The organism is Halomonas dongshanensis, from assembly GCF_024790395.1.
GTDB classification, from domain to species: Bacteria; Pseudomonadota; Gammaproteobacteria; order Pseudomonadales; family Halomonadaceae; genus Vreelandella; species Vreelandella dongshanensis.
In genome coordinates, this window is record NZ_JAJISC010000001.1 from 226,495 (window position 1) to 280,631 (window position 54,137).

At 63.0% G+C, this 54,137-nt stretch carries 56 protein-coding genes and 1 pseudogene (2 of these 57 only partly in view); 35 read left to right on the forward strand and 22 right to left on the reverse strand.

All coding sequences use genetic code 11. The features are described from left to right. The 3 genes in view from LLY24_RS01060 to hemC are tightly spaced (at most 6 nt apart) and all read right to left on the reverse strand, a layout consistent with a single transcriptional unit that may run on beyond the window. Positions 1-550, reverse strand: the beginning of a protein-coding gene (locus tag LLY24_RS01060) for a uroporphyrinogen-III C-methyltransferase (protein ID WP_259034415.1). The gene continues 908 nt to the left of window position 1, outside the view; 550 of the gene's 1,458 nt are visible here — the first part of the coding sequence; its start codon is at positions 548-550; its stop codon lies beyond the left edge, outside the window. Between the two features lie 6 nt (positions 551-556). Beyond that, positions 557-1,351, reverse strand: a complete 795-nt coding sequence (locus LLY24_RS01065; RefSeq protein ID WP_259034416.1) for a uroporphyrinogen-III synthase — start codon at positions 1,349-1,351, stop codon at positions 557-559. Continuing rightward, on the reverse strand, positions 1,348-2,307 hold the full coding sequence (hemC, locus tag LLY24_RS01070) for a hydroxymethylbilane synthase (RefSeq protein ID WP_259034417.1): 960 nt from the start codon (positions 2,305-2,307) through the stop codon (positions 1,348-1,350). Before hemC ends, LLY24_RS01065 begins: the two co-directional genes overlap by 4 nt. A gap of 221 nt (positions 2,308-2,528) precedes the next feature. On the opposite strand from hemC, the gene argH reads away from it, so the two are divergent. From argH to LLY24_RS01105, 7 genes are read left to right on the forward strand one after another with little or no spacing between them, the layout of a single operon-like run. After that, positions 2,529-3,941 (forward strand): argininosuccinate lyase, encoded by a 1,413-nt coding sequence (gene argH / locus LLY24_RS01075; RefSeq protein ID WP_259034418.1) that lies wholly within the window; start codon positions 2,529-2,531, stop codon positions 3,939-3,941. Next, positions 3,938-4,042, forward strand: coding sequence for an LPS translocon maturation chaperone LptM (gene lptM / locus LLY24_RS01080; RefSeq protein WP_259034419.1), 105 nt, complete (start codon positions 3,938-3,940; stop codon positions 4,040-4,042). The genes argH and lptM overlap by 4 nt, the downstream gene beginning before the upstream one ends. Before the next feature lie 3 nt (positions 4,043-4,045). Continuing rightward, on the forward strand, positions 4,046-5,317 hold the full coding sequence (lysA, locus tag LLY24_RS01085; RefSeq protein ID WP_259034420.1) for a diaminopimelate decarboxylase: 1,272 nt from the start codon (positions 4,046-4,048) through the stop codon (positions 5,315-5,317). Then, positions 5,317-6,150 carry a diaminopimelate epimerase gene (gene dapF / locus LLY24_RS01090; protein ID WP_259034421.1) on the forward strand — a complete coding sequence of 278 codons (834 nt, stop codon included), beginning with the start codon at positions 5,317-5,319 and terminating at the stop codon, positions 6,148-6,150. Before lysA ends, dapF begins: the two co-directional genes overlap by 1 nt. Positions 6,151-6,181: 31 nt before the next feature. Next, on the forward strand, positions 6,182-6,916 hold the full coding sequence (locus LLY24_RS01095) for a DUF484 family protein (RefSeq protein ID WP_259034422.1): 735 nt from the start codon (positions 6,182-6,184) through the stop codon (positions 6,914-6,916). Between the two features lie 38 nt (positions 6,917-6,954). Then, entirely contained in the window at positions 6,955-7,842 is an 888-nt protein-coding gene (locus tag LLY24_RS01100; RefSeq protein WP_267135191.1) for a tyrosine recombinase XerC, read from the forward strand. A 4-nt stretch (positions 7,843-7,846) separates the two neighbouring features. Then, on the forward strand, positions 7,847-8,581 hold the full coding sequence (locus LLY24_RS01105) for an HAD family hydrolase (RefSeq protein ID WP_259034424.1): 735 nt from the start codon (positions 7,847-7,849) through the stop codon (positions 8,579-8,581). 27 nt (positions 8,582-8,608) lie between these two features. Here the strand turns inward: LLY24_RS01105 and yihA are convergent, their stop codons facing one another. Next, entirely contained in the window at positions 8,609-9,238 is a 630-nt protein-coding gene (gene yihA, locus LLY24_RS01110; RefSeq protein WP_259034425.1) for a ribosome biogenesis GTP-binding protein YihA/YsxC, read from the reverse strand. 188 nt (positions 9,239-9,426) lie between these two features. Between yihA and LLY24_RS01115 the strand changes: the two genes are divergently transcribed. The 8 genes from LLY24_RS01115 (at position 9,427) to dtd (ending at position 16,172) form a co-directional block, all read left to right on the forward strand. Continuing rightward, positions 9,427-10,059, forward strand: coding sequence for a c-type cytochrome (locus tag LLY24_RS01115; protein WP_259034426.1), 633 nt, complete (start codon positions 9,427-9,429; stop codon positions 10,057-10,059). Between the two features lie 176 nt (positions 10,060-10,235). Then, positions 10,236-10,877, forward strand: a complete 642-nt coding sequence (locus tag LLY24_RS01120; RefSeq protein ID WP_259034427.1) for a thiol:disulfide interchange protein DsbA/DsbL — start codon at positions 10,236-10,238, stop codon at positions 10,875-10,877. Between the two features lie 3 nt (positions 10,878-10,880). Continuing rightward, positions 10,881-11,759: an endonuclease/exonuclease/phosphatase family protein gene (locus LLY24_RS01125; RefSeq protein WP_259034428.1), complete on the forward strand. Its 879-nt coding sequence runs from the start codon at positions 10,881-10,883 to the stop codon at positions 11,757-11,759. A gap of 78 nt (positions 11,760-11,837) precedes the next feature. Then, positions 11,838-12,389 (forward strand): TRAP transporter small permease subunit, encoded by a 552-nt coding sequence (locus LLY24_RS01130; protein ID WP_259034429.1) that lies wholly within the window; start codon positions 11,838-11,840, stop codon positions 12,387-12,389. A gap of 11 nt (positions 12,390-12,400) precedes the next feature. Beyond that, the gene (locus tag LLY24_RS01135) at positions 12,401-13,804 is read left to right on the forward strand and encodes a TRAP transporter large permease (RefSeq protein ID WP_259034884.1); all 1,404 of its coding nucleotides are present in this window, start codon (positions 12,401-12,403) and stop codon (positions 13,802-13,804) included. Between the two features lie 55 nt (positions 13,805-13,859). Further along, positions 13,860-14,678, forward strand: a complete 819-nt coding sequence (gene thiD / locus LLY24_RS01140; RefSeq protein ID WP_259034885.1) for a bifunctional hydroxymethylpyrimidine kinase/phosphomethylpyrimidine kinase — start codon at positions 13,860-13,862, stop codon at positions 14,676-14,678. Positions 14,679-14,843: 165 nt separating this feature from the next. Next, positions 14,844-15,677, forward strand: coding sequence for a universal stress protein (locus tag LLY24_RS01145; RefSeq protein ID WP_267135159.1), 834 nt, complete (start codon positions 14,844-14,846; stop codon positions 15,675-15,677). Between the two features lie 57 nt (positions 15,678-15,734). Beyond that, the gene (gene dtd, locus LLY24_RS01150) at positions 15,735-16,172 is read left to right on the forward strand and encodes a D-aminoacyl-tRNA deacylase (RefSeq protein WP_259034431.1); all 438 of its coding nucleotides are present in this window, start codon (positions 15,735-15,737) and stop codon (positions 16,170-16,172) included. A 44-nt stretch (positions 16,173-16,216) separates the two neighbouring features. Here dtd and abc-f read toward each other — a convergent pair whose 3' ends face one another. After that, positions 16,217-18,169: a ribosomal protection-like ABC-F family protein gene (abc-f, locus tag LLY24_RS01155; protein ID WP_259034432.1), complete on the reverse strand. Its 1,953-nt coding sequence runs from the start codon at positions 18,167-18,169 to the stop codon at positions 16,217-16,219. A gap of 77 nt (positions 18,170-18,246) precedes the next feature. On the opposite strand from abc-f, the gene LLY24_RS01160 reads away from it, so the two are divergent. From LLY24_RS01160 to LLY24_RS01200, 9 genes are all read left to right on the forward strand, one after another. After that, positions 18,247-18,807, forward strand: a complete 561-nt coding sequence (locus LLY24_RS01160) for a TIGR02444 family protein (protein WP_259034433.1) — start codon at positions 18,247-18,249, stop codon at positions 18,805-18,807. A gap of 210 nt (positions 18,808-19,017) precedes the next feature. Next, positions 19,018-20,040, forward strand: coding sequence for a TRAP transporter substrate-binding protein (locus tag LLY24_RS01165; protein WP_259034434.1), 1,023 nt, complete (start codon positions 19,018-19,020; stop codon positions 20,038-20,040). A gap of 131 nt (positions 20,041-20,171) precedes the next feature. Beyond that, complete coding sequence (locus tag LLY24_RS01170) at positions 20,172-20,759, forward strand: TRAP transporter small permease (RefSeq protein ID WP_259034435.1); 588 nt, start codon at positions 20,172-20,174, stop codon at positions 20,757-20,759. Between the two features lie 17 nt (positions 20,760-20,776). After that, the gene (locus LLY24_RS01175) at positions 20,777-22,060 is read left to right on the forward strand and encodes a TRAP transporter large permease (RefSeq protein ID WP_259034436.1); all 1,284 of its coding nucleotides are present in this window, start codon (positions 20,777-20,779) and stop codon (positions 22,058-22,060) included. A gap of 179 nt (positions 22,061-22,239) precedes the next feature. Beyond that, complete coding sequence (bamJ, locus tag LLY24_RS01180; protein WP_259034437.1) at positions 22,240-22,920, forward strand: BamJ family beta-barrel-assembly machinery protein; 681 nt, start codon at positions 22,240-22,242, stop codon at positions 22,918-22,920. Position 22,921: 1 nt separating this feature from the next. Beyond that, the gene (locus LLY24_RS01185; RefSeq protein ID WP_259034438.1) at positions 22,922-24,070 is read left to right on the forward strand and encodes an alpha/beta hydrolase family protein; all 1,149 of its coding nucleotides are present in this window, start codon (positions 22,922-22,924) and stop codon (positions 24,068-24,070) included. A gap of 40 nt (positions 24,071-24,110) precedes the next feature. Beyond that, positions 24,111-25,028 carry an AEC family transporter gene (locus tag LLY24_RS01190; RefSeq protein ID WP_259034439.1) on the forward strand — a complete coding sequence of 306 codons (918 nt, stop codon included), beginning with the start codon at positions 24,111-24,113 and terminating at the stop codon, positions 25,026-25,028. A gap of 353 nt (positions 25,029-25,381) precedes the next feature. Next, the gene (locus LLY24_RS01195) at positions 25,382-25,909 is read left to right on the forward strand and encodes a TetR/AcrR family transcriptional regulator (protein ID WP_259034440.1); all 528 of its coding nucleotides are present in this window, start codon (positions 25,382-25,384) and stop codon (positions 25,907-25,909) included. Beyond that, positions 25,900-27,054: an MFS transporter gene (locus LLY24_RS01200; RefSeq protein ID WP_259034441.1), complete on the forward strand. Its 1,155-nt coding sequence runs from the start codon at positions 25,900-25,902 to the stop codon at positions 27,052-27,054. Before LLY24_RS01195 ends, LLY24_RS01200 begins: the two co-directional genes overlap by 10 nt. Here LLY24_RS01200 and trmB read toward each other — a convergent pair. From trmB to thiS, 3 genes are all read right to left on the reverse strand, one after another. After that, entirely contained in the window at positions 27,051-27,794 is a 744-nt protein-coding gene (gene trmB, locus LLY24_RS01205) for a tRNA (guanosine(46)-N7)-methyltransferase TrmB (protein WP_259034442.1), read from the reverse strand. The two genes, LLY24_RS01200 and trmB, sit on opposite strands and share 4 nt — an antisense overlap. A gap of 29 nt (positions 27,795-27,823) precedes the next feature. After that, on the reverse strand, positions 27,824-28,618 hold the full coding sequence (locus tag LLY24_RS01210) for a thiazole synthase (protein ID WP_259034443.1): 795 nt from the start codon (positions 28,616-28,618) through the stop codon (positions 27,824-27,826). Positions 28,619-28,681: 63 nt separating this feature from the next. Further along, entirely contained in the window at positions 28,682-28,900 is a 219-nt protein-coding gene (gene thiS / locus LLY24_RS01215; RefSeq protein WP_259034444.1) for a sulfur carrier protein ThiS, read from the reverse strand. 102 nt (positions 28,901-29,002) lie between these two features. On the opposite strand from thiS, the gene LLY24_RS01220 reads away from it, so the two are divergent. Then, on the forward strand, positions 29,003-29,380 hold the full coding sequence (locus LLY24_RS01220; protein ID WP_259034445.1) for a DUF423 domain-containing protein: 378 nt from the start codon (positions 29,003-29,005) through the stop codon (positions 29,378-29,380). 14 nt (positions 29,381-29,394) lie between these two features. On the opposite strand, the gene LLY24_RS01225 is transcribed toward LLY24_RS01220, so the two are convergent. Together LLY24_RS01225 and LLY24_RS01230 are read right to left on the reverse strand one after the other, a co-directional pair. Beyond that, entirely contained in the window at positions 29,395-29,994 is a 600-nt protein-coding gene (locus tag LLY24_RS01225) for a nucleotidyltransferase family protein (protein ID WP_259034446.1), read from the reverse strand. Next, on the reverse strand, positions 29,984-30,964 hold the full coding sequence (locus tag LLY24_RS01230) for an XdhC family protein (RefSeq protein WP_259034447.1): 981 nt from the start codon (positions 30,962-30,964) through the stop codon (positions 29,984-29,986). Before LLY24_RS01230 ends, LLY24_RS01225 begins: the two co-directional genes overlap by 11 nt. Positions 30,965-31,113: 149 nt before the next feature. On the opposite strand from LLY24_RS01230, the gene LLY24_RS01235 reads away from it, so the two are divergent. The 3 genes from LLY24_RS01235 to paoC are packed head-to-tail and all read left to right on the forward strand — an operon-like array spanning position 31,114 to position 34,843. Next, positions 31,114-31,683, forward strand: coding sequence for a 2Fe-2S iron-sulfur cluster-binding protein (locus tag LLY24_RS01235; RefSeq protein ID WP_259034448.1), 570 nt, complete (start codon positions 31,114-31,116; stop codon positions 31,681-31,683). Continuing rightward, complete coding sequence (locus LLY24_RS01240) at positions 31,680-32,627, forward strand: FAD binding domain-containing protein (protein ID WP_259034449.1); 948 nt, start codon at positions 31,680-31,682, stop codon at positions 32,625-32,627. The genes LLY24_RS01235 and LLY24_RS01240 overlap by 4 nt, the downstream gene beginning before the upstream one ends. Before the next feature lie 2 nt (positions 32,628-32,629). Continuing rightward, a complete protein-coding gene (gene paoC / locus LLY24_RS01245; RefSeq protein WP_259034450.1) occupies positions 32,630-34,843 on the forward strand; it encodes an aldehyde oxidoreductase molybdenum-binding subunit PaoC in 2,214 nt (737 codons plus the stop codon). Here paoC and LLY24_RS01250 read toward each other — a convergent pair. Further along, entirely contained in the window at positions 34,791-35,231 is a 441-nt protein-coding gene (locus tag LLY24_RS01250; RefSeq protein ID WP_259034451.1) for a PaaI family thioesterase, read from the reverse strand. The genes paoC and LLY24_RS01250 overlap by 53 nt on opposite strands. Before the next feature lie 92 nt (positions 35,232-35,323). Next, positions 35,324-37,498 carry a malate synthase G gene (locus tag LLY24_RS01255; RefSeq protein WP_259034452.1) on the reverse strand — a complete coding sequence of 725 codons (2,175 nt, stop codon included), beginning with the start codon at positions 37,496-37,498 and terminating at the stop codon, positions 35,324-35,326. 255 nt (positions 37,499-37,753) lie between these two features. Between LLY24_RS01255 and LLY24_RS01260 the strand changes: the two genes are divergently transcribed. Next, positions 37,754-38,740 carry an alpha/beta hydrolase gene (locus LLY24_RS01260; protein WP_259034453.1) on the forward strand — a complete coding sequence of 329 codons (987 nt, stop codon included), beginning with the start codon at positions 37,754-37,756 and terminating at the stop codon, positions 38,738-38,740. On the opposite strand, the gene LLY24_RS01265 is transcribed toward LLY24_RS01260, so the two are convergent. Beyond that, positions 38,714-39,616, reverse strand: coding sequence for an MBL fold metallo-hydrolase (locus tag LLY24_RS01265; RefSeq protein ID WP_259034454.1), 903 nt, complete (start codon positions 39,614-39,616; stop codon positions 38,714-38,716). The two genes, LLY24_RS01260 and LLY24_RS01265, sit on opposite strands and share 27 nt — an antisense overlap. 304 nt (positions 39,617-39,920) lie before the next feature. Between LLY24_RS01265 and LLY24_RS01270 the strand changes: the two genes are divergently transcribed. Further along, positions 39,921-40,715 (forward strand): glutaredoxin, encoded by a 795-nt coding sequence (locus LLY24_RS01270; RefSeq protein WP_259034455.1) that lies wholly within the window; start codon positions 39,921-39,923, stop codon positions 40,713-40,715. A 12-nt stretch (positions 40,716-40,727) separates the two neighbouring features. Here LLY24_RS01270 and LLY24_RS01275 read toward each other — a convergent pair whose 3' ends face one another. Further along, positions 40,728-41,882, reverse strand: coding sequence for an MFS transporter (locus LLY24_RS01275; protein ID WP_259034456.1), 1,155 nt, complete (start codon positions 41,880-41,882; stop codon positions 40,728-40,730). Positions 41,883-41,988: 106 nt separating this feature from the next. On the opposite strand from LLY24_RS01275, the gene LLY24_RS01280 reads away from it, so the two are divergent. Continuing rightward, positions 41,989-42,819, forward strand: a complete 831-nt coding sequence (locus LLY24_RS01280; RefSeq protein ID WP_259034457.1) for a sulfurtransferase — start codon at positions 41,989-41,991, stop codon at positions 42,817-42,819. Between the two features lie 22 nt (positions 42,820-42,841). Here the strand turns inward: LLY24_RS01280 and LLY24_RS01285 are convergent, their stop codons facing one another. The 3 genes and pseudogenes from LLY24_RS01285 to LLY24_RS01295 form a co-directional block, all read right to left on the reverse strand. Beyond that, positions 42,842-44,353 (reverse strand): YifB family Mg chelatase-like AAA ATPase, encoded by a 1,512-nt coding sequence (locus tag LLY24_RS01285; RefSeq protein ID WP_259034458.1) that lies wholly within the window; start codon positions 44,351-44,353, stop codon positions 42,842-42,844. Positions 44,354-44,503: 150 nt separating this feature from the next. Next, a pseudogene (locus LLY24_RS01290) lies at positions 44,504-45,201 on the reverse strand (transposase family protein). A gap of 171 nt (positions 45,202-45,372) precedes the next feature. Continuing rightward, positions 45,373-45,909, reverse strand: coding sequence for a TetR/AcrR family transcriptional regulator (locus LLY24_RS01295; RefSeq protein ID WP_259034459.1), 537 nt, complete (start codon positions 45,907-45,909; stop codon positions 45,373-45,375). Between the two features lie 94 nt (positions 45,910-46,003). Between LLY24_RS01295 and LLY24_RS01300 the strand changes: the two genes are divergently transcribed. Beyond that, positions 46,004-46,435 (forward strand): PACE efflux transporter, encoded by a 432-nt coding sequence (locus LLY24_RS01300; protein ID WP_259034460.1) that lies wholly within the window; start codon positions 46,004-46,006, stop codon positions 46,433-46,435. 242 nt (positions 46,436-46,677) lie between these two features. On the opposite strand, the gene LLY24_RS01305 is transcribed toward LLY24_RS01300, so the two are convergent. The 4 genes from LLY24_RS01305 to LLY24_RS01320 all read right to left on the reverse strand — a co-directional run bounded on the left by LLY24_RS01305 (position 46,678) and on the right by LLY24_RS01320 (position 51,242). Continuing rightward, positions 46,678-47,565 carry an ABC transporter substrate-binding protein gene (locus tag LLY24_RS01305; protein WP_259034461.1) on the reverse strand — a complete coding sequence of 296 codons (888 nt, stop codon included), beginning with the start codon at positions 47,563-47,565 and terminating at the stop codon, positions 46,678-46,680. Between the two features lie 113 nt (positions 47,566-47,678). After that, entirely contained in the window at positions 47,679-49,793 is a 2,115-nt protein-coding gene (locus LLY24_RS01310) for a TonB-dependent siderophore receptor (protein ID WP_259034462.1), read from the reverse strand. A 147-nt stretch (positions 49,794-49,940) separates the two neighbouring features. After that, positions 49,941-50,861 carry a helix-turn-helix transcriptional regulator gene (locus tag LLY24_RS01315; RefSeq protein WP_259034463.1) on the reverse strand — a complete coding sequence of 307 codons (921 nt, stop codon included), beginning with the start codon at positions 50,859-50,861 and terminating at the stop codon, positions 49,941-49,943. Between the two features lie 6 nt (positions 50,862-50,867). Next, positions 50,868-51,242: an accessory factor UbiK family protein gene (locus tag LLY24_RS01320; RefSeq protein WP_259034464.1), complete on the reverse strand. Its 375-nt coding sequence runs from the start codon at positions 51,240-51,242 to the stop codon at positions 50,868-50,870. Positions 51,243-51,587: 345 nt separating this feature from the next. Between LLY24_RS01320 and LLY24_RS01325 the strand changes: the two genes are divergently transcribed. From LLY24_RS01325 to glnK, 3 genes are all read left to right on the forward strand, one after another. Further along, positions 51,588-51,926: a P-II family nitrogen regulator gene (locus LLY24_RS01325; protein WP_163559241.1), complete on the forward strand. Its 339-nt coding sequence runs from the start codon at positions 51,588-51,590 to the stop codon at positions 51,924-51,926. A gap of 42 nt (positions 51,927-51,968) precedes the next feature. Continuing rightward, positions 51,969-53,222 (forward strand): ammonium transporter, encoded by a 1,254-nt coding sequence (locus LLY24_RS01330; RefSeq protein ID WP_259034465.1) that lies wholly within the window; start codon positions 51,969-51,971, stop codon positions 53,220-53,222. A gap of 274 nt (positions 53,223-53,496) precedes the next feature. Then, positions 53,497-53,835 carry a P-II family nitrogen regulator gene (gene glnK / locus LLY24_RS01335; RefSeq protein WP_259034466.1) on the forward strand — a complete coding sequence of 113 codons (339 nt, stop codon included), beginning with the start codon at positions 53,497-53,499 and terminating at the stop codon, positions 53,833-53,835. A gap of 153 nt (positions 53,836-53,988) precedes the next feature. On the opposite strand, the gene LLY24_RS01340 is transcribed toward glnK, so the two are convergent. Continuing rightward, positions 53,989-54,137, reverse strand: the 3' portion of a protein-coding gene (locus tag LLY24_RS01340; protein WP_259034467.1) for a ferredoxin--NADP reductase. Its footprint extends 628 nt past the window's final position; the window shows 149 of its 777 coding nt (coding positions 629-777); its start codon lies beyond the right edge, outside the window; it ends in the stop codon at positions 53,989-53,991.

Below are 54,137 nucleotides of genomic sequence, written 5' to 3' on the forward strand. Positions count from 1 at the left end.
CGGTTTGGGCGGCAAGCGCATCGATACGCTGCTGTTGAGCGCTCAACTGCTGCCAGCCGAACAGCGCTGCCACTACTAGCAGTATGGCGACCAGCACGACGAGCACGAGGGCCAACTTGCCGCTGCCTTTGCCTTTTTCACCGCCATGGCCACCGCTCGGCGTTGCCGGGGGGGAGGGCGGCGGCGTAGCGCCTGCTGGCTTGGCCGTATTGACGGGCGAGGGCGTGGTGGCCGCTGTCGGGGCGCGCTTGTCCGCTGTTGAGCCGCTAGCTGACGATGTGTTGGCTGATGGCGTATCAACCGACGAGGAGGACGTCGAGGCGCTGCTGGCAGCCGCAGCCGAGGCGGCGGTAGCCGGTGCCGTTGATTTGGCTTTCTGGCGGCGCCGCGAGCGAGTGTTCTGGGTGTTCGACGAGGACGGTGCGTTATCGTTTTGCGTACGCTCGGCGGTAGCGGGGCGAGATGGCGCGCTGCCGTCGGTCGAGGTAACGCCGTCGGTGGCGTCGGTAGACGCTTGCACGTCGTCCTGCTCGTTGGGGTGTTTGCTCATCTGTCGCTAGCCCTTGTGTATTGAAATTCCTTGGTCGACATCGGTCCCGCAAGGCGGGCAGGCCTGTGCCAGGGTGGCGAGCAGGGCCGCTGGCGTAGCCCCCGATGCCACCTCGATATCCCGAAAACCCAGCGTCTTCGCCAGTGTAGCCAAGCGGCGGCTGGAAACGATTAGCGGTTGGTTCAAAGCGGCCTGATGGCACCATTTTGCCAGATGTTCCAGCAGTTCGCCGCTGGTGGCGATCAGGGCGCGAAAGTTGCCCGTGCGTAGGCGGCGCTCAAGTGTAGGCGGCGGCGTCAACAGCGTGCGGCGGTAGACCGCCAAGCGCGTGACTGTAGCACCGCGTGCGCTCAGCGTATCGGCAAGCAGAGGGCGGCCCGTTTCGCCCGCGACCAGCAGAATACGCTGGTGATCGAGCTGCTGCAGCGAGGCAAGTGTAAGCAGAGCTTCGCTGGTGTCTTCACCGGCCGCGCTCGGCGGCAGACGCACGCGAACGCCGAGGCGCTGATGCAGTACCTCGGCCGTAGCGCTACCGACGCTATAGTAGTCGATGCCGGTGGGCAGCTGCGGCCAGTAGCGGTCGAGACTCTCGGCCAGGCACTCGGCGGCGAAGGGGCTGACCACCACGATCTTGTGAAACTGATCCACGTTCAGCCAGTGGTGGCGCATGGCGGCGTTTTCCGCCACGGCGTCGAGCGTCATCGCCTCGAGCGTTTCTACGGCGTATCCGGCCGTGCTCAAGTCGTGTTCGAGCGCTTTACCTCGCGCTCCGGGGCGGCAGATCAAAATCGGCAACGTCATGCGTTATCGCCGAACTCCTCGTTGCCGTAGACCTCGGCGAGAATCTCGCCCGCGCCCTGTTCGAGTAGCTCTTCGGCTACGCGCAGGCCCAGCGCTTCGGGCTCGTGCATCGAACCGCGACCCTCGGCGCGCAGCACCTGGCTGCCGTCGGGGTTACCCACCAAACCGCGTAGCCACAGCGTTTCGCTGGCCGCATCGAGCACCGCGTAACCGGCGATGGGGACTTGGCAGCCGCCCTCCAGGCGCGTATTCATGGCACGTTCGGCGCGCACTCGGGTGGCGGTATCGGGGTCGTCGAGCGGCGTGAGTAGGGCGATGAGTTCGGGGTCGTGCAGGCGGCACTCGATGCCAAGCGCTCCCTGGCCGCAGGCGGGCAGGCACACTTCCGGCGGCAGCGCCTGGGCGATGCGTGAGTGCAGACCTAAACGCTTGAGCCCCGAGGTCGCCAGAATGATGGCGTCGAACTCGCCGTCATCGAGCTTGGCAAGGCGGGTCTGGACGTTGCCGCGCAGGTTGAGAATCTCGAGATCGGGGCGCGCTTCGCGCAGTTGTAGCCCACGGCGCAGGCTAGCAGTGCCGATGCGCGCGCCCTCGGGCAACTCGTCGATAGTCGCGTAATGGTTGGAGACGAAGGCATCGGTGGGGTCTTCGCCTTCGAGGATCACCGAAAGGCCGAGTCCTTCGGGAAACAGCATGGGCACGTCTTTCATCGAGTGTACGGCGATGTCGGCGCGGCCATCGAGCATGGCCTCTTCCAACTCCTTGACGAACAACCCCTTGCCGCCGATCTTCGATAGCGGCGTGTCGAGAATCTTGTCGCCCTTGGTGGAGAGGGCAACCAGCTCTACCTCCAGGCCGTCGTGGGCCGCCATTAAGCGCTCACGCACATGTTCTGCCTGCCACAGCGCCAGTTGGCTCTTGCGCGTGGCAATGCGCAGTTTGGTGATAGATTGCACGTCTTTGCTCCCTTAACCGCTGACATGGCGAGTCAAACTGTGATAACTCTCATCATAAAGCACCCGGCCATCCAGTAAAAATAGTCGATATCTCTCAGATAGTATCGAAGAAAGCCTACGCTCGGCCAAGGGCTGCAAAACGGCGTCTCGTCGAGCGGCGCGACTCTGGTACACTTTCGCCAACGTCTTTTACTCTTCCCGATCAAGCAGGAACCCTTGTCATGAGCCAAGCTACCAACCAGTCCTGGGGCGGTCGTTTCAGCGAGCCAACGGATGCCTTCGTTGCCCGTTTCACCGCCTCGGTCACTTTCGATCAGCGCTTGGCGCGTCAGGACATCCAGGGCTCCATTGCCCACGCCACCATGCTGGCTCGCGTGGGCGTGCTGAGCGACGAGGAGCGCGACGCCATCGTCACCGGCCTGACCGAGATCCAGGGCGAGATCGAGCGCGGCGAGTTCGCGTGGTCGGTGCCGCTGGAAGACGTGCACATGAACATCGAAGCGCGGCTGACCGACAAGATCGGCATCACCGGTAAGAAGCTGCATACCGGACGCTCGCGCAACGATCAGGTGGCCACCGATATTCGCCTGTTCATGCGCGACGAGATCGATGTCATCGACGCTGAGCTGACGCGCCTACGCGACGGCATGATCGGTTTGGCCGAGCGCGAGGCCGATACCATCATGCCCGGCTTCACCCACCTGCAAACGGCCCAGCCAGTCACCTTCGGCCATCACTTGCTGGCCTGGCAGGAGATGCTGGCCCGCGATCACGAGCGCCTGCGCGACTGCCGCAAGCGGGTCAACGTCATGCCGCTGGGCGCCGCTGCCCTGGCGGGCACCACCTATCCGATCGATCGTCACGTTACCGCCGAGCTTCTGGGCTTCGAGCGCCCGGCGGAGAACTCGCTGGACGCCGTCTCGGATCGCGACTTCGCCATCGAATTCACCAGCTTCGCCAGCATCCTGTTGATGCATCTTTCGCGCATGAGCGAGGAGCTGGTGCTGTGGACCAGCGCCCAGTTCGACTTCATCGACCTGCCTGATCGTTTCTGCACCGGCTCGTCGATCATGCCGCAGAAGAAAAACCCCGACGTACCGGAGCTTGTGCGAGGCAAGACCGGCCGCGTCTACGGCCATCTAATGGGCCTTTTGACGCTGATGAAGTCGCAGCCGCTGGCCTACAACAAAGACAACCAAGAAGATAAAGAGCCGCTGTTCGACACCGTGGATACCGTGCGTGACTGCCTCAAGGCGTTCGCCGACATGGTCCCGGCCATCGAGCCGAAAAAAGAGAGCATGTATGAAGCCGCTCGGCGCGGTTTTTCCACCGCGACCGACTTGGCCGACTACCTGGTACGTAAAGGCGTGGCCTTCCGCGATGCCCACGAGATCGTCGGCCTCTCCGTGGCGTACGGCCTGAAGCAGAAAAAAGATCTTTCCGAGATGAGCCTCGAAGAGCTTCAGCAGTTCTCCGCCATCATCGAGCAGGACGTGTTCGACGTACTGACCCTCGAAGGCTCGGTCGCCGCGCGTAACCACATCGGCGGTACCGCTCCCGACCAGGTGCGCGCCGCCGCGAGCCGCGCCCGCGAGGCGTTGAGGGCGCTAGGCGCGCCCGGGGTGAGCGTATGAAGCGCTGGCTCGCCATCGTGCTGACCGCTCTGGTGCTGGTCGGCTGCGGCCAGAAGGGGCCGCTCTATTTGCCCAGCGATACGGCCGAAGAGAGGGGATAACCGATGGATCACTTCAATTACCGTGACGGCGTGCTCTACGCCGAAGACGTACCGCTTTCGCGCCTGGCGTCCGAGTACGGCACGCCGTGCTACGTCTACTCCAAGGCCACGTTCACGCGTCACTTTCGCGCCTATACCGAAGCGCTCGGTAGCCAAGCGCACCTGATCTGCTACGCGGTAAAGGCCAACTCCAACCTGGCGGTACTGGGGCTTTTAGCTCGCCTTGGCGCCGGGTTCGACATCGTCTCGGCGGGCGAGCTCGAGCGCGTTCTCGCGGCCGGTGGCGACCCTGCCAAGGTGGTTTTCTCGGGCGTGGCCAAGCGCGCCGATGAGATGGAGCGGGCGCTGCAGGTGGGCATCAAGTGCTTCAACGTCGAGTCGCGCCCCGAGCTCGAGCGCCTGAATGGCGTGGCCGAACGGCTTGGCAAGGTGGCGCCGGTGTCGCTGCGGGTCAATCCGGACGTCGATGCCGGTACCCATCCGTACATCTCCACTGGCCTCAAGGACAACAAGTTCGGCATCCCGGTGGATGACGCCCTTGAGGTCTACGAACTCGCCGCTTCCTTGCCTAACGTGCGCGTGGTGGGGCTCGACTGCCACATTGGCTCGCAGCTGACCGAAACTGCGCCCTTCCTCGACGCCCTGGAGCGCCTTTTGGTGCTGATGGAGCGCCTGCGCGAGCGCGGCATCGAGATCGAACATCTCGACCTTGGTGGCGGCCTCGGCGTGCCTTACCGCGACGAGACGCCGCCCCAGCCCTTCGATTACGCCAGCAAGCTACTCGCGCGGCTGTCGCGCTGGGAAGGGGGCGAGCGGTTGACACTGCTGTTCGAGCCGGGGCGTTCGATCGCTGCCAACGCCGGAGTGCTGCTGACGCGCGTTGAGTTTTTGAAGCCTGGCGAAACCAAGAACTTCGCCATCGTCGATGCCGGTATGAACGATCTTATCCGCCCTTCGCTCTACCAGGCGTGGCAGGCGATCGTACCCGTGGACACCCGCGAAGCGCGTGACAGCGCGCTCTACGACGTGGTGGGCCCCGTGTGTGAAACCGGCGACTTCATCGGCAAGGAGCGCGAGCTTGCCATCGCCCCAGGCGACGTCTTGGCGGTGCGCTCGGCGGGCGCCTATGGTTTCGTCATGGCGTCGAACTACAATAGCCGCCCGCGCCCGGCGGAGCTGATGGTGGACGGTGAGCACTGCCACGTGGTGCGCGCGCGGGAAAGCATCGAGAGCCTGTGGCAGGGCGAAGCGCTGCTGCCGGCGCAGGAGGTCTGATGCTGCTGCACTTCACCAAGATGCATGGCCTTGGCAACGACTTCATGGTCATCGATCTGGTAACCCAGCGCGCTCGTCTGCGTGAAGAGCAGGTGCGCGCGCTGGCCGATCGCCGCTTTGGCATCGGTTTCGATCAGCTACTCGTGGTCGAGCCGCCCCACGATCCCGATATGGATTTTCGCTACCGCATCTACAACGCCGACGGCAGCGAAGTAGAGAACTGCGGCAACGGCGCGCGCTGCTTTGCGCGCTTCGTGCGCGACCAGCGCCTGACCCATAAAAACGACATTCGCGTCGAGACCGCCGGTGGGCCGCTGGTGCTCACCATCCAAGCTGATGGTCAGGTACGCGTCGATATGGGTAAGCCGCGTTTTGCCCCCGCCGAGGTGCCCTTCGAGGCGGCGAGCGACGAGGTGCTGCATGCGCTTAACGTCGACGGTGAACATCACCAAGTGGGCGTGGTATCGATGGGCAATCCCCATGCGGTGCTTCGCGTGGCGAGCGTCGAGCAGGCGCCGGTAGAGCGCCTGGGCCCGCTGATCGAGCGCCATGAGCGCTTTCCCAAACGGGTCAATGTCGGCTTCATGGAGGTCGTTTCGCCCCAGGAGATCCGCTTGCGGGTGTTCGAACGCGGCAGCGGTGAGACACTCGCCTGTGGAACCGGCGCCTGTGCCGCAGTGGCCAGCGGTATTCGCCAGGGGCTGCTGCAGAGCCCCGTTAGGGTCCACCTGCCGGGGGGCGAACTGACCATCGAGTGGCCGAGTATCGATGCGCCGCTGATCATGGTCGGGCCCGCCGCTCACGTTTATGATGGCCGTGTATCCCTGGTATGAACGAGAACGACGTCGCGACTGGAGAAAGGTGATGGCGCAAGCCCCCGAACCCCGCAAGACACTCGACCCCGATCAGGTCGCCTTCTGGCTGGCGCGTCATCCCGACTTCTTCGTCGGCCGCGAGGGGCTATTGCAGCAGCTCAAGGTGCCGCATCCCAATATCGACGGTGCGGTATCGCTGCTCGAACGGCTGGTGGTCGATCTGCGTCAGCGCGCCGAAAGCGCCGAGGGGCGGCTCGAGTGCCTGCTCGACTCGGCGCGGCACAACGAGGCGCAGTATCGACGCCTGCGTGAAACGCTGCTGGTGCTGGTCGCCGCCGAGGATCGCGACGCCCTGGCGCAGGCCTTGGTCGCGCAACTGCACGAGCACTTCCAGACGCCAGCGTTGGCGCTCTGGTGCCCCGCCGAGCTCAGCGATAGCGAGCCCATGCCGCCGCAGCCGCCGCGCATGGTGCTGGATGCCCACGCCAGCGCCCGCTTGGCTGCCCTGCTGGATGGCCGCCCCAGCCGCTGCACCAAGCTTAGCGTCAGCGACTGGAAGCAGTTGTTGCCTCACGTCAAGGCGCCGCGCAAGGCGGGCTCATGCGCGGTGACGCGGCTCTCCGCTGGGGAATCGCTGGGCTACCTGCTGTTGGCGAGCCCCGACCCCGAGTGCTACCGCGCCAGTATGGATACGCTGTTCACCGAATACCTCGGCGACATCGTCGCCCGCCTGCTCTGGCGTTTGGAGCCGAGTATGGCGCCGAGCTTGGCCCCTAGAGCCTAATCGCCGTGCCCGCCGAGAACCTCGCGAGCGATCTAACCCTGGCTGCGGCCGTCGAGGCGTTTGTGCGTGATCTTGCGCGCAACAAGAGCGCGGCGACGGTCGATGCCTATCGCCAAGACCTCGCCGCCCTCGAGCGCTTTGCGACCGCGCGCGGGGCCGAGACCGCCGCGGAGCTTGATCTGGCGCTTGCACGCAGCTTTCTGGGCAGCGAGCGAAGTCGGGGGCTTTCGCCACGTTCGCTGGCGCGGCGGCGTTCGTCGCTTTCGCGCTTTGCCGATTTCCTCGTGCGCCAGCGCCTGCTCGCCGACAATCCCGTACGCCTTTTGCGCACACCCAAGCAGCCCGGTCATCTGCCGCGCCCGGTGGATATCGATAGCCTGGCGCGCTTTCTCGACACCCCGCATGCCGATAGCGTGATCGACCGGCGCGACCAGGCCATGCTCGAGCTCTTCTACTCCAGCGGCCTGCGCTTGGCGGAGCTCGCCGCACTGGATGTCAGCGCCCTTCAGGGCGCTCGGGTACGGGTGCTTGGCAAGGGCGGCAAGCCGCGCCAGGTGCCGGTAGGCGCGCAAGCGCTCAAGGCGCTAGAGGCGTGGCGTGCGGTGCGTGGCGAGTGGGCGAGCGAGGTTGAGTCGGCGCTGTTCGTCGGTCAGCGTGGCGCCCGCCTTGGTCACCGAGCGATCCAAAAGCGCTTGGCCGAGCTCGCCGTCGCGCGTGGGCTACCCGAGCACCTGCACCCGCACCGGCTGCGCCACTCCTTCGCCAGCCACCTGCTGGAGTCGAGCCAGGATTTGCGCGCCGTGCAGGAGCTTCTTGGTCATGCCAACCTCTCGACCACCCAAGTCTATACCCGGCTCGACTGGCAGCACCTGGCAGCCAGCTACGATGCCGCCCACCCGCGCGCCAAGCGCCGCAGCCAAGAGTGACTCCATGACGCTTCTCAAGGCCATCACCTTCGATCTCGACGACACGCTATGGGACAACCACGGCGTGATGCGCCATACCGAAGAGGGTCACTACGCCTGGCTGCTAGACGCCTTGAGCGTTTGGCAGCGCGGGCGAGGCGATGCCGAACTGGCGCTCGACGCCGAAACGGGAATGGCCGACTATCTGGCGCGGCGCCAACGCTTGGCGAAGGCGCATACCGAGCGGCGAGGCGACTTCACCTGGCTGCGTCTTCGCGCGCTGGAGGAGCAGTTGGAAGAGAGCGGCCTCAACCGTAGCGCGGCGCTGATGTGGGCGGCGGCGGCGATGAACGAGTTCCATCGTTTGCGCGTGCGCGTGACGCCCCATCCCGAGGCGGTCGAGCTGTTGACTGAGCTGGCCGCACGCTATCGTCTGGCGGCGATCACCAACGGCAACATTCACCTCAAGCGCCAGCCGCTGGCCGCACACTTTCCCGTCGCCATCGCCGCCGGGGAACTACTGGCGCCAAAGCCCGATCCCAAACCCTTTCTCACCGCCTTGGCCGAGCTCGAGGTGGCGCCGGAGCAGGCCATGCACGTGGGCGACTCCTGGGACGAAGACGTGATTCCAGCGCAGGGGCTCGGCATGCAGGCGGTGTGGATTGCCGCCGAAGGCGACCGCCCGCTGCCTGCGCGAGTGCAGCGCATCGCTCATATCAGAGAGCTACCCGCGCTGTTGGACTGGCTCGAACGGCGCTAGCGAGCGCAGGCACTTTGCATACAGAGCCTAGGATGCGAGCCAGGTATCCAGGCGCTGCGACAGGGTGTCGATGCCCTGGCGCTTGAGCGCGGAGAAGAGCTGTACCGAGACCAGGTCGTCCCACTCTTTCAGCCGCGAGCGTACCTGCTGCAGCGAGGCGCTGGCGGGGCCTTTTTTCAGCTTGTCCGCCTTTGTCAGCAGGATATGCACCGGCATCTCGCGCTCGTCGGCAAAGCCGAGCATCATCTGATCGAACTCGGTCAGCGGGTGGCGCACGTCCATCAGCAGTACCAGCCCGCGCAGGCTATGACGCGCGCGCAGGTACTCGGAGAGGTGCTGCTGCCACTCGATCTTCACCGCTTCCGGCACCTTGGCGTAGCCGTAACCCGGCAGGTCGACCAGACGGCGGGCGTCGTCGTTCATCACGCTGAAGAAGTTGATCAGCTGCGTGCGCCCCGGCGTGCGCGAGGTGCGCGCCAGCGCCTTTTGCTGGGTGAGGGCGTTGATGGCGCTCGATTTACCCGCGTTGGAGCGCCCGGCGAAGGCGACCTCGGTGCCGCTATCGCTGGGGCAATGGTGCAGGGTGGGTGCGCTAATGAGAAACTGCGCCGTGGGGTAGTTGAGGCGCGGCGCAGCGGCGCTTTCGGGGCTAGACATGGCGTTATCCTGAAGCGAAGCGCGCGGCACGGGGCTAAGAGGCATCTTGACGCAGCCTGGCGCCGGTGCCAGCGCGATTCGATATAATCCATCGAGGAGTTGAAAGGGCGTCGAGACGACGATGGGCGTCAGTGTATCACCGCGCTACCTTAAGCAGCGACACACCATAACGACATGATGGAACCGTGATGAGCAAGCGACTGGCCGCCGTAATGATGGTTCTGGGCGCGATGAGTCTCGCCCATGCCGAACCCGAGGAGCAGTTGGCACTGAGCGCCGACCCCGACGCAGGCGCGGCGCGAGCATCGACCTGCGTGGCCTGCCACGGTCCCGCTGGTATCAGCCCGCTGGGTGCCTTTCCTAATCTAGCGGGCCAGCAGATGGCGTATCTGGCCAAACAGATTCGCGAGATTCGCGACGGCGAGCGTGAAATCGCGCAGATGGCGCGCCTGCTGGATGACTACAGCGATGAAGATGCTTGGAACGTAGCGGCCTTCTACGCCGCCGAGGCGCCCGAGGAGGGTCAAGCCGAAGATATTCCCGAGGAGCTTGCGCGCGGCGAGACGCTCTACCGCGCGGGCGACGCCGCTGCGGGTATACCCGCCTGTTCGGCCTGTCACGGGCCCAGTGGCGGCGGCATTGGCAGTGCCGCCTATCCGGCGCTTTCTGGACAGCACCCTGACTACACCCTGCACGCGCTCGATGCCTTCGCCAGCGGCGAGCGCGACAATGATCCTGATGGTGTGATGGGGGAGATTGCCAGACGCCTGGACGAGGCCGACAGGCAGGCGTTAGCCAACTATCTGCGTGGGCTACACTAATTTGCAGGACTAGCGCCCAAGGCGTTAACTCTCTTTTACCTGAAGGCGCGATGGGCGATGATGGGAACTCGCTCTGCTCGTCTGGGTCAGAGCTTTCGCTTTTACTACATGCTTTTACTACATGCTTTTACTACATGCTTTTACTGCGCGCTTTTACGTACGGAGACATAGACGTCATGCTGAAAACACTGTTGGTCGCTGCCGCTGGACTGGGTCTCTCCATGGCCGTCAGCGCCGCCGAGCCGGTCGAAGGCCAGGACTACACCCTGCTCGACCCGCCCGTTGCTACTCAGGCGGACGATGACAAGATCGAAGTGACCGAGGTGTTCTGGTTCGGCTGCCCGCACTGCTATCGCCTGCAATCCTCCGTGAGCGACTGGTACCCCACCCTCGACGACGACGTCGAAGTAGTGCACATGCCCGCGACCATGGGCGGCGCCTGGAATACGCACGCTGCAGCTTTCTACGCTGCCGAGTCACTGGGCATCGAGGAAGATCTTCACGCCGACTTCTTCCACGCCATTCATGAAGATGGCGAAAGCCTGACCGACGCTGACGAGCTTGCCGCCTTCTTCGCCAACTACGGCGTTAGCGAAGACGAGGCCAAGCAGGCGCTCAACGCCTTCAGCGTGCGCAGCGAAGTCAACCGTGCCCATGGGCGTATGCGCGACATGCGTTTGATGGGCGTACCGGCGCTGGTCGTCGATGGCCGCTTCGTGGTCACGCCGAGCACGGCGGGAAGCCTTGAAAACATGCCCAAGGTCGCCAACGCGCTGATCGAGCGCGTACGCACCGAGCGCGCCGAACAGGCCGAGTAAGCTATGACGCTGGTGGGTAGCGGCAAGGGTAATGACGCGGGTAGCGAAAAGGCACCCCACGAGAGCGGCGCAAGCGCTGAGTCGGCGCCGCTGTCGGTATTCGAAACCGGCAGCCTGCGCCTGCTCACCTTCAACCTGCAGGTGGGCATTCAAACCTCGGCCTACCACCACTACCTGACCCGCAGCTGGCAGCATTTCCTTCCCCATCCCAAGCGCCGCGAGCGCCTGGGGGTAATGGGGGAGGTACTCGGCCAGTACGATATCGTCGGGCTGCAGGAAGTCGATGGCGGCAGCTTTCGCTCCAGTCGTATCAACCAAGTCGAGTACCTGGCCGACCAAGCGGGCTTTCCGCACCACTTCCAGCAGCTCAATCGTAATCTGGGTAAGCTCGCCCAGCATAGCAACGGCCTGCTTTCGCGCCTGGTGCCAACGCGTATCGAGGAGTACCGCCTGCCCGGCACGCTGCCAGGACGCGGGGCGATCCATGCGCGCTTTGGTAACGGGCCGGATGCGCTGCATGTGTTCGTTGCCCATATGGCGCTTAGCCAACGCGCGCGCGCGCGCCAGTTCGACTACCTGAGTGAGCTGGTCCAGCCGCTTAAGCACGTCGTGGTGATGGGCGATCTCAACTGCACGCCCGAGCAAATCCATGCCCATACGCGGTTTAGCAATTCGCTGCCGCTGCACCCGGTCAAGCCCTTGCTTAGCTACCCGGCCTGGCAGCCGCGCCGTGCGCTCGACCATATCCTGCTATCGCAGAGCTTGGAGGCTGCCGAGGTCAAGGTGCTCGACCACCTCTTCTCCGATCACCTGCCGCTGGCCGTCGATTTGCCGCTACCTTCTGCCTGCTTACGCTCGCTCAAGGCTGCTCAGCACGCCTGATCTACATCCTGGGGATGACGTTGGGCCTGGAATCGGCGATGATTCTGACCCGCTCCGTCAAAATCTAGGATATTCCTCATGCACGCCAACGCCCCAGAGCCGCGACTTTTGCGTGGGCTCGACCGCTTCACCGATGGCGTAGGTCGGGCGATCGCCTGGCTGGTGGTGATCATGATGGTGGTTCAGTTCGTCATCGTGGTCCTGCGCTATCTTTTCGGTATCAATAGCAACGTCATGACCGAATCGGTCATGTACATGCACGCCGCCGTTTTCATGCTCGGCGCCGCCTGGACGCTGCGTAACGACGGCCATGTACGCGTCGACATCTTCTACCGCCGTCTCTCGGCGCGTGGGCGTGCCTGGATCGATCTGCTCGGTACGCTGTTTCTACTCATCCCGGTCTGCTTGTTCATTGCCATCGGCAGCTACGGCTACGTGCGCACCAGTTGGGTGATCATGGAGCGCTCACCGGATGGCGGCATTCCTGCGGTTTACCTGCTCAAGTCGTTGATTCTCATCATGATGGCGCTGCTGCTTCTGCAGGCGTTGGCGCAGCTGATACGCCAAACGCTGATCATTCGGGGCGTGCTGCCTGCCGCGCCGCCCGCCGACCACGAGGAGGTGCTCTAGTGCTGGCGTCGATGTGGGACCTAATGCCGCTGGTGCTATTCGCCTCGGTGTGCGCTGTCTTGATGCTGGGCTATCCCGTCGCCCTGTCGCTGGCGGGTACGGCGCTGGCCTTTGCGGGCATGGGGATGCTATTGCAGTCGATGGGGTTTGCGGTGCCCTTCGAGTCGCGCTTGATGGGGGCAATGCCCAATCGCGTCTACGGCATCATGACCAACCAAACGCTACTGGCGGTGCCGCTGTTCGTGCTCATGGGCGTGCTGCTGGAGAAATCCCGCGTGGCGGAGACATTGCTCGATGCCATGGCGATGGTATTTGGCTCTCTGCGCGGCGGCCTTGGAGTGGCCGTCGTGCTGGTAGGCATGCTGCTGGCAGCCTCCACCGGTATCGTCGGGGCCACCGTGGTGACCATGGGTCTGCTCTCGCTGCCCACCATGCTCAAGCGCGGCTATTCGCCAGCACTGGCGACCGGCAGTATCTGTGCAACGGGCACTCTGGGGCAGATCATTCCGCCGTCGATCGCGTTGGTACTACTGGGTGACGTACTCTCCACGGCCTACCAACAGGCTCAGCTCTCAATGGGCGTGTGGAGCCCGCGCACGCTCTCTATCGGTGATCTGTTCATCGGCGCGCTGGTGCCGGGGCTACTTTTGGTCGTGGCTTACATCGTCTATCTGATGTTGGTGGCCTGGTTCAAACCGGAGCTGGCGCCGCCCGCCGACCGCGAAGCGCTCAAGCAGGAGCTTGGCCATACCGGCAGCCTCTGGCCGATACTGCTCAAGGGGTTGGTGCCACCGGTGGTGCTGATCATTGCCGTATTGGGTTCGATTCTGGGCGGTATCGCCACGCCCACCGAGGCCTCGGCGGTAGGTGCCTTTGGCGCGCTGATTTTGGCGGCCGCCAACCGCCGAGTGAGCTTCACGATGCTCGGCGAGGTAGTGCGCTCCACCGCCCAGGTCACCAGCATGGTGTTCTTGATCTTGATCGGCGCCACGCTGTTTTCGCTGGTATTTCGTGCCTACGGCGGTGAAGAGCTTGTCACCGAGCTGTTCGATGCCATGCCCGGCGGTGTGGTCGGTGCGACGCTAGTGGTCATGCTGGTGATCTTCCTGCTCGGCTTCATTCTCGACTTCATCGAGATCACCTTCGTGGTAGTGCCCATCGTTGGCCCGGTACTGCTGGCGATGGGGCTCGACCCGATCTGGCTCGGTATCATGATCGCGGTCAATCTGCAGACCTCGTTCTTGACCCCGCCGTTCGGCTTTGCGCTCTTTTATCTACGCGGCGTAACCCCGGCCAGCGTGCCGACGTCGGCGATCTATAAAGGGGTAATCCCGTTCATCATCCTGCAGCTTGGCATGCTTCTGGCGCTAGCGTTCTTCCCGGGGCTTGCGACCTGGCTGCCGTCGGTACTGTGACGGGCGCTCGCATTAAGCAGAAGCCGTCAAAGGAGAGCTCGTGAAAGACGACACAATGACCATTGCCAACGTGCTCACCATCGCCGGGTCCGACCCCTCCGGCGGTGCCGGTATCCAGGCCGATCTGAAGACGTTCTCGGCGCTGGGTACCTTCGGCACCAGCGTGATCACGGCGCTCACGGCGCAGAACACCCAGGGCGTGCGCGGCGTGCATCCGGTGCCTGCGGCGTTCATTGCCAGCCAGCTCGATACGCTGCTCGAAGACGTCGAGCTTGCGGCAGTGAAGATCGGTATGGTCACCAGCCGCGACGTGGCGGAGGTGATCGCCGAACGGCTAAGCCGTCGGCGCCCGCGCTGGATCGTGCTCGATCCGGTCATGGTGGCCAAGAGCGGCGACATTTTGGTCGACGACGTGGGCATTCGCGCGGTACGCGATATCCTCGTACCGCTGGCCGACGTGGTGACCCCCAACCTGCCCGAAGCGGCCGTTTTGCTCGACGTATCCACGCCCGCCACGCTCGCTGATATGGAGCGCATGATGCCGCCGCTAGCCGCCCTGGGCGCGCCCTATGTGGTGCTCAAGGGCGGGCATTTGCAGGGTGAGAGCAGCGCCGACCTGCTGGCGACGCCCAAGGAGCAGACGTGGCTGCCGGCCACGCGCCTAGCGACCGACAACCTCCACGGCACCGGCTGCTCGCTCTCTTCGGCCATTACCGCGAGCTTGGCGAAGCTTCCCGAGACGGCGTCGAGCGAGGAGGCGGTAGCCGCCATCCAGGCGGCCAAGCGTTGGCTACATGCGGCGCTGGAAGCCAGCAGCCGCCTGAAGGTGGGAAGCGGACGGGGGCCGGTACACCACTTCCACGCCTGGTGGTAACCGTCTGGTGGTAAGGGCAATAGCACGGAGGGGCTGAACGGCGCCCTTGATGCGAGCAGGGCGGTGGCTTGCGCGAATCGTCGTCGCGCACCATCCTGAGGGAGCCATGGACCACGGGGCAGCCTGGCAAAAATTGATTCGGTCGCCCCTTGACAGGACGCCGTGATGAATACGCTGCTGTTCGCTACCGATCTTTCCGTCGAAAACCGCGCCGCCTTCGGGCGCGCTCTGCGTTTGGCCCTGGCCGCCGACGCTCAGCTCGACATCCTTCACGTCATCGATCCTTATCTGCCGCGCCGCGTGTTGCCCAGCATCGAAGCCGCCGTGGCGGAGGATATTGCCACCCGCATGACCGACCTGCGCGAGGATTACGCCCTGGAGGCGCCGCGCACGCGTGTGCAAACGGCCACCGGTTCGCCCTACGTCGAGATCGTGCGCGAAGCCTTCGAGCACCAAGCGGCGCTGGTCGTGCTGGGTATGCACCGTAAGCGCGGCCAGCCTGCCTTTTTGGAAGGGACCACGGCGCTACGCGTTGCAACCGATGCGCCTTGCCCCGTGGTCATCGCTAGCGCCTTACCCGTGCGCGCCTGGGAAGAGATTCTGATCCCCGTCGACGCCAGCGTGAGCGTGACCAATGTTCTAGGTGAGGTGCTGGCGCGCTTTCCCGCCGCTCGCATCACCCTGCTTCACGCCTGGGCGCTTCCAGGCGAAGCCGAGCTTGGCTCCGACCCGCATTACGCTAAGTGGCGCGAGGGCGAGGTGGCGCGCCTGCAGGCCGCCCTCGACGCTCAGGTCGCCGAGCTCGATGTGGTTACCGAACAGGCCGTGGAGGTGGTGCTGGAGCAGGGCGACCCCGTCGAGGTCGTGGGCACCTACGTCAAGCGCCACCTGCCCGATCTCGTCTTGCTCAGCGGCCACGCTCTTCCTAGAGCCGCGCGAACGCTTTCACGCGCGCTATTGAGCGAACCCCATACCGATCTCATGGTGCACCGCCTATGAGCGGATAGAGAGCCTGTAAGATAGGAAGAATGAGAGTACGGAGATGAACGACCCGGTATGAAAGCACTGATTCAGCGCGTTCGGCGCGCCAGCGTAGAGGTAGAGGGGGAGATGGTCGGGCAGATCGATCAGGGGCTTTTGGTTCTGCTCGGCGTCGAGAAGGGCGACGACGAGGCCGCCGCCGATAGGCTCTTGCACAAGCTCTTGCACTACCGCGTATTTAGCGATGCCGAAGACAAGATGAACCTCGACGTGCAGCAGATCGAGGGCGGGCTACTGCTGGTGTCGCAGTTCACCTTGGTAGCGTCGACCAAGAAGGGGCTGCGCCCGAGCTTCTCCAGCGCCGCGCCCCCGGCGGAGGGCGAGCGCCTTTATCATTACCTCGTGGAGCGCGCCCGCAAGGCGTGGCCGAACGTCGCGACCGGCCGCTTCGGCGCCGACATGCAGGTCGCGCTGGTCAACGACGGCCCGGTGACCTTTCTGCTGGAGAGCTAGTGGGTCAAGAGAGTGGGTCAAGAGTTAGCGGGTCAGACGGGTGCTCAGGCGTTTTCGCTGGCGAGCAGTTCCGCCTCCATGGCTTCTAATGCCTCTTCGGCGCTAAGCCACTCGGCTTCGGCCGCGTCGAGCTGGCTTTTGTGCTCGGCCTGGCGGGCGAGGGTGGCGGTCAACTCGGCTTTACGCCCGGCCTCGGTGTAGAGCTCGGGGTCGGCCAGTACCGCTTCGACTTCGGCGAGCTGCTGCTGGGCGCGCTCCATGGTTTTCTCGGCCTGATCACGCAGCTTTTTCAGCGGGCGCAGCTTCTCGCGTAGCGCGGCGGCGGCTTGGCGGCTTGCTTTGCGCGTTTCGCGACTTTCGCTGGTGGCTTGCTGGCGCTCGCTCTTCTCGCTGCGCGCATCGCGGCGGTGGGCTTCCAGGCGCGCCTTGAGCCAGGTGCGGTAGTCGTCGAGGTCACCATCGAAGGGCTCGACGCGATGATCGGCCACGCGCCAGAACTCGTCGACGGTGGCACGCAGCAGGTGACGGTCGTGTGAGACCAGAATCACTGTGCCCTCGAAGCCCGCCAGCGCCTGGGTCAGCGCTTCGCGCATCTCAAGGTCCAGGTGGTTGGTCGGCTCGTCGAGCAGCAGCAGGTTGGGCTTTTGCCAGGCGACAAGGGCCAGCGCCAAACGGGCCTTTTCGCCGCCGGAGAAGCGTGCCACTTCGCCAAAGGCGTCGTCGCCCTGGAAGCCAAAGCCGCCGAGGAAGTTACGGATCTCCTGCTCGCTGGCCGTAGGCGAGAGGCGCTGCACGTGCACGTAGGGCGTGGTGGTGACGTCGAGCCCTTCGAGCTGGTGCTGAGCGAAATAGCCGATCTTGAGATGCTCGCCGGGTACGCGCCTGCCCGCGAGCAGGGCAAGCTCGCCGGTCAACGATTTGATCAAGGTCGATTTGCCCGCCCCATTGGGACCCAACAGACCGATGCGGCTGCCGGGCAACAGGGTCAGGTCGACCTTGTCGAGCTGGACGATGTCGCCCTGCTCACCGTGATAGCCCAAGGTGGCCTGATCGAGCACCAGCAGCGGGTGCGAGGTCTTATCGGCGCTGGGCAGGCTGAAGTGGAAGGGCGAATCGACGTGGGCCACGGCGATCTCTTCCATGCGTTCGAGCATTTTGACTCGGCTCTGGGCCTGGCGCGCCTTGGTCGCCTTGGCCTTGAAGCGAGCGATGAAGCGTTCGATCTCCTCGCGCCGCGCCTGCTGCTTGGCCGCTTCGGCCTGCTGCAGGGCGAGCTTTTCGGCCCGGGTGCGCTCGAAACGGGTGTAGTTACCCCGGTAAAGCTCAAGCGTCTGGTGGTGCATATGGACGATGTGATCGCACACGGCGTCGAGAAAATCGCGGTCGTGAGAGATCAGTAGCAGGGTGCCCGGGTAGCGGCCGAGCCACTGTTCGAGCCATAACAGCGCATCGAGATCGAGGTGGTTGGTGGGTTCGTCGAGCAGCAGCAGATCCGAGGGCATGAACAGCGTGCGCGCCAGGTTCACCCGCATGCGCCAGCCGCCGGAAAAATCAGACAGCGGGCGCTGCATGTCGCTCTGGACGAAACCCAGGCCCACCAGCAGCTGCGCGGCCCGCGAAGGCGCCGAGTAGCCGTCGAGGGTCTCGATCAAACCGTGAAGCTCCGCTTCGCGGTGGGCGTCATTCTGGGCCTGAGCGGTCGCGAGATCGGCTTCGGCCTGGCGCAGGGCAAGATCGCCATCCTGTACGTAGTCGACGATGGCGCGGTCGAGCGCCTCGACCTCCTGCGCCATATGAGCAATGCGCTGACCGCCGCTGAGGGCGATGTCGCCCTGATCGGGGGCGAGCTCACCCAGCAGCAGTTTGAAAAGACTCGACTTGCCCGCCCCGTTCGCGCCGATGATGCCTGCCTTGACGCCCGCATTGAGCGTTAGGTCGGCCTGGTGGAGCAGTGGTTGCGTGCCGCGTTGCAGGGCGACTTGGCGCAGTGCAATCATGCCTTCTCCTGAGATGGCTAGGCGTTGAATGAAAGGGCGGCGCGATCAGGCGCGCCGTCGACACAGGGAGTCGAACGATGCCTGATTCTACCCGATTCACCCGCACGCAGCAGGCTTCGCTCTGGGATTTTGCCCTGGCGCGCTATGCCCGACCCGGCGTGGAGGCCGCTTGCCTAACGCTTCAGGACGAGGCGGGCGTGGATGTGTGCGAGCTGCTGGCGGCAGCCTGGGCGAAAAGCGTGAGGATCCCCGTAACGCCGCTCGCCTGGCAGCGCTTGAGCGCCGAGCGGCGCCAGTGGCAGGCCGAGATGACCGAGCCGCTGCGTAGCATGCGCCGTCGGCTCAAGGCTGAGGCAGCCTATGACGCCGGTATTCAGGAGCTGCGCGCGTCGATCAAGACCGCCGAGCTACTGGCCGAGCGTGAGAACCTTCAACGTTGGCAGCGCGGGATACGCCATAGCGTAGAAGCTCACGAGCCTAGTCTTGAGAACACCATCGAAAACGTCGAGAAAGGCGGTTTTTGTCCGCTGGATAGCCTCTTTTCGCGAATTTTGACTGCTCGCGACAAAGATCATGACGCACGTCAAAAACGCCTAGCCAGCGCCTGCCAGACGCTGGTCGCCAACTTGACCCTCTGAAAAGGGCGCGCTAGGGTAATTTTACGCTAGCGCTTTGGTGGCCTGTCTGGAATCGCCTGTTGACCCACAGCATCTGTCGCCCCGCGGCGAGCGTTTGATGTCGGTCAGCGGATGAATAAAAGCGAGTCATGCGACCTCCCCAGGTATCGGGCAGCCAAAGCCAACCGTGCGCATTCATTACGCGCGTTACCAATAAAAGGGGAACACCGCATGAAGGCAACCAAACTCGTCACCTCGGCCAGTGTCACTGCGCTGCTTTTCGGCCTCTCGGCCGCCGCACAGGCAGATAACTGGCGCTATGCCCACGAGGAGTACGAAGGCGATGTGCAGGACGTGTACGCCATGGCGTTCAAGGAGTACATCGAGGAGAACTCTGATCATACCGTCCAGGTGTATCGCTTCGGTGAGCTGGGCGAGTCCGATGACATCCTCGAGCAGACGCAAGCGGGTATCCTTCAGTTCGTCAACCAGTCGCCCGGCTTTACCGGTGCGTTGATCCCCGAAGCCCAGATCTTCTTCGTGCCCTACCTGCTGCCCACCGACGAAGAGACGGTGGTCGAGTTCTTCAACACCAGCGAAGCCATCAACCAAACCTTCCCCGAACTCTATGCCGAGCACGGCCTGGAGCTTCTCAAGATGTATCCGGAAGGCGAGATGGTCATCACCCTCGACGAGCAGGTCGACTCGCCCGAAGGGCTTCAGGGTAAGAACATCCGCACCATGACCAACCCGCTGCTGGCCGAAACCTATCGCGCCTTTGGCGCAAGCCCCACGCCGCTGCCCTGGGGTGAGGTCTACGGTGGCCTGCAAACCAATATCCTGCAGGGCCAAGAGAACCCCATCTTCTGGATCGAGTCCGGCGGTCTCTACGAAGTCTCGCCCAACCTGCTGTTCACTGGCCATGGCTGGTTCACCACCGCCATGATGGCCAATCAGGACTTCTTCGACGGTCTCGGCGAAGAGGACCAACAGCTGATTCGTGACGCATCCGACGCAGCCTACGAGCACACCATCGAGCACATCTCCGGCCTTGCCGAAGAGTCGCTGGCGAAGATCGAAGAGGCGTCTGATGAGGTCACCGTGACGCGCTTGAACGAAGAGCAGATGGACGCGTTCCGCGAGCGTGCGCCCCAGGTCGAAGAGCGTTTTGTCGAGATGACCGGTGAGCGCGGCGAAGCCTTGCTGCAGCAGTTCAAGGACGATCTCGCCGCCGTAACCGACGGCAACGAGTAAGCGAACGACACAGCCTACATGACGAACGAGGGGGTAGCTATGGGCTACCCCCTTGTCGTTCTGTACGTCCTATACGTTTATCAAGATGCGCATATGAACGCATAGGCGATGACCTTCTGGGAGTACGTACGATGGAAAAAAGCGAAGATGAGAAGGCAGAGGCGCGCTATCGCTCCTCATTGCCCGGCGCGCTCGGTGCCATCGACGACGGCATTGGCAAACTAGAAGCCGCCATTTTGGGGTTCGGCGTCATGGCCATGGCGCTCAATACCGTGGCCAACGTCATTGGCCGATTCGTATTCGGCGAGAGTCTCTTTTTTACCGAGGAGGTCAACCGCATCCTGATCGTGCTGGTGACCTTTGCCGGTATCGGCTACGCCGCCCGCCACGGTCGGCATATCCGCATGTCGGCGTTTTTTGATGCGCTGCCTAAGTCCGCGCGCCGCTGGTTGATGATCGTCATGTGCCTGTTCACGGCCTTGATGATGTTTGCCCTGTGCTACTTCTCGACGGGCTATCTGCTCAGCGTGATGAGCCGTGGGCGCAGTCTACCCGCCTTGAGCATCCCGGCCTGGTGGATGTACGTCTGGGTGCCCATCGGTTTCGCCGTGACAGGACTGCAGTATTTGATGACCGCGATTACCAACCTTCTCTCCGATGACGTCTATCTCTCGACCCACGTGGTGGATGGTTACGACGACCCGGAAATCGACCGCTAGGCAGCGAGGACACCACCATGACGGCTACTATCGTCACCATCATGATCGTGCTGCTGCTGCTTGGCTTCCCGATGATGATTCCTCTGATCACCGCCGCTTTCGTCGGCTTCTATATGATGTTTGGCGACATGGGCCAAATGGGCACGCTGGTGCAGCAGCTTTTGCGCGGTATCAGCCCGACGGCGCTAATCGCCGTGCCCATGTTTATTCTCGCCGCCGACATCATGACGCGCGGCCAGTCCGCCAATCGCCTGATCGATATGGTCATGACGTTCGTTGGCCATATCAAAGGCGGCTTGGCGGTGAGCACGGCGGTTTCTTGTACCCTGTTCGGGGCAGTATCGGGCTCGACCCAGGCCACGGTAGTGGCGGTGGGGTCGCCGCTGCGCCCGCGTATGCTCAAGGCAGGCTACAAAGACCCCTTCACCCTAGCGCTGATCATCAACTCAAGCGATATCGCCTTTTTGATTCCGCCGAGTATCGGCATGATCATCTACGGCGTGGTTTCCGAGACCTCGATTGCCGAGCTATTCATCGCGGGGATTGGGCCTGGGCTACTGATTCTGGTGCTGTTCTCGGCCTACTGTATCCTTTACGCCATCGTCAACGATGTACCTACCGAGCCGCGCTCGACCTGGAAAGAGCGCGCCAAGGCGGTGCAGAAAGCGCTGTGGCCGCTGGGCTTTCCGGTGCTCATCGTCGGCGGTATCTACGGCGGGGTGTTTAGCCCCACCGAAGCGGCGGCGGTTTGCGTGCTCTACGCTTTTCTTCTCGAGTTCGTGATCTTCCGGTCGCTTGAGCTACCCGATATGTTTGCCATCGCCAAGTCGACCGGGCTGATCACCGCCGTGGTTTTCATCTTGGTGGCAGCGGGTAACGGCTTCTCGTGGATCATCTCCTTCGCCCAGATCCCTCAGCAGTTGCTGGGTGCCTTCGGTATCAACGAGGCGGGGCCGGTAGGCGTACTGGTAGCGATCTCTGTGGCGTTTTTCGTCGCCTGCATGTTCGTCGATCCTATCGTGGTGATCCTGGTGCTCACGCCGATCTTCGCCCCGGCCATAGCGGCCTCTGGGCTCGATCCGGTGCTGGTTGGCGTGTTGATTACCCTGCAGGTGGCGATAGGCTCGGCGACGCCGCCGTTTGGCTGCGATATCTTTACCGCCATTGCGGTGTTCAAACGGCCCTATTTCGAGGTAATTCGCGGCACGCCGCCGTTTATCTTGATTCTAATTGGTGCCGCCGCCTTGATCATCGCCTTCCCGCAGATCGCCCTCTTTTTGCGTGATCTCGCTTTCCGTTAAGCGACTGCACCACCGCAAGCGTGCGGCGGCTAAACCTCTCGCCGCTGCCGCTGTCGTAACCTTGGTGGCGCCCGCTGGTGCGTCCAGCGGGCGCGGGTGATACGCTATCGATATTGCCTTAACGCGCATTTTAGGTGCCGCCTGCTGGCGCCTATCCCCTACGAAGAAGGACCGAATTCATGAAGGTACTGCTGACCTCCACGGCGCTCACCGGACTCTTGCTGGTGGCGCCTTTTGCCGCCGCCGCGCCGGAAACCGACGAGCAACGTCTGGCCTACAGCTTTGGTGTGATGTTGGGCGAAAGCATGCGCGCAGACGTCGAAGACCTCGACCTCGATGCCTTCACCGATGGCGTGCGTGACGTGTTCGAAGAGAACGAGCTGGCGCTTAGCGACGAAGAGATGACCGAAACGCTGGTGGCCTTCCAAGAGCGCGCTATGGCCGAGCAGCAGGCCCAGGCCGAAGAGCTGGCCTCGGCCAACCAAGAAGAGGGCGAAGCCTTTCTGGCCGAGAACGCCGAGCGTGACGAAGTGAGCGTCACCGACTCCGGCCTGCAGTACGAAGTGCTCGAATCCGGTGATGGCGAATCACCTGGCCCCGAGGACACCGTCGAGGTGAACTACGAAGGCACGCTGCTCGACGGCACCGTCTTCGATAGCTCCTTCGAGCGCGGCGAGCCCGTCACTTTCCGCGTCAATCAGGTAATCGAGGGCTGGCAAGAAGCGCTGCAGCTGATGAGCGTGGGCGACACCTGGAACCTCTACATTCCCGCCGATATCGCCTATGGTGAACGCGGCCAGGGGCCGATTGGCCCTAACGAAGTACTCACCTTCCGCGTCGAGCTGTTGGATATCAAATAGCATGCCGCCGCTGCCTGCGCGGTTGCCGCTACGCGCGCTCGCGGCTGCCCTCTTGGCGCTCGGCGCAGGCGATGCCTTGGCCGATACGGCAGTGGCGCTGCCAAGCGTTGGCGCGGCTTCCGGGCAGGCTAGCGCCGTTGGGGTCTCCTCCGGCGGCTACATGGCGACCCAGCTGGCGGTTGCCTGGCCCGAACGCTTTGTCGGGCTTGGTGTGCTGGCGGCGGGGCCCTGGGGCTGCGCGCAGGGGTCGCTAAGCCTTGCGCTCAATCAATGTATGGAGGTGCGCCGCGGCGCGCCTTCGCTCGATACCTTGGCGCTGCGCCATGAGCGCTACCAGCAGGCCGAGGAGGTGGGAACGAACGCAGCGCTTGGGCAGCTGCGTGCCTTCGTTTGGCACGGCCAGGCGGATGACGTCGTCGACCCCGCCCTTGGTCATGCCTTGGCCGAGCAGCTGACGGCTTGGCTGGACTCCCCCGAGCAACTACGCGTCGAAACGCGCCCGGCCACCGGTCACGGCTGGCCGATGCGCCTACCCGACGACTACATGGCCGACCCTCAAGCGCTGGGTGACTGCCGCCAGGGCGGCGGCAGCCATCTGCTGGCCTGCGATGACGATGTCGCCGACCGCCTGCTCGACTGGCTCTACCCCGGGCGCGCCGACGTGACAGAGAGCGCGACAGAAGATGTGGCAGAAGGCGCGGCGGAAAGCCACGCCGAAGCGACACGGCTATTGGCGTTCGATCAGCGCGAATTCGGCGCGCCGGGCCTTGCCGAAGTGGGCTACGTTTTCGTGCCCAAGGCGTGCGAGAAGGGCGGCTGCCCGGTGACGCTGGCGCTGCACGGCTGCCAGATGGGGGCAGATGCCATCGACGATCTTTTCATCCGCTATAGTGGCTTGAACCGCTGGGCTGTGGCGCATGATCAGATCGTGCTCTACCCTCAGGCCGATGCCACGCTAACCAATCCTCAAGGCTGTTGGGATTGGTGGGGCTTTGCCGAAAGTCCCTGGCAGGCGAACCCTCTCCACGATAGCCGCGAAGGCGTTCAGGTTCAGGCGCTGATGGCCATGCTCGCGCGTTTGGAAGCGCCTCTACGCGATGAACGCGATAACAGCGATGACAACAACAATGACAATAACGAGAGCGAATAACGCTGACGCTACCCTCTGACTTCTACCCTCAAGGAACGCCATGGAAAGCATCACGGGAGCGCTTGGGCCGCTCTTTCTGCTCATCTTACTCGGGGTGGGTTTTGGCTATTGGCGCTGGCCGCACGATAGCTTCTGGGCGCAGATGGAGCGCTTCATCTACTACGCGCTGTTCCCTGCCATGCTCGTTGCAACGCTGGCGACGGCCGACGTTGCTCAGGTGCCCGTGGGGCGTTTGGCGTTGGTACTGCTCGGCGCCATGGCGCTCTTCGGCGTTTTGTTATGGCAGCTGCGCCGCTGGTTAGGGCTTTCGGGGGCGGCGTTCACCTCGGTGTTCCAGGGCGCGGTGCGCTTCAATACCTACGTTGGCGTGGCTGGGGCTGCGGCGCTGCACGGCCAGCTAGGCGTCACCACCGCCGCCGTTGCGGTGGCGCTAATGGTGCCGGTGGTCAACGTGCTCTGCGTCGGCAGCTTCGTGGCTGCCGGTACGCTGGGCAACGCGAGCCTGGGCAAAAGCGTGATGGCGCTGGCGAAGAATCCGTTGATCGTGAGCTGTCTGGTGGGTATTGCGCTGAACCTGACGGGCATCGGCCTGCCCGGCTGGAGCGATGCGACCATTAGCCTATTAGGCAGCGCGGCCCTACCGCTTGGGTTGATCGCCGTGGGCGTCGGGCTTCGGCCCATGGCGCTGCTGCGCATCGATCGCGGCGTGGTAGCCACCAACGTCGTCAAACTAGTGCTAATGCCCGCCGTAGTCGTGGTGCTTGCTTGGCTATTGGGGCTCGACCCCGTTAGTCGCGACATCGCCGTGCTCTTCGCGGCGCTGCCTACCGCTACGTCGGCGTATATTTTGGCCCGCCAGCTGGGCGGCGACGCCGATCTTATGGCCGCGATCATCACCGGCCAAACGCTGCTCGCCATGCTGACGCTACCGCTGTGGCTGCAGTGGATTGGCGCATAGGTATAAAGCGAATCAAAAACAAATAAAAAATATTCGCATTAGTGTTTACATGGGTAATGAGAATGATTACATTACACCTGTGTCGTTTGATGAGACGACACAGCCACGACAGCAAATGCCAGTTTTCTGTCATGGTTTCTCCCTCTCATTGCTAGTCACGGTCTTTTCGCCGCTCCCTTGGAGCGGCTTTCTTTTTTCTAGCCCACCGTTTTTACGCTCTTCATCCTTGCTTCTGAGCTCGTCTCGTCTCGACTTGCGTAGGCGGGAAGATTGCGCGTGCGTGCATCACTATTTGTAGATGTAAAATGATCGTTTTACACTTGGGGTTGAGTGCCCACAGGAGTAAAGCGCACATGAATATCAAAGCAACGCTGATTGCCGTGTCCGAATCTCTTTTTGATCGCCACGGTTTCACCGCGACGGGAATGGATAAGCTTACCCGGGGAGCGGGCATCTCTAGCCGCACGCTCTACAAGCACGCGGGCAGCAAGAGTGCGCTGATTGCAAGCGTACTGAGCGAACGTGAAAAACGGTTCTTGCGTCGGCTGGAGGTCACCAGCACAGCGGCGCTTTTCAAGGCATTGGAAGATTGGGTGCGCGTGGAGGGCTGCCGCAACTGCCTATTTCTGCGCGCCTACGGTGAAACCGGGGGCGATACGCCCGAGGTTGCCGAGGTCGTGCTGGCGCACAAGGCCCGCATGATAGAGAAGATTGCCGACATCGTGGCGCTGGAAACGGGCAGAGCGGATGATCCGCAGTTGGTCGAGCAGATTGTGGTGCTGTTCGAAGGGGCCACGGCCGCGGCCGTCTATCGCGGCGAGCGTGCGGTCGTCGCGGCAGGTAAGGCTGCCACGACGCTGGTGCAGCGAGCATGCGTATGAACCCGGCCATGGCGTTAGGCGCCTGCGGTTTTAGCCTGATTGCCGTTTGCTACGGCTTCGCCCGCTTCGCATTTGGCCTCTTCTTGCCGCAAATCGACAGCGAGCTTGCCCTCTCGGCGTCGTTGAGCGGGCTGATCGCAGGCGGCTCTTTTCTGGGCTATTGCATCGCCATTCTCCTCTCGGCCTACCTTACCGAGCGGCGTGGCCCGCGTTTCGTAGCAACGGCGGCAGCGCTGGTGGCGGCCGTTGGTATGGTGGGGATTGCCACCGCCGCAACGCCTGTTTGGCTTGCAGTGGCGGTTATGCTGGCGGGCTCCAGCACGGGTCTTGCCTCACCGCCCATGGCGTCGGCAGTGGCCGCGACCGTGCGCGTATCGCGCCAGGGTGTTACCAATACCGTCATCAACGCCGGGACAGGAGCGGGCGTTGTGATGACAGGACCGGTGGCGCTGCTTTTGGGTGAGCAGTGGCGCTGGGCCTTTGCCGGTTTCGCCATTGTGGCATTTGCGCTTGCCGCTGCCGTGGCGCTCAGCGTGCCAGGCGTCGTTAAGAGTGAGCAGCCAACCGGCGCAGGGTTACCCAAGCTAACCGGCGCGCTCAAACGGCTAATAGCCGCGTCCTTTCTCATGGGCGCGGCCAGCACGGCACTCTGGTCGTTTGGTGGTCAGCTCGTCACGCTGCGCTTGTCGGGAGAGGGCGTAGATGTCGGCACACTGTGGATCGCCATCGGCGCGGCGGGTTTGACGGGGGCGTTCGCGGGTACCTGGGTCGCACGCTTTGGCCTTGATGCCGTACACCGTTTCTTTCTTGCCTTGCTCGCTGCCAGCATCGTGATGGTCGGTATGCCGGGCACCACGTCGGCCTGGACGCTCGGCGGGGGGCTGCTCTTTGGCGCGGCCTATATCACGTTGACCGGCGTCTATCTGATCTGGGGGGTAGCGGCGCTGTCCGATCGGCCCGCAGTAGGGTTGATGGTCGGTTTCTTGACCATCGCCGTGGGGCAGACGCTAGGCGCGCCACTGTTTGGGTTATTGATGGATCACGTCTCGGCGACCTGCGCCATAGTCGTGTTCGCCCTGCTTGCCTTGGCCCCTGGCGTTGCCCGCGCGGGTCGCGTCAACGCCTTGTCGGAGGCCGCACGTTAGGCATCACGACGATAGATCAAATCCCACACGCCGTGGCCCAGGCGCTCGCCGCGTGCTTCGAACTTGGTCAACGGGCGGAAAGCCGGGCGCGGTACGTAGGGGGCCGTTTCCGGCGTTGCCGTGTTGGCATACCCGGGTGCGGCTTCCATCACCTCGGCCATCCACTCGGCGTAGGCTTCCCAGTCGGTGGCGAGGTGGAAGGTGCCGCCGAGGGCGAGGCGGGTGCGGATCAGCGCCACGAAGGCGGGTTGAACGATCCGCCGCTTGTGGTGCTTTTTCTTCGGCCAGGGGTCGGGGAAGAAGAGCTGCACGGTGTCGATCGATCCTTCCGGCAGGCACTGCTCGAGTACCGCCAGGGCGTCTTCGCGATAGACGCGCAGATTGGTCAAGCCGCGTTTATCGACCTCGTCGAGTAGCTTGCCTACGCCCGGTGAGTGAACCTCGATGCCGATGAAGTCGGTTTCGGGGTGGGTCTCGGCCTGCTCGATCAGCGACGTGCCCATGCCAAAGCCGATCTCGACCACGCGCGGCGCACGACGGCCGAAGAGGTCATCGAGGTGTTGGCGGCCGTCGGCGATGGTCAGGCCAAAGCGCGGCCACACCTCGTCTAGCCCACGCGTTTGCGCTTGGGTCATGCGACCGGCGCGGATGACGTAGCTCTTGATGCCGCGACGGTGCAGCGGCGCATCGGGGCCTTCCGGGCCAGTAGTGGCCTCACCAGGGTGCTTGGGGTCGGTCATGTCGTCTCGAATCAGTCGTCAAATCGGGCTCAGCCGTTGATACGGCCAGCAAAGGGGGAAGAGGGGTCGGCGCTCTGGCGGCGCGGCATGCGCCCGGCGAGAAACGCCTCGCGCCCGGCCTCGACGGCAAGCTTCATGGCGCGTGCCATACGCTGCGGCTCGCGAGCGTGGGCGATGGCGGTGTTGAGTAGTACGCCGTCGCAGCCAAGCTCCATCGCCATAGCGGCGTCGGAAGCCGTGCCGATGCCCGCATCGACGAGAACCGGCACTTGGCTCTGCTCGACGATCAGGCGCACGTTGTGCGGGTTCTGAATGCCGTGGCCGGAGCCGATCAGCGAGCCCAGCGGCATGATCGCGCAGCAGCCCATGGCTTCGAGCTCGCGGGCAACGATGGGATCGTCGCTGGTGTAGACCATGACGTCGAAGCCATCGGCCAGCAGCGTCTCGGCGGCTTTCAGGGTCTCGACCACGTTGGGGTAGAGCGTAGTGTCGTCGCCCAGCACTTCGAGCTTCACCAGGTTGTGGCCATCGAGTAGCTCACGCGCTAAGCGGCAGGTGCGCACGGCGTCCTTGGCGGTGTAGCAGCCAGCGGTGTTGGGCAGCAGGGTATAGCGACTCGGCGGAATCACGTCGAGCAGGTTGGGCGCGCCCGCTTCTTGCCCCAGGTTGGTGCGGCGCACGGCGAAGGTGACGATGTTCGCTTCGCTGGCGGCAATGGCTTGGGCTGTCTCGTCGAAGTCCTTGTACTTGCCGGTGCCGACCAGAAGGCGCGAGGCGAAGGTGCGTCCGGCAACGGTGAAGGGCGTATCCTGTAGCAGCGTCATGGTCAGCTCCTGGAGCACTGAATCGATGAAAAAGGGCTTAAAAAGCGTGGCGGAAGGCGCGGGCTAGCCGCCGCCAATCGCATGGACGATCTCTACCCGGTCGCCTGCTTCAAGCCGCGTGGCACTGAGCTGGCTGCGGGGAACGATCTCCTCGTTGATCTCCATGGCGATGCGCCGCCCCGTCAGGCCCAGAGCCTCGACGAGCTCGGCAGCGGTGCGCTCGGCGGCGAGGTCATAGGGTTCACCGTTGAGGGTAATCGCTACGGTCGCGGAAGTCGGCATGGCAAACGTCTCGTGTCGAAACCTGGAAAAGTCGTGCGCTGGGCGTATTGTAACGGTTTCCGGCAGTGACCATCATCCCCTTTCCCCTCACGAGGAACGCGAATGCAACGCAACGAACGATTGACCTGGTGCGGCGTGGCGCTATCCGGTGCCGTCACCGTCATCATCGGCGCCTACGCCGCCCATGGCCTTGGCGCGCGGGTGAGCGAGGAACTGGTGCACGCCACCGAAACCGGCGTGCGCTACCAGGCCTGGCACACGTTAGCCATCATGGCCGTGCTGATCGGCCAGCGTCTCTTTGGGCTCAAAGGCTGGGGCTGGGTAGCAGGCTTCTGGGCGTTGGGCATCGTCGGTTTTTCCGGCTCGCTCTACGCCATGGCAATGGCGGGGCTGAACCTAGGCGTGGTCACCCCGATAGGCGGTCTTTTGCTGATCATCGGGTGGCTTTCGCTTGCGCTGGTCGCGCTTAGAAGCGCTTAGCGTATTTGGGTCGCCTATTGGCTGAGCGCAGCCAGGGCATCGGGGGTGTCGATGTCGGTGAGAATACCGTCATCGGTGACGGCAAGCTCACGATAGCGCTCGGGATGCGCGCGAATGACCTCGCGCGCGCCGTTTTCGCCGCGAAGTGCGGCAAGCGTGGGCCAGAGCGCCCGGCCAAAAAGCACCGGGTGGCCGGGGCGCCCCGCCAAGCAGGGGCGCACGATGATCTCTGCCGTCGCGCGCTGGGTGAGCGCAACGAGCGTCTCGGGCGCAAGGTAAGGCATGTCACCCAGTAAGATGGCCACGGCGCGGGCGTGAGCCAGGCGGTCATCGGTAAGCAGCGTGGTCATTGCGTCGCCGAGGCTCGACCCCAGCCCGCCCTGGGCGTTGGCAATGGCGATGGTGTCGCTGTGGGCGGGCAGGCCTAGCGCATCCACCACGTCATCCTCGCGCAGTGCCACCCGCACCCAAGGGAAGTGTGCGCTTGCCTGGGCGACGCAGGCGCCGAGCAGCGTTTGGCCATCGGGCAGGCGCGCCAAGCGCTTGTCTTCAATGCCAAAACGGCGCGAAAACCCCGCCGCCATCACCAGCGCCACGACGCCATTAGAGCTCATCGATGGCCCTGCCGTGTTCGGTGCGTACGATATCGGCCATGACCGCCAGGGCGATCTCCGCCGGGGTCTTGCTGCCGAGCGCCAGGCCAATGGGCATGTGGATCCGCGCTACGCTCTCTTCCGTCATCCCCCCTGCGCGCAGCAGGCGCTCGCGGCGAGCCGCCGAGGTTTGGCGCGAGCCCATGACGCCGAGATAAAACGCGGGCGTACGCACGGCCTCCATCATCGCCAAGTCGTCGATACGCGGATCGTGGGTCAGTGCCACCACGGCGGTGGCGGCGTGACAGGTGGCGGGAGTGATGTACGCCGACGGCAGTCGCGCCTCGACCCTAACGCCAGGCACGTCGAAGTCGGCGCAGGCCGTCTCGCGTGGATCGCAGACGATCACCTCGAACCCCAGTGTCACGGCGAAGGCGGCGCAGGGCGCGGTGATCGGTGATATTCCAGCAATGATCAGGCGTCGGCTGGGCCCCAGGCGCAGCTCGACCGTTTCTTCCCGGCGCGTCACGCTCGGCCCTGGAGGCGGCGCCTCAGCGAGCTCGACGCGGCCGCTAATGAGATCGACCCGACGAATCAGGCGCTGCTGACCGGCAAGTGCCGCCGCCAGATGCTCGAGGTGAGCGTGAGTGGCTGGCGTTGCGCTAAGCCGCTCGACGAGCACCTCCAACACGCCGCCGCAGGGCAGGGTAACGCGCGGGCCATGCGCGTCGTCGCCCTCGTCATTGCCGTAGCTCACTACGGTAACCGCGCGGTCGAAGCCGCCCTTCCCAAGCCGGGCGAGAAACGCCTCTTCCACGCAGCCTCCCGACAGTGAGCCAATATGCCGCCCCTCGTGGGTGGCCACCATCAAGGCGCCGGGCGGACGCGGCGAGGAGCCAAAGGTGGCCAGCACCGTACACAGCCACACCGTTTCGCCCTGGCGCGACCAGCGTAGGGCGCCTTCGATAACCTGCCGATCAAGATGTTGCATGGGGTGCATTCCTTGGCTGTGCGCGGGCGTATAAAAAGATAAGGATGGCGGTGTCTTGCCCAGCTTTCCACTATCGTGTCTATGCTGAAGGGGTGATGCACATTACGCAGCCACGATTGCGATAGCCACGAAATGGAAGGCACATACTCATGCACCCACCAGATCAGCTTGGACGACATCGCGACGCGAGCGCCGCCTGCGGCGACGATCATTCGCCCTGTACCCTGCACGTCAATGGCACCCGCCACGACCTCACTCTCGACAACCGCACCACGCTGCTCGATGCACTGCGCGAGCATTTGGCGCTCACGGGCGCCAAGAAAGGCTGCGACCACGGCCAGTGCGGCGCCTGTACGGTGGCCGTCAACGGCACGCGCATCAATGCCTGCCTTACGCTTGCGGTGATGCACGACGGCGACGAGATCACCACCATCGAAGGGCACGGCACGCCCGAGTCTCTCGATGCCATGCAGCAGGCTTTTATCGATAACGACGCCTTTCAGTGCGGCTACTGCACCCCGGGCCAAATCTGCTCGGCCACGGCCATATTGGAGGAGATTCGCGCGGGGCTACCCAGCCACGTAACCGAAAATCTCTCTACCGCCATTGACCTAACCGACGCCGAGATTCGCGAGCGCATGTCGGGCAATCTCTGCCGCTGCGGCGCCTACGCCAACATTCTCAAGGCCATTCATCAGGTGGCGGAGGCGCACTCATGAGAGCATTTCGCTACGCACGAGCGGCCGACCCCGCCGCTGCGGCCAGCGCCGCTCAGGCGCCGGGCGCCAAGTTCATCGCCGGTGGCACCAACCTGCTCGACTTGATGAAGCACGAGATCGAGACGCCGACCCAGGTGATCGACGTGACCGGTACAGGCCTGGATACGATTGCGCCCACGCCCGAAGGCGGGCTTCGCATCGGTGCAATGGCCAGTAATGCCGCGCTCTCGGCGGATACGCGGGTGCGGCGCGACTACCCGCTGCTGAGCCGCGCGTTGGTCTCCGGCGCTTCGGGGCAGCTGCGCAACAAGGCCACCACTGGGGGCAATCTCTTGCAGCGCACCCGCTGCGCTTACTTCTATGACACCGCCATGCCCTGCAACAAGCGCTCGCCGGGCGCAGGCTGCGCTGCCCAAGGCGAAGGGGCGACCACGCGTCAGCTCGGGGTCATCGGCATCTCCGAGGCGTGCATCGCCACGCACCCCTCGGACATGGCCGTGGCATTGCGCGCGCTGGACGCCGAAGTGGAGACGCTGCTGCCTGATGGGCGCACCCGACGTTTCACCCTGGATGCTTTCTACCCGCTACCCGGCGATTCGCCCCACATCGAGAGCGCTCTGGCGCCGGGTGAGATGATCACGAGCGTCGTGCTTCCCGCGCCGGTCGGCGGGCGCCAAACCTACTACAAAGTTCGCGATCGCGCCTCCTACGCCTTTGCTTTGGTATCGGTGGCGCTGATTCAGCAGGACGACGGCAGCGGCCGAGTGGCGCTAGGCGGTGTCGCCCCCCGGCCCTGGCGCCGCGACGCCGCTGACGAGGCGCTGCCCCAAGGAGCGTCCGCCGTTATGGAAAAACTGCTGGAGGGCGCACGCCCGACCCGTGATAACGCCTACAAGCTGCGTCTCGCCGAGCGTACGCTAGCGGCGCTGTTGGAGGAGACGTAACCATGGACTTCAACCAGGCAAGCGAAGAGAACCTGTTCGACCATGCGCGCATCGTCGGCAAGCCCCATGCGCGTATCGATGGGCGGCTCAAAGTCTCCGGGCAGGCGCCCTACGCCTACGAGCGCCACGACGTTGCTGCTGGGCAGCTCGTCGGCTACCCACTGGGCGCTACCATTGCCAAAGGGCGCATCACCCACATGGACGCGACTCAGGCGCTCAAGGCGCCGGGCGTTGCTGCGGTGGTCACGACCCTCGACGTGGCGCCGCTGAACCGTGCCGAGAGCAACGTTGCCCGGCTTTTCGGCGGCGATGTGGTCGAGCACTACCATCAAGCCATCGCCGTAGTGGTGGCGGATACGCTCGAGCGCGCCCGAGGTGCCGCTAACCTAATCGAGGTGCGCTACGCCGAGGAGGACGCCGAGTTCGATCTCGAGGCGGCCTTGGAGCGGCTACAGAACTTAGGCGAGCCCGCCGCTGACGTTGGCGACGTGGAGGCAGCCATCGCCAAGGCGCCGGTCACGTTGGATGCGGTCTATCGTACTTCGGCGCAGAGCCACGCCATGATGGAGCCCCATGCGTCGATCGTCGACTGGTCCGATGGCAAGGCCATGACGGTTTGGCTCTCCAATCAGATGATCGCCTGGACGCGTCAGGCGCTGGCAACCACTTTCGATATCGACGCCGATGCCATCCGGCTAGAGAGCCCCTACGTAGGCGGTGGCTTTGGCGGCAAGCTCTGGCTGCGCGCCGATACCGTGCTCGCCGCACTCGGCTCGCGCGCCGCCGGGCGCCCGGTCAAGGTCGCGCTGCCCCGCCCGCTAATGTTCAATAACACCACTCACCGCTCGGCGACCATTCAGCGGCTGCGCATCGCCGCCGGTGAGGATGGGCGCATCACCGCCTTCGACCACGCCGCGGTATCGCACACCCTGCCCGGCGGCAGCGGCGAAGACGCGGTCAACCAAACGCGCTGCTTCTACGCCGGGGAGAACCGCCGCGTGGCGCATCACGCCATCGACCTGCACCTGCCCGAATCCGCCGATATGCGCGCTCCAGGGGAAGCCTCGGGGCTGGCGGCGCTGGAAATCGCCATGGACGAGATGGCCGAAAAGCTCGATATGGACCCGGTAGAGTTTCGCATCCTCAACGATACCCAAGTCGACCCCGAAGACCCCGATAAGCCCTTTAGCCAGCGCCACTTCGTCGAGTGTTTGCGCGAGGGCGCCGAGCGCTTTGGCTGGGAGGCGCGTAACCGCACCCCGGGTGGGCGGCGCGAAGGCGCCTGGCTGATCGGCCACGGGATGGCCGGGGCCTACCGGGGCGCGCCGACGCTGGACTCCGGTGCTCGGGTGCGGCTTGCGCGCGGGCGTCTGGTGGTCGAGACCGACATGACCGATATCGGCACCGGCTCCTACACCATCATCGCCCAGACCGCCGCCGAAACCATGGGGCTCGCCATGGAGGACGTGGAGGTGCGCTTGGGCAATAGTGCTTATCCGGTCTCCTCGGGCTCCGGCGGGCAGTTCGGCGCCGCCAGCGCCACGGCGGGCGTTTATGCGGCGTGCCTGGCGCTGCAGAAAAAGATCGCCGCGCAGCTGAAGGTGGGCGCGCAGCTTAAAGCCGAAGAGCTGCGCTTCGATCAAGGACGCATTCTGGGCGAAGGCGTCGATCTCGCCCTTGCCGATGTGGGCGATGGCGACGAGCTGGTAGCCGAGGACAAAATCCATTTTGGCGACTTCAAGGAGGGCCTGCAGATCGGCACCTTTGCGGCGCACTTCATCGAGGTGGCGGTGCACGCCTACACCGGCGAAACACGCCTTCGCCGTATGCTGGCGGTGTGCGATGCCGGGCGCATTCTCAACCCCATCACGGCGCGAAGCCAAGTGCTTGGCGGCATGACCATGGCCGCTGGAGCAGCGCTGAGCGAGGGGTTAGAAGTCGACCGCGCGCGTGGCTTTTTCACCAACCACGACCTCGCCGGGTACGAAGTGGCGGTACACGCCGATATCCCCGAGCAGGAGGTGGTCTTTCTGGAAACGCCCGATGCCGCCTCGACCCCGCTCAAGGCCAAGGGCGTGGGCGAGCTCGGCATCTGCGGCGTTCCCGCCGCCATCGCCAACGCCGTCTACAACGCCACCGGCGTGCGCGTACGCGACTACCCGATTACCGTCGACCGGCTGGTCGAGGGGCTGGCGGAGAGGGCAGCACATAGCTAGCCGTCACATGGGCAACCGGGCGTGTGCTATCGGCGGTGGAGAAGAGCTGGATCTCACCGACGCCAAGTACTCGCCCTAGTTTGATGAGCCGGGCGTGAGCGAGGATGTCGTGATCGCCTGGCGCTGCGCGCAGAAAGTGGCAGTTGAAGTCGCTGGTGACGGCCATGGGCTCGGGGCCGATCTGGGCGAGAATGGCCACGTAGAGCGCGACATCTGCTAAACCCATTAGCGTTGGCCCTGAAACACGAGGACCTGGGCGCAAGTGCTCTTGGCCTACGGTTAGGCGCATCGTCGCGCGCATCTCACCTACGCTTTCTATTCGCCCCATGCGCTGGGGAAAAACGTCATCGAGGAATCGTTCGATCTCGTCGGTATTCATGGTAGTCATAGTTATTGTCTCCATGGGGTGTTTGATACCGACACGATAAAGCCCCAGGCGTTGCCCAGGGCTTTATCGTGATGGCGCGTGTTCGCGTCCGTTTACTTCGCCTTATGCACCTGGCGCCACTCATGCAGCAGCGGCTCGGTGTAGCCGGAGGGTTGCTCGCGGCCTTTGAAGATCAGATCGGAGGCTGCCTTGAAGGCGGTCGAGTCGTCGAAGTGGCTGCTCATGGCGGTGTAGGTGGCGTCGCCTGCGTTTTGCTCGTCGACCACCTTGGCCATGCGCTTGAGGGTCTCTTCGACGCGGGAAGCATCGACGACGCCGTGGTGCAGCCAGTTAGCGATGTGTTGGCTGGAGATACGCAGCGTGGCGCGGTCTTCCATCAGGCCGACATCGTGAATGTCCGGCACCTTGGAACAGCCTACGCCGTGCTCGACCCAGCGCACCACGTAACCCAGAATCCCCTGGCAGTTGTTGTCCAGCTCCTGCTGGATCTCCTCGTCCGACCAGTTGGCGTTCTCGGCGACCGGCACCGAGAGCAGATCGTCGAGCAGGTCGGCTTCGCCCTGAGCTTCCAGCTCGCGCTGAATCTCGGCCACGCTGACTTGGTGATAGTGCAGCGCGTGTAATGTTGCGGCGGTAGGCGAGGGAACCCAGGCGGTGTTGGCACCGGCTTTGGGGTGGCCGATCTTCTGCTCCAGCATGGCGTGCATGAGATCGGGCATGGCCCACATGCCCTTGCCGATCTGAGCGCGGCCGCGCAGGCCGCAGGCGAGGCCGACCATGACGTTGTTCTTCTCGTAGGCACCGATCCAGGCGGCCGACTTCATGTCGCCCTTGCGTACCATCGGGCCCGCTTCCATGGCGGTGTGCATCTCGTCGCCGGTGCGGTCGAGGAAGCCCGTATTGATGAAGACCACGCGCGAGGTCGCCTCGTTGATGCAGGCCTTGAGGTTGACTGTAGTGCGGCGCTCTTCGTCCATGATGCCCATTTTCAGGGTGTCGCGGGTCATGCCGAGGATGTCTTCGACCCGGCCGAACAGCGTATTGGCGAAGGCCACCTCTTCCGGGCCGTGCATCTTGGGCTTGACGATGTAGACGGAGCCGCTGCGCGAGTTGCGCGGCTGGTCGGCGTCCTTTTTCAAGTCGTGCAGGGCGAGCAGCGACGTCACCACGGCATCGAGGATGCCCTCGGGCACTTCGTTGCCATCGGCGTCGAGAATCGCGGGGGTGGTCATCAGGTGGCCGACGTTGCGTACGAACATCAGCGAACGGCCGGGCAGGGTAACGCTGCCGCCTTCGGTGGTACGCCAGGTGCGGTCAGGGTTGAGCGCGCGGGTGAAGGTCTTGCCGCCTTTTTCGATGCGCTCTTCGAGATCGCCCTTCATCAGCCCCAGCCAGTTGCGGTAGACGCCGACTTTGTCTTCGGCATCGACGGCGGCAACCGAGTCTTCGCAGTCCATGATAGTGGTCAGCGCTGCCTCGACGACTACGTCTTTGACGTGGGCAGGGTCGGTCTTGCCGATGGGATGCGCGGCGTCGATCTGGATCTCGACGTGCAGGTCGTGGTTGGCCAGCAGAAGTGACTCCGGCGCCTCGGCATCGCCATTGAAACCGATAAGCTGGGCGGTGTTCTTGAGGCCGGTTTCGCGGCCGCCGTCGAGGGTGACCACGAGGTGGCCATCGCGAATGGCGTAGTTGACGGCGTCGCGGTGAGAACCCGTCGCCAGCGGCGCGGCGCGATCGAGCACGCCTCGGGCGTAGGCGACAACCTTCTCGCCGCGCTTGGGGTTGAAGCTCGTGCCTTTCTCGGCGCCGTCCTCTTCGGCGATCACGTCGGTGCCGTAGAGCGCGTCATAAAGGCTGCCCCAGCGCGCGTTGGCGGCGTTGAGAGCGTAACGGGCGTTGCTGACCGGCACCACCAGCTGCGGACCTGCTTGGATAGCGACTTCGCGGTCGACGTTGGCCGTGGTGACCTTGACGTTGGCGGGGGCGTCGACGAGGTAGCCGATCTCGTGCAGAAAGCGCCGGTAGCCCGGCATATCGGTCACTTTACCGGGATGCTCACGGTGCCAGCTATCGAGCTTCTCTTGCAGCGTATCGCGCTTTTCGAGGAGCTGACGGTTCAGCGGCGCCAGCTCGTGAAAGAGGGCGTCGACGCCCGTCCAGAAGGCTTTTTCGTCTACACCGGTGCCCGGCAGCGCTTCAGTCGAGATGAAGCGGTCGAGTTCGGCAGCTACCTGCAGGCGGTGACGTGTAATACGCTCGCTCATGATGCGTCTCCTATTGTTCGTGCGACATAACTGTACGTGCGACATAGCGCGCTCAAAACGCGCGTTGACTGCGCGGTCGGTAAGGCAAAAGAAGCCTGCAGCGTCGCGCGCAATTATTTATGGAAAATACTTCCACAGAACCTTGGTCATGTAAACAGCGTAGAACTGAAAGCAGTGTTATGCTCGACCAAAAGATAAGCAGGGCCAAGCGGCGTTCAGGGAGCGGTCATCGAACGACGCCCAGGGAGAAACAGCATGGAAGATTTTCATCACTTCGAAGAGGCGTTTCGTCGCCTACAGGGTACCGCCCCGCTCGTGCAGCTGGTGCCGGGTGAGGCACTGGCCGATACCATCACGCCCTACCTCGAACACTATGGCTTGACCAGCCACTTCGAGGCCACGGAGGCGGTCTACGCGGGCTTCATCGATACCCAGCGCCACTCGCTTTGGTGCCAGGTGTGGAGCCCACCTGCGCCGGTGGGCACGGTCTTCGTCATTCACGGCTATTTCGATCATTTGGGGCTTTATCGCCATCTCTTGGCGCTGTTACTGGCCAAGCGCTGGCGCGTGGTGCTGTGGGATCTGCCGGGGCACGGGCTCTCCAGTGGCCCGCGGGCGGAAATCGAAGACTTTGACGACTACCAGCACTGCCTAACCACGCTGCAAGGTGTGCTCAGCGAGGCTGCGCTTGCGCCCAAGCCCTGGGTCGGTATTGGCCAGAGCACGGGCGGGGCGATCCTTGCCACCGATGCGCTATCCCGGCGCGAAGCGGCGGGGTGGTCGGGCTTGGTGCTGCTTGCTCCCCTGGTGCGCCCCTGGGGCTGGAGCCAGGCGAGCTGGCTGCATCTCATCGCCAGCCCCTTCGTCAAGGAGCTGCCGCGTCGCTATCGGCCCAATACCAACGACGAAGAATTTGCCGCTTTCCTGCGCGATCGTGATCCGCTCCAGCCCGATCGGCTCAGCGTGATCTGGGTTACCGCCATGCGCCGCTGGATTCCCCGGCTTCTCGCCTTCGACCCGCTCAGCGTACCCACGCTGATTTTGCAGGGGGAGCAGGACATGACGGTGGACTGGGCGTGGAATCTCAACATCCTCACCGAGAAGTTTCCCCAGGCGCTTGTCAAACGCCACCCCGAGGCGCGCCACCATCTGGTCAACGAAACCGAAGCCATTCGCGAGGCGCTTTTCGAACCCCTGGCCGAGTTTCTCGATGGCCTAATTGCCCCAGGCGGCGCCATCTAACGCATTCAGCGGAATCTTCAGATAGCGCTCGCCGTTGGCCTCGGGGGCAGGCAGGCGGCCGCCCTGAATGTTGACCTGAAGCGCATGCAGGATCAGCTTGGGCATTGGCAGTTCGCTGTCGCGCTGCTGGCGCATGGCGACGTAGGCGGCTTCATCTTCCGTGCTCAAGGGGTGTTTATTGGTGCGCCGCTGCTCGGCCACGCTGCTCTCCCACTCGGGTTCGCGGCCGTTTGGCATGTAGTCGTGGCCGGTAAACAGGCGCGTGTCATCGGGGAGGGCAAGAATCTGCTGGATCGAGCGCCACAGCGCTTGCGCACTGCCGCCGGGGAAGTCGGCGCGGGCGGTGCCGAAGTCGGGCTGAAACAGAGTGTCGTGGACGAAGGCGGTATCGCCGATCAGGTAGGTCATCGAGGCCAGGGTGTGGCCGGGTGAGTGCATCACGCGCGCCTTGAGCTCACCGATCTGGAACGTGTCGCCGTCATCGAAGAGATGGCTCCACTGGCGCCCATCGGTGGCAAGCTCAGGCCAGTGGTAGAGCTCTTTCCACAGCGCTTGCACCTGCTGGATGGGGCGACCGATCGCCGTGGGCACGCCGGTGCGATCGTGCAGGTAGCCCGCCGCCGAGAAATGGTCGGCGTGGGGGTGCGTGTCGAGAATCCAAACGAGCTCGAGTCGCTCTTTCGCGATATAGGCAAGCAGTTCGTCGGCGTGATGAGTGGCGGTAGCGCCGGACTTCTCGTCGTAGTCGAGCACCGGGTCGATGATCGCGCACTGGCGCGTTGCCGGGTCGCTCACCACGTACTGCACGCTAAAGGTACGCGGGTCGAAGAACCCCGCTACGTTGGGCGTGCCCGGCGAGAGTCGAAACGTTTGCATGGGGCTCCTTGTCGTCGCGTTACGTCGAAGTTCTGCTCGATTATATGCTTATTCTTTTATTCTTATGCTTTTTATCAGAGCAGGCTTTTACCAGAGCGGAAATAGGGAGGAAAGGCGCTCGGCCATTGACCTGGGTGTTGCCCATAGGTTCTATCCTGAGCCAAGGCCCAGTATTTAAAGCCCAGCATTTAAAGCCAAGTATCGAAGGCCAAGTGCTTAAGCCCAAGCATTGAAGACCACGTCTCGGGGCGCGCAGCGCTCGGTCGGCTTTCGCTCACTTCACACCATGTCAGGAGGTTAAGGGATGGACGCGCAGACGCAGGCGCCTAAGCAAGGCGACGCTAAACGTGAGCAAGGCGCTAAACGCGCCCGGCTCTATCGGATGAAAACGCCCACCCATCTTTGCCCGTTCGGCCTGAAAACGCTCGACTTGCTCAAGCGCCAGGGCTTCGAGGTAGAGGATCATCCGCTTACCTCGCGCGAAGAGATCGACGCGTTCAAGGCGCGGGAAAACGTCAAGACCACCCCGCAGGTCTATATCAATGATGAGCGCATCGGCGGCTACGAAGCGCTGCGCCAGCACCTGGGCCTGCACGTGCCCGACCCCAACGCCAAGACCTATCGCCCGGTACTGACGATCTTCGCCATCGCTTTCTTGATCGGCTTGGTCGTGAGCTGGGTAGCCGAAGGCACGCTGTTTGCCCCGCGCCTGCCGGAGTACGCCATTGCCACCGCCATGGTGCTACTGGGGCTGCAAAAACTGCAGGACGTGGAGCGCTTTAGCACCATGTTTTTGAACTACGATCTGCTCGCCCAGCGCCAAGTGCGCTACGGCTACGTCTACCCCTACGCGGAGACGCTGGCGGGGCTTTTAATGCTGGCGGGCACGCTGATCTGGGTTGCGGCGCCGGTGGCGCTGTTCATCGGCACCGTGGGAGCCGTCTCGGTGTTCAAGGCGGTCTATATCGATAAGCGCGAGCTTAAGTGCGCTTGCGTCGGCGGGAACACTAACGTACCGCTGGGTTTCGTCTCTCTGACCGAGAACCTGGTGATGATCGCCATGGGGCTCTGGATGCCGCTACGCATGCTGATGGCCTAAAACGCCCTCACTTCAGCAAGCGGTGTCTTGCTGCCTGCGCCCTTGCCAGAGTGCCAGCAGCACGCCCAGCGTGGCCAGGTGCGCGGCCCCCACCAAGGCAAGCGCCCCCGGCCAGCCCCAGCGGCTAAAACAGAGTGCCGCCAGGGTAGCGCCCACCGCGCCCCCGGCGTAGTAGCACGAAAGATAAAGGCCGCTGGCAAAGGCGGCGGGCACATGCTGGGCCTTGCTGACCATGCGGGTGGTCAATGTTTGCAGCAGATAGGTACCCACCGAGAAGCCGCCTACGGCCAGCAGAATCGAGACGTAGCGCTCCCCCGCCATGCCAAGCGACAGCCACACCACACCGACGAAGGGAAGAAAGAAGGGCGCCTCGCTTCTATGCCGATAGAACCAAGGGCTTGCCACCACCGCCGCAATGGCGGGCAAACAGGCAAGGTACACCAGGCCAATCTGGGCGGAGGATTGCTCGAAAGGCGCCTGCGCGAGCCTAAGCCCTAGCACGGTGAAGATGGCGCTTTGAGTGAACAGCAGCGCAAAGCCAATGCAAAAGGCCATGGCGAGACGCCGTTCAGCCAGCGCGCGCTTTAGCAGCGTCACGAAAGCTTCAGTGCTCCCCTGCGCGGGCATGACGTCGAGCCTGCGCGTTTGCACGAAGATGACCAGCCAGGCGAGAGCGAGCAGCGCCGCACCGCTTATAAAACCTCCCGACCAGCCCAGCGCATCCAGCGCCCAACCAGGATAGAAGCGGCTTAGCGTGCTCCCCAAAATAGTGCCCGCCACGAAGCACCCCACCCAATGAGCGCGCTGGCGCTCGCTCTTGGCGCTGGCTACGAGGGCCACGCAGGCGGTGATCACGCAGGGCAGCACGATGCCCTGAGCCAAGCGCACGAGCCAGGTCGTACTCAGCCAAGGGCTCAGCGCCAGCGCGCCGTTGAGCATGATCAATATCCCCAGGCCCAAGAGCATGGCGCGCCCAGGCGTGGCACCGCGAGTGAGTCGGCTGGCAAAGGGCGCGGTCAGCATCATGCCAAAGAGTGTCGCCATATTGAGCCAGCCCGCCTGCGTAAGGCTTGCGTCAAAACGCAGCGATAGCCACGGGTAGATCGCCTGCAACTGGTAGAGGTTGAAAAAGGCGGCGGTGGACGCCGCCAGAATCAAAAGGCGCATGGGCCGTTTCCTAAGCAAGAAGATGTCGCTACGGTAGCGTAACTCCCTGGCGCGAGGGAGGGGCGAGTTTCTATCATTGGGGAGAACACCACAGGAGTCTCCCTATATGCCGAATATTCTCATCTCTGCCCAGGCGCTGGCGGGGCGTCTAAAGGCGTCGCCGCCGCCCAAGGTGCTGGATGCCTCGCTGCCCAATAGCCCCATTGCCCCTTTCGTTCCCGAGGATGATCGCACGATTCCCGGCGCCCTTGCGTTCGATATCGAGCGAGTCTTCTCCGATCAAAGCGCTCCCTTCCCGCATACGCTGCCCGCCTTGGACGCCTTACAGGAGGCGTGTAGACAACTTGGCTTGGCGCTGGATGACGAGATCGTCGTGTTCGATAACCGTGGCGTTTTTTCGGCACCGCGCGCCTATTGGCTGCTGACTCAGGCGGGCTTCAAAAACGTCCAACTGCTCGATGGTGGGCTGCCTGAGTGGCTTTCGCTTCCCCTGCCGGTGCAGCACGGCCATAGCGCACCGGTGCCGCTGGCGAACGCGCCTCGGCTTCAGGCCAACGCGAGCGTGGTCAGCCTAGACGAGGTCCAAGCCAACATCGACACGCCGCGCTTTACGCTGGTGGATGCGCGCAGTGCCGGGCGCTTTTCCGGCCAGGACCCCGAGCCGCGCCCCGAGTTTCCCAGCGGCCATATCCCCGCCTCCTGCAACCTGCCCTTCGCCGAGGTACTGGAGAACGGTCACTTCAAAAGCCCCGATGAGATTGCTCGGCTGCTGCGCGCGCGAGGGCTTTCGCCATCGGAGCATGTGACCTTCAGCTGTGGCTCCGGCATTACCGCCTGCATTCTCTGGGTGGCCGCTGAGCTTGCCGGTTACCAGCGGCTTTCCCTGTTCGATGGCTCCTGGTCGGCCTGGGTAATGAGTGGCCGTCACCAACGCTGAAGTCGCGCATTTGGTGCGACGTTCAGGCGCTTTTGAGAAGCCGGTCTAATTGCCGATAGCCAATCGCCTCGATCAGATGAGGCTTGGTGGGTTTGGAGGCGCCTTCGAGATCGGCAAGGGTAAGAGCCACGCGCAGTACGCGGTGGTAGGCGCGGGCGGAGAGCTTGAGTTTTTCCAGCACGCCCGCAAGCCAGGTACGCTCGTCATCACTCAGATCGCAGGCGGCTTCCAGAGCTTTGCCGCCGAGCTGGCTATTGAGCGCACCGCGCGCCAGCTGGCGTTTGCGGGCGGCCATGACGCGCTGGCGCACCGTGCTGGATGATTCGCCTTGGGTTTGGGCGGTAAGCTGTTCGGGCGGCAGCGCCGGTACTTCGACTTGGAGGTCGATACGGTCCAGCAGCGGCCCAGAGAGGCGCGCCTGATAGCGCTGGATTTGGTTGGCGGTGCACTGGCAGCGGCTTCGCGGGTCGCCCAAATGCCCGCAGGGGCAGGGGTTCATCGCTGCGACGAGCTGAAACTGCGCCGGATAGCGGCGCTCGTGATTGGCCCGTGAGAGGTGGATTTCATGAGTTTCCAGGGGCTGACGCAGGACCTCCAACACGTGCCGCGAGAACTCGGGCAGTTCATCCAGAAACAGCACTCCGCGATGCGCCAGCGAGATCTCGCCGGGCCGGGGTTTCGAGCCGCCGCCCACTAGCGCGGCGGCGCTCGCGCTGTGATGGGGCTGGCGGAAGGGGCGTTGGCCCCAATCCTCTTCGAAGCCCAAGCCGCACACCGAGCGCACCGCCGCCACTTCGAGGGCCTCGTCATCGCTCAAGGGCGGCAGAATGCCGGGCAGGCGGCTGGCCAGCATGGTTTTGCCCGTGCCAGGCGGGCCCGCCAACAGCAGGTTATGTCCGCCTGCGGCGGCGACTTCTAAAGCGCGGCGGGCCTGGTGTTGGCCGCGCACGTCGGCCAAATCGGCGGGTGGCTGTCTCGCTTGGGGCGGCGCGGGCAGGCGATGAGGCGTAATGCGCTGCTGGTCGAGCAGGTGAGCGACCACTTCCCACAGCGTATCGGCAGGCAGCACGGTAAGGCTTTCGCCCGCTAGCGCCGCTTCATCGGCACAGGCGCGGGGCACGATGAGCGTGCCCTTAGCGGCCTTGGTCGCCAAGGCAAAAGGCAATATTCCCGACACGGCGCGCAGCTTGCCATCGAGCGCTAGCTCCCCGGCGCATTCGATACCCGCTAGCGCCTCTACCGGCAGTTGCCCAGAGGCTGCCAGAATTCCCAACGCAATGGGCAGATCGAAGCGCCCGCCCTCCTTGGGAAGATCGGCCGGGGCCAAGTTTAGGGTAATGCGACGGGTATTGGGAAAGTCGAACCCGGCGTTGACCAACGCACTGCGCACCCGCTCACGGCTCTCCTTCACTGCCGCTTCCGGCAGCCCCACCAGCGTAAGCCCCGGCAGGCCGTTGGCCAAATGCACTTCGACATGTACGGCGGGAGCATCGAGCCCCACTCCCGCGCGCGTGTTCACGATGGCAAGCGTCATGGCACTTCCCGCCTCCCTGTGGTTGGGCTAATTTTTCTTCTGTTCGTAACCTACCGTATTTGGTGCGGGCTTTGTAGGGTGCGGCCGATGAGTTCGAGGAATTTCAGGGTTAGTAAGTGGTTGGTAAGATGGTCCTGGTAAGAATAAAAACTAGATATCGGATCTCGTGTGATTGACCACTCTTTTGGTAAATAACTCAGGTCGCCTGGCCTGCCACTGCATCATCGCCGTGATCGATGATGCAGAGCTTTCTTAGGCATATGGTATTTGTACGGCCAGGCGTAGCGCTTTCGTATAGCGCCGAGCTACCAGCACCTCGCTGATGCGGCCGTTGAACCGCTCCACCATACCGTTCGTCTGCGGCTTTCCCAGTTTGATCAGGCAATGGTCAATACCACGAGTCTGACACTCCTGGTCTACGGGGTGGCAGCCGCTGGGCTTGCGCTCACCTGCTCGTGTGAAGCGATCAGTGAATGACTTGCCGTTATAAGTAAGTACCGTCTGGATCGTGAAGGGATACTTCTCGTCTACACGCTCCATGAACGCCCAGGCATCTCGGGCGGACTGGCTACGCCTGACCTTTAGATAAACCCAGGGTGTAGCTCGGTCGATGACTAGCTAAAGGTAGCGATTCTGCTCCTTTTCCTGCTCGGAAGTGAGCGTGGGCGGGAGATTATGGTGCGTGTGCGGTTGCTCATGGACATCGTGACGGTACCGGCGGTGCCGGATGGTGGCGAGGGGTACGCCATACTGGCGGGCCAGTTCGATATGATGCTGGAAGACGCTGCCTGGATCTCGGCACGGATATTCGGTATCGCCGTCGCTTGCTTATGCAGCTTGATATCCATGAACCTGCTCCCGAATGAAGTGCTGTAGAAGCTCTCTGGCTGTCAGCAGAGAATGACTTCTATAGCTCGTTTGATCATCCGGTACCCTACAAGTAGCCGCTAACGAGAACTGACCACTTCAACGGTAATATGTATACGAAGCGACTTAAATATAATGAAATGGATACTGTTTCAGCCCATTAATTCATCAATGTCGTGAAAGATTGATGCCCATTTATCGTCATCGATCTTCAAGCCGACGAGATTGCGCAGAAGAAATGCACCTTCTGCCGCCAGATAAGCAAGCCTACGTTGTCGGCCCTCTCTATCATCCGCATCCAGGTTGTCCATGCGAACTAAGTACCAGTTCTGCATTTCAGAACTCGCGAAGCCACTACTTGCAAGCGTCGCGAGCATTGCAGAAACGGTTCTCCCGACGTCACTTTCTTCTCGTTGCGTAGACTGTAAATGGGCTTTCAGGCGGGCATCGGCAGTGCAGTTATCCCCGAGAATGGTTTGATACTGTTCACTTTCTCTGGTCATCCACCTGACTAATAGTTCTTCGATCATCGCCTCACGAGTGCCGAAAACTGTTTGTACACTTGCCTTCGACAAGGAGGCTGCTTTGGCTAGTGATCCGAACGATAATGAAGAAGCACCACCGCTTGCAATCAAGTCCTCGGCCAAATCTAGCAACTGTTCACGGTTTATTGATCTTGGTCTAGCCATATTATTGCTTCTTTCACCTTGTTAAGATACGGTCGTATGTATATGCTTGGGTATCCGGTATCGCAAGCTTTTGATCAAACAGGATCTAATACGCATGGCTCTCTTCGCTCTCTCTCCAATTCCTCGCAGAATTACCTATGTGGTTTTTTTCGAGTTATTCGCAATTGCTCTTGCGACACTGCTTCTCACGACACTCAGCGGGGGCGAGGCGCATAGCTCTCTACCAGTTGCAATTGCAAGCTCTCTAGCTGCAGTGGTCTGGAACTTTATATACAACACATACTTTGAGCGTTGGGAAATGAGACGTGGTATTAAAACCCGTTCTCTTGGCCTGCGCGTTGCTCATGCCGCTGGTTTTGAAACTGGACTTGTCCTCATTCTGATTCCTCTGTTCATGTGGTGGTACCAAGTGGGCCCGCTTGGTGCGCTTAAAATGGAATTAGCACTACTGGTGTTCTTCCTAGTCTTCACCTTCGTCTTTACATGGATTTTCGACAAACTGGTAAAGCTGAAGCCTAGCGTCTGATCTGCTAACTACCATGTGATCAGTCGCAGCAATTTTAAATATGTCGCAATAATTGCTGAAAATGACAGCCGCTGCCCACCAGCGCACCACCGCGCTGGTGGGCTTCATCATCGCTCAAGGGCGGCAAAATACCGGGCAAGCGTCATGGCACTTCCCGCCTCCCTGTGGTTGGGCTAATTTTTCTTCTATTCGTAACCTACCGTATTTGGTGCGGGCTTTGTAGGGTGAGGGGAAAAGCGCTATTAACGCTTGGCAAGCCGTGCATCCGAGACGTCGCCATCCAGCGCTTCCACCAGCAAGTGGGCAAAGCGCTGTGCCGAGGGTAGGGCGCCGAAGCTCCAAACGGGGGCGAGGGTGAGTACGTCGTCGCGGCGCACGCTGGGCAGCTGGCGCCATAGGCCGCTGCGCTCTAATTCAGCGGCCGTGCCTAGCGGCAACGGTTCGATGATGACCAGTCGCGCCTCGGGGTAGCGGGCCAGCACTTCGATGCCCTGCTGGGCGAAGCCCCAGCTGTTGGTGGCGTCCTGCCAGGCGTTTTCGAGCCCTAGCTGCTGGGTTACGGCGTCGTAAAGGCTGTTGGCGCCGAATACCCGCACGTGGCGGGCATCGATGAACTGCACCATGAAAAGCGGGGCACTGGGTGGCAGGCATTCCCGCAGCGCGGCGAGCTGGGCGTGGGTTTGTTCGATGAGCGCTTCGGCTGCCGCATCGCGCTCGGTGAGGCTGCCGATGTCACGCGTTAGCGTGAGAATCTCCTCCCAGGTATCGGTGCCCGGCGTGTAGAGGTCGAGCGATAGCGTGGGGGCGATCTCTTCGAGCCGGGGAACGAGCCCGGCGAACATGGGCGAGAGCAGGGTGACCTCGGGCGCCAACTGGGCCAGAAGTTCGATGTTGGGCTGGGTGCGCAGGCCGATATCGCTGACCGTGTCTGGCACGCGTGGCTCGCTGACCCAACGATGGTAGTCCTCGACCTGGGCGATGCCATCGACCGAGGCATCGAGTGCCAGTAGCGTTTCTCCGATGGTCCAGTCGAGCGTGGCAACCTGGGCGCTGGCGCCGAGCGGCAGGCCGACAAGCAGGGCGACGAGTGCTGCGCGAAGCGAAAAGAGCAGGCGAGCGGTAGCGCGCATGACGGGCCCCAGAGAAAAAAGAGAGGGGTATTTAAACGAGTCTATTTCCCGTTTGCAACGGCGGCCGCCGCCTCGAATGTCCAAGGCGGCGGCAAGGTGGCGTGAAACGTTACTTAAAACCGGTAGTGAACGCTGGCGGTCACGCCGCGCTCGGCGCCGAAGTAGCAGTACTCTAGCGAGTTACACGAGGCGACGTACTCCTTGTCCAGCAGGTTGCTGACGTTCAGCCGCGCCTCGACCCCGGTAAGACCCAACTGGCCCATGTCGTATCCCAGCGTGGCATCGACGAGGGTGTAGTCGGGCACGGTCTCGGTGTTGGCGCGGTCGGCGGCGATATCGGCGTAGTAGCGTACGCCCAGGCCAACGTCGGCGCCGGTCAGCCAGCCTGTATCGACGCGGTAGTGGCCCCAAACACTGGCCTGGTGGCGTGGCGCGTAGATCGCGCGGTTGCCCTGGTTGCCATCGTCGCTGCGCGCGTAGGTGATGTCGGTGAAGGCGTAGCCCGCCTGCAGGCTGAGGTTATCGGTTAGCTGCGTCTGGGCTTCGAGCTCGATGCCCTGGGACTCGATCTCGCCCACGGCGCGGTAGGGGGCGGTGGGCTGCTCCTTGGTAGCGACGTTCTCCTGGCTAATATGGAAGGCGGCGATGCTGTAGCGATCCTGCGTGCCGGGCGGCTCGAACTTGAGCCCGGCCTCCCACTGCTCGCCTTCCATCGGCGCCAAGAGGTTGCCGCTTTCGTCCACGAAGCTCGTCGGGGTGAAAGCGGTGGAGTAGCTCAGGTAAGGCGCCAGGCCGTTGTCGAGCAGGTAAACGACCCCTGCGCGACCGCTGAACTGGGTGTCGTCGAGCGAGCTTACGTCCTCGCTATCGAGGTTGGTGTTGTCGATATTCACCCAGTCGTAACGCCCGCCGAGGGTAAAGCGCCAGTTGTCCACGGCGATCTGGTCTTGCAGGTAGACGCCGGTCTGCTCTATTTCGTGGCGCTCGCGGGTGGGTGCGTAGAAAGTGATCTCGCTTGGGTCGATACCATAGATCGGATTGAAGGCATCGAGCGACGGGAAGGCGCCGGACGGCCAGGAAACGTTGTTTTCGCGGCGCTGGTAATCCACCCCGACAAGCAGCGTATGCGCCACGGCGCCGCTGTCAAAACGCGCTTCGAGCAGGTTATCGACGGTCCAGGCGTCGAGGGATTCGTCGGCGCCCGAGTAGTAGCGGATCAGCTCGTTGGAGGTGGGGGACACCCAGCCGAAGCCGTAGGGCTGGTTGAGGACGACATCGGAGTTCAAATAGCGCAGCAGCTGGCGCCCGGTAACGTCGTCGTTGAAGTGGTGCTCGAGGGAGTAACCGAACATCCGCTGGGTGCGTTCGTAGGCGTCGTAGCCCGGTTCGCCATCGAAGAAGGTGTTGCTGATCTTGCGCCCATTGTGCGGCACGACCGCGCCCTCGTAGGGTACGCCGGAGTGATAGCCGCCTTCGGGCTCGTCCTGTAGGTAGGCTTCGAGCGTTAGGCTCGTGGCGTCGCTTATGTCCCAGGTCAGGCGCGGGGCGATGGCGTAGCGCTGCTCTTCGACGTGGTCGAACTGAGCGTCGGCGGCGCTGGCGATACCGGTCAGGCGAAACGCTACGCGACGCTCGGCGTCGAGGGGGCCGGTGAGATCGAAAGCGGCGCTGCGCTGGTTGTTGTTGCCGACGCGAAAGCGCAGCTCGCCGCCGGGCTCGAATTCGGGGCGCTTACTGTTGAGCGCCACTACGCCGCCAGGCGATGCACGCCCGTAGAGCACGGAGGCCGGGCCGCGCACCACCTCGATGCTGTCCAAAAACCACGGATCGATCCGCATGCTGCTGTGTGAGTTGGCATCGCCCATGACCTTCAGGCCATCGAGGAAGGTGTTGCTCAAGCTCCCATCCGAAAAGCCACGCAGCACCAAATAGTCGAAGCGGTTGGAGGCGCCCACCTGGTTGCTATAGACCCCAGGGGTATAGTCGGTGGCCCGCTGCACCGTCGAGACGCCGCGTGTCGCCATCTGCTCTTGGCTGATGGTGGAAACGCTCTGGGGCGTTTCTCGGTAAGGCGTGACGACCTTGGTGGCAGCCTGCTGCGCCGTTACCGTCACGGTGCCGAGCGCAGTGGCGTCGTTTTCCTGCGCCAGTGCGGCGGGAAGGGTTACGGCCGCCAAAACGGCAGCGCTGAGCGGCTTGAGCAAAAAGCGGTGGGAGAAGGCGGGCATGCAAGCAACGTCCTGGGGAGTAAGAGATAACGCAATCGCGTTGAACGACCATGTGTGTAATGAGAATTATTGATTCTTGCTAGGCGTTTTAGGTATGCGCCGTGCCAGTCTGGCTATGCGCAGTGCCAAATGTGGCGCTGGCACGCCTCAATGGCGGACGATGCGGCGTACCTGCTGGGGCGAAACGCCAAAGGTGCGGCGAAAGGCCGTGGTGAAGTTGCTGGCGTGGCGATAGCCGCAGGCGTGGGCGGCTTGCTGCACGCTCATGCCTTGGGTCAGGGCGGCGTAAGCAAGCTGCAAGCGGCAGTGGCGCAGGTAATCGAAAATAGAGTAGCCGTACAGCGCGCGAAACTTTTGCCGCAGGCTGCTGGGGCTCATGGCGACTTCCACCGCGAGGGCGGCAAGCGAGTAATCGGCCATGGGGTCGGTGCGCAGGCGTTCGTGGAGTTTGGCTAAACGCTCGCGATCGCGCTGGGGGAGGTCGGCCGGGGGCGCCGTGGGCGAGGACACTGCTTCGGGCAGGCCGCTGGCGAGCAGCTGCAGCAGCAAGCCCTGCCAGTGCAGGGCGCGACGCCAGTCACCCAGAGGCTGGCAGGCCAGCGGCGTGAGCTGATCGAACAGCGTCGTCGGCACATCCCAGGTGCCAAGATGCGGGCCCGTAGGGTCGGGCAGCGCGTAGGGCGCGGTGGCAAGCACGGCAACGTTGAGCGTTCGCAGGCGCGCCTGGGCAGGCTGCTCGACCACCAGCGGTGCTTTGGCGGTGAAGTGAGCGCATAGCGCCTGGCCGGGCCTGAGCGTAAGCGGTGTGGGCGCCTGCTGCACCCGAATGTGGCCCTCCAGCACCACGCAGACGAACCACGGCACGCTTTGCGTCGAGCGCGACACGTAACCTCGGCGCACGTCGAGATCCGAGAGCGTCATGTGCAGTGCCGGAGGCAGCGGTACGTCGCTAACGCTACCCAGAGCGAGCGGCTGCTGCGCGTGCCCGCCAAGCCCTGGGTACTCGATGCCAAAGCGCTCGCCTAGCTGGCGCAGCGTGGTCGGCGTCAGCGACGTAATGGCCGACATGGCGGCCTAGCCGTTCGGCGTGGCGCCGTCATCCGTTGCGTCTGCGTCAGGCGCTTTTGCCTTGGTCGACGCTGACGTGGCTGCGGCGGTTTTCTTAGGTGCTGGCGCTGCAACCGGTGGCCGTACCTCACTCTGTGGCGTGTCGATGGCGGCTTCGAGCTTGGCGACCTGGGCTTCGAGCGCCTCGACGCGGGCGCGAGTGCGCTGGAGCACGTCCATCAGGATGTCGAAGTCTTCGCGCGAGACCAGCTCTAAACGGTCGAACGCCCCGCGCACTACTTGCTGCACGCCTTTCTGAATCTCTTCGGGCGCCTGGGAGGCATTTTGCAAACGATCGCCGATCTGTTGCGCCAAGCGGCTAATACGGTCTTGAGGTGCCATGGTGATCCTCTCCTTGCGGCCAAATTGAAAAAACCTCTGAGCGTAAGGATACGCAACCCTTCGCCAATGCGCATGTACGCTGCGCCAAAACGCAATGCCTTTTATTGGTGCATGAGCATGCGCGTTCGGTGCGATCTTGGTGCGCTGTTAACGCGCTGTTTCATTCAAAGCACTCCAACGGTGCAGCGAGTTTTCGCCAGTCGTAATTAAGGTGCTGATAAATATTAAGAAAAGAGTAGGTGGCACGGTACGCGCATTAGCAGGGCATCGACACCTACCGCGGCGGCGCCGCACTCCATCCATTAGCACCTAGGCAGTAACAACCTATTTAGTAGGGGGAACGGGATGAAGCTTATCACTGCGATTATCAAGCCATTCAAGCTCGACGACGTGCGCGAAGCGCTGGCCGACAACGGCGTTCAGGGCATCACCGTCACCGAGGTCAAAGGCTTCGGACGCCAGAAAGGCCATACCGAGCTCTATCGCGGGGCCGAGTACGTCGTCGATTTCCTGCCCAAGGTGAAGGTGGAGGTCGCGGTCGACGATAGCCGTCTAGAGAGCGTATTGGACGCCATCTGCAGCGCCGCCAACAGCGGCAAGATCGGCGATGGCAAGGTCTTCGTCACCCCGCTCGAGGACGTGATTCGTATCCGTACCGGCGAGCGCGGCGCCGACGCTGTTTAAGCCGCCTATAAAACGCCTGACGCCATTAACGGGGAACTTTCGATGAACGAGATGTTGCTAGAGCTAAGTTACGCGGTCGATACCTTCTACTTTCTAATCTGCGGCGTGCTGGTTATGTGGATGGCCGCTGGCTTCTCCATGCTCGAAGCTGGCCTTGTGCGCTCCAAGAACACCGCCGAAATTCTGACCAAGAACATTGCGCTGTTCGCCATTGCCTGCACCATGTACCTGCTGGTGGGCTACTACCTAATGTATTCGAGCCCCGAAGGCGGCTTCCTGCCAAGCCTTGGCTTCTTACTGGGCGATGAGAACAGCGTCGATGCCGTGCTGGCGGGCGGCGAAGATGCGCCTTACTACGCGGCACGTGCCGACTACTTCTTCCAGGTGGTCTTCGTGGCAACGGCGATGTCCATCGTCTCTGGTGCTGTGGCCGAGCGCATGAAGCTCTGGGCCTTCCTGGCGTTCTCGGTCGTCATGACCGCCGTTATCTACCCGATCTCCGGTTACTGGACTTGGGGTGGCGGCTGGATCGACGCGCTGGGCTTCTCCGATTTCGCTGGTTCCGGCATCGTTCACATGGCCGGTGCGGCTGCAGCCCTTGCTGGCGTGCTAGTGCTCGGTCCGCGTGCGGGAAAATACGGTAAGGACGGCTCCATCCGCGCGATTCCGGGTGCCAACCTGCCGCTGGCAACGCTGGGTACCTTCATCCTGTGGATGGGCTGGTTCGGATTCAACGGTGGTTCCGAGCTCAAACTCTCTGATGTTGGCTCTGCCAACAACGTAGCCCAAGTTATGGTCAACACCAATGCCGCCGCTGCCGGTGGGGTGATCGTGGCGCTGGTGCTGGCCAAGCTGTGGTTCCGTAAGGCCGACCTCACCATGGCGCTCAACGGTGCCATCGCGGGCCTCGTGGCGATCACCGCCGAGCCGCTAGCTCCCACGGCGTTCGGTGCCATGCTGATCGGTGCCGTTGGTGGTCTGCTGGTCGTGGTCTCCATCGTCATGCTCGACAAGCTCAAGATCGACGATCCGGTCGGCGCTATCTCCGCACACGGCGTGGTGGGTATCTGGGGCTGCCTCGCGGTGCCGCTCTCCAACGATGAAGCCAGCTTCGGTGCACAAATCATCGGTATGGTCGGCATCTTCGTCTGGGTCTTCTTCGCCAGCCTCGTCGTGTGGCTGATCCTCAAAGCGATCATGGGTATTCGCGTCAGCGAAGAGGAAGAGTACGAAGGCGTGGATATCGCCGAATGTGGTCTCGAGGCTTACCCCGAGTTTGGCGCCTCCAAGAAGTAAGTGAGTAGCGCCCACAAACACAACATTCCATAAACGTCGCCATCACAATTACAACGGCGACCAAAAAAAGTAGGACAGGAAGCGACAGGACAGGAAACGACAACCATTGTGACGAGCGTTTGCTCCCTTCCAAGCCTCCCGCACTCGCGGGGGGCTTTTTTCTTCGTGCCGGTAGCGGTGTATGCTTGCAGCAAAGGGCGTGCCGTCTTGACGGCGGCCTTGCCGTGTAAAAGGTCACCCGACGGACGCGAGTCCACAGCCAGAGGATGTCGTAATGAAACTGATTACCGCCATTATCAAGCCCTTCAAACTGGACGACGTGCGCGAATCGCTCTCCGATATCGGTGTGCAGGGCATCACCGTCACCGAGGTCAAAGGCTTCGGACGTCAAAAGGGACACACCGAGCTCTATCGCGGCGCCGAGTACGTGGTGGACTTCCTGCCCAAGGTGAAGCTCGAGGTCGCGGTGGACGATGATCTCGCCGAGCAGGTCATCGATGCCATTACCCAGGTGGCGAACACCGGCAAGATCGGCGATGGCAAGATCTTCGTCATGCCGCTTGAGCAGGTCATCCGTATCCGCACCGGCGAGACCGGAAAAGATGCGGTGTGACGGCGTAAAGGGTTAGTAGTGAATCGTGAGTCGTAGAAAAGCCCCTGCGGATGCGCTCCAGCAGGGGCTTTTTATTGATGAGGTGATGGGGCGGTCGGAACTAGCGTTTTCTATTCACCATTCACCATTCACCATTCACCATTCACCAACACATCACTTCTCGACGAAGGCGCGCTCGATGACGTAGTCGGCAGGCTCGCCCATGCGTGGAGAGATGTTCAGACCCAACTCGTCGAGCAGGGCGCTGGTGTCGTCGAGCATTGCTGGGCTGCCGCAGATCATGGCGCGATCCTGGCGCGGAT

What these genes read in the sequence shown, in the direction of transcription:
- LLY24_RS01065 (WP_259034416.1), bottom strand. Translation starts at nt 1,351, where the DNA reads ATGACGTTGCCGATTTTGATCTGCCGCCCCGGAGCGCGAGGTAAAGCG.
- argH (WP_259034418.1), top strand. Translation starts at nt 2,529, where the DNA reads ATGAGCCAAGCTACCAACCAGTCCTGGGGCGGTCGTTTCAGCGAGCCA.
- lptM (WP_259034419.1), top strand. Translation starts at nt 3,938, where the DNA reads ATGAAGCGCTGGCTCGCCATCGTGCTGACCGCTCTGGTGCTGGTCGGC.
- lysA (WP_259034420.1), top strand. Translation starts at nt 4,046, where the DNA reads ATGGATCACTTCAATTACCGTGACGGCGTGCTCTACGCCGAAGACGTA.
- dapF (WP_259034421.1), top strand. Translation starts at nt 5,317, where the DNA reads ATGCTGCTGCACTTCACCAAGATGCATGGCCTTGGCAACGACTTCATG.
- LLY24_RS01095 (WP_259034422.1), top strand. Translation starts at nt 6,182, where the DNA reads ATGGCGCAAGCCCCCGAACCCCGCAAGACACTCGACCCCGATCAGGTC.
- LLY24_RS01105 (WP_259034424.1), top strand. Translation starts at nt 7,847, where the DNA reads ATGACGCTTCTCAAGGCCATCACCTTCGATCTCGACGACACGCTATGG.
- yihA (WP_259034425.1), bottom strand. Translation starts at nt 9,238, where the DNA reads ATGTCTAGCCCCGAAAGCGCCGCTGCGCCGCGCCTCAACTACCCCACG.
- LLY24_RS01115 (WP_259034426.1), top strand. Translation starts at nt 9,427, where the DNA reads ATGAGCAAGCGACTGGCCGCCGTAATGATGGTTCTGGGCGCGATGAGT.
- LLY24_RS01120 (WP_259034427.1), top strand. Translation starts at nt 10,236, where the DNA reads ATGCTGAAAACACTGTTGGTCGCTGCCGCTGGACTGGGTCTCTCCATG.
- LLY24_RS01125 (WP_259034428.1), top strand. Translation starts at nt 10,881, where the DNA reads ATGACGCTGGTGGGTAGCGGCAAGGGTAATGACGCGGGTAGCGAAAAG.
- LLY24_RS01130 (WP_259034429.1), top strand. Translation starts at nt 11,838, where the DNA reads ATGCACGCCAACGCCCCAGAGCCGCGACTTTTGCGTGGGCTCGACCGC.
- LLY24_RS01135 (WP_259034884.1), top strand. Translation starts at nt 12,401, where the DNA reads ATGTGGGACCTAATGCCGCTGGTGCTATTCGCCTCGGTGTGCGCTGTC.
- thiD (WP_259034885.1), top strand. Translation starts at nt 13,860, where the DNA reads ATGACCATTGCCAACGTGCTCACCATCGCCGGGTCCGACCCCTCCGGC.
- LLY24_RS01145 (WP_267135159.1), top strand. Translation starts at nt 14,844, where the DNA reads ATGAATACGCTGCTGTTCGCTACCGATCTTTCCGTCGAAAACCGCGCC.
- dtd (WP_259034431.1), top strand. Translation starts at nt 15,735, where the DNA reads ATGAAAGCACTGATTCAGCGCGTTCGGCGCGCCAGCGTAGAGGTAGAG.
- abc-f (WP_259034432.1), bottom strand. Translation starts at nt 18,169, where the DNA reads ATGATTGCACTGCGCCAAGTCGCCCTGCAACGCGGCACGCAACCACTG.
- LLY24_RS01160 (WP_259034433.1), top strand. Translation starts at nt 18,247, where the DNA reads ATGCCTGATTCTACCCGATTCACCCGCACGCAGCAGGCTTCGCTCTGG.
- LLY24_RS01165 (WP_259034434.1), top strand. Translation starts at nt 19,018, where the DNA reads ATGAAGGCAACCAAACTCGTCACCTCGGCCAGTGTCACTGCGCTGCTT.
- LLY24_RS01170 (WP_259034435.1), top strand. Translation starts at nt 20,172, where the DNA reads ATGGAAAAAAGCGAAGATGAGAAGGCAGAGGCGCGCTATCGCTCCTCA.
- LLY24_RS01175 (WP_259034436.1), top strand. Translation starts at nt 20,777, where the DNA reads ATGACGGCTACTATCGTCACCATCATGATCGTGCTGCTGCTGCTTGGC.
- bamJ (WP_259034437.1), top strand. Translation starts at nt 22,240, where the DNA reads ATGAAGGTACTGCTGACCTCCACGGCGCTCACCGGACTCTTGCTGGTG.
- LLY24_RS01185 (WP_259034438.1), top strand. Translation starts at nt 22,922, where the DNA reads ATGCCGCCGCTGCCTGCGCGGTTGCCGCTACGCGCGCTCGCGGCTGCC.
- LLY24_RS01190 (WP_259034439.1), top strand. Translation starts at nt 24,111, where the DNA reads ATGGAAAGCATCACGGGAGCGCTTGGGCCGCTCTTTCTGCTCATCTTA.
- LLY24_RS01195 (WP_259034440.1), top strand. Translation starts at nt 25,382, where the DNA reads ATGAATATCAAAGCAACGCTGATTGCCGTGTCCGAATCTCTTTTTGAT.
- LLY24_RS01200 (WP_259034441.1), top strand. Translation starts at nt 25,900, where the DNA reads ATGCGTATGAACCCGGCCATGGCGTTAGGCGCCTGCGGTTTTAGCCTG.
- trmB (WP_259034442.1), bottom strand. Translation starts at nt 27,794, where the DNA reads ATGACCGACCCCAAGCACCCTGGTGAGGCCACTACTGGCCCGGAAGGC.
- LLY24_RS01210 (WP_259034443.1), bottom strand. Translation starts at nt 28,618, where the DNA reads ATGACGCTGCTACAGGATACGCCCTTCACCGTTGCCGGACGCACCTTC.
- thiS (WP_259034444.1), bottom strand. Translation starts at nt 28,900, where the DNA reads ATGCCGACTTCCGCGACCGTAGCGATTACCCTCAACGGTGAACCCTAT.
- LLY24_RS01220 (WP_259034445.1), top strand. Translation starts at nt 29,003, where the DNA reads ATGCAACGCAACGAACGATTGACCTGGTGCGGCGTGGCGCTATCCGGT.
- LLY24_RS01225 (WP_259034446.1), bottom strand. Translation starts at nt 29,994, where the DNA reads ATGAGCTCTAATGGCGTCGTGGCGCTGGTGATGGCGGCGGGGTTTTCG.
- LLY24_RS01230 (WP_259034447.1), bottom strand. Translation starts at nt 30,964, where the DNA reads ATGCAACATCTTGATCGGCAGGTTATCGAAGGCGCCCTACGCTGGTCG.
- LLY24_RS01235 (WP_259034448.1), top strand. Translation starts at nt 31,114, where the DNA reads ATGCACCCACCAGATCAGCTTGGACGACATCGCGACGCGAGCGCCGCC.
- LLY24_RS01240 (WP_259034449.1), top strand. Translation starts at nt 31,680, where the DNA reads ATGAGAGCATTTCGCTACGCACGAGCGGCCGACCCCGCCGCTGCGGCC.
- paoC (WP_259034450.1), top strand. Translation starts at nt 32,630, where the DNA reads ATGGACTTCAACCAGGCAAGCGAAGAGAACCTGTTCGACCATGCGCGC.
- LLY24_RS01250 (WP_259034451.1), bottom strand. Translation starts at nt 35,231, where the DNA reads ATGACTACCATGAATACCGACGAGATCGAACGATTCCTCGATGACGTT.
- LLY24_RS01255 (WP_259034452.1), bottom strand. Translation starts at nt 37,498, where the DNA reads ATGAGCGAGCGTATTACACGTCACCGCCTGCAGGTAGCTGCCGAACTC.
- LLY24_RS01260 (WP_259034453.1), top strand. Translation starts at nt 37,754, where the DNA reads ATGGAAGATTTTCATCACTTCGAAGAGGCGTTTCGTCGCCTACAGGGT.
- LLY24_RS01265 (WP_259034454.1), bottom strand. Translation starts at nt 39,616, where the DNA reads ATGCAAACGTTTCGACTCTCGCCGGGCACGCCCAACGTAGCGGGGTTC.
- LLY24_RS01270 (WP_259034455.1), top strand. Translation starts at nt 39,921, where the DNA reads ATGGACGCGCAGACGCAGGCGCCTAAGCAAGGCGACGCTAAACGTGAG.
- LLY24_RS01275 (WP_259034456.1), bottom strand. Translation starts at nt 41,882, where the DNA reads ATGCGCCTTTTGATTCTGGCGGCGTCCACCGCCGCCTTTTTCAACCTC.
- LLY24_RS01280 (WP_259034457.1), top strand. Translation starts at nt 41,989, where the DNA reads ATGCCGAATATTCTCATCTCTGCCCAGGCGCTGGCGGGGCGTCTAAAG.
- LLY24_RS01285 (WP_259034458.1), bottom strand. Translation starts at nt 44,353, where the DNA reads ATGACGCTTGCCATCGTGAACACGCGCGCGGGAGTGGGGCTCGATGCT.
- LLY24_RS01295 (WP_259034459.1), bottom strand. Translation starts at nt 45,909, where the DNA reads ATGGCTAGACCAAGATCAATAAACCGTGAACAGTTGCTAGATTTGGCC.
- LLY24_RS01300 (WP_259034460.1), top strand. Translation starts at nt 46,004, where the DNA reads ATGGCTCTCTTCGCTCTCTCTCCAATTCCTCGCAGAATTACCTATGTG.
- LLY24_RS01305 (WP_259034461.1), bottom strand. Translation starts at nt 47,565, where the DNA reads ATGCGCGCTACCGCTCGCCTGCTCTTTTCGCTTCGCGCAGCACTCGTC.
- LLY24_RS01310 (WP_259034462.1), bottom strand. Translation starts at nt 49,793, where the DNA reads ATGCCCGCCTTCTCCCACCGCTTTTTGCTCAAGCCGCTCAGCGCTGCC.
- LLY24_RS01315 (WP_259034463.1), bottom strand. Translation starts at nt 50,861, where the DNA reads ATGTCGGCCATTACGTCGCTGACGCCGACCACGCTGCGCCAGCTAGGC.
- LLY24_RS01320 (WP_259034464.1), bottom strand. Translation starts at nt 51,242, where the DNA reads ATGGCACCTCAAGACCGTATTAGCCGCTTGGCGCAACAGATCGGCGAT.
- LLY24_RS01325 (WP_163559241.1), top strand. Translation starts at nt 51,588, where the DNA reads ATGAAGCTTATCACTGCGATTATCAAGCCATTCAAGCTCGACGACGTG.
- LLY24_RS01330 (WP_259034465.1), top strand. Translation starts at nt 51,969, where the DNA reads ATGAACGAGATGTTGCTAGAGCTAAGTTACGCGGTCGATACCTTCTAC.
- glnK (WP_259034466.1), top strand. Translation starts at nt 53,497, where the DNA reads ATGAAACTGATTACCGCCATTATCAAGCCCTTCAAACTGGACGACGTG.